We start from the raw sequence: 56,043 nt of genomic DNA, 5'->3' as shown, positions 1-56,043 counted from the left end.
GTTGGGGTTGGGACCGTCAAAGGCCGAGTTTCGACAGTTCGGTGCGGGAGGCCACGCCCAGTTTCGGGTAGGCCTTGTAGAGGTGGTACCCGGCCGTGCGCGGACTCATGTAGAGCTGCTCGCCGATCTCGCGGTTCGTCAGGCCGTTCGCGGCGAGGCGGACCACTTGCAGCTCTTGAGGCGTCAGCCGCTCGGCCAGACCGGGCTCGGACTCGATCGGCCCGGCGTCCCCGGCGGCGCGCAGTTCGGCGCGGACCCGTTCGACCCACGGGGCCGCGCCGAGGCGCTCGAAGACCTCGACGGCCGAGCGCAGGCGGGTCTTGGCCTCGTTGACGCGGCGGGCCCGGCGCAGCCATTCGCCCAGCAGCAGGTCGGTGCGGGCGGTCTCGAACGGGAACTTGTCGTCGCGGCGGTGCAGGTCCGCGGCGCGCGCGAGGTGCGCCCCGGCCTCGGTCTCGTCTTCGGCCAACAGGCCCCGGCAGCGTTCGAGCAGGGCCTCCCAGTGCGGTTTGCCGGTCGCGGCCGCCCAGTCGGCGTACCAGTCGAGGAACGCCGCCAGGCGCTGCGGCCTCCCGGCGCGCACGGCCGCTTCGACGGCCGTGGGCACGTGGGTGATCGCGTCGCCGGGGACCTCGGATTCGAGGATCGCGGCGTACCCGTCGAGCGCGGAATCGTAGCGGCCCAAGCTGAATTCGAGCAGCGGTCCGGCCGTGCCGACCGGGCCCTCCGGTCCGTCCTCGGTGGCCTCGGTCAGTTCGCGGACGCGTGAGGTCTGGCCGCGCAGGGCGGCTATGGGTCCGAGGACCTGGGCGCGGGCGAACTGGAGCCAGACCCGTTGGCCGAGTTCGCCGCCGATCTCGACGGCGTTCGCGGCGAACGCCTCGGCGTCGTTCCACCGGCCTTTGTGGAATTCGGTGACGCCGTTGATGACCAGCGCCCTGGGCAGCGCGCCCGAGGCTCCGGCTTCGCGGCATTCGCGGACCACTTCGGCGATCTCGGCGCGGGCGGCGTCCATGTCGCCGGTGAGTACGTGCCACCAGACGGTCATGGTGCGCTCGATCAGCGACTGCGTGGCGCTGTGCCGGTTGTGGATGTCGAGGAGGCGGCGCAGGGCCGCGACCGCGTCGGCGGCGGTGTAGGAGCAGGAGCGGTTGAGTCCGGCGGCGGCCGCGGCCAGGTCGCGGACCCATGGGGCGTGTTCGAGTCCGAGGCGCTCGGCGCGTTCGGCGGCGGCCTCGGCTCCGGCGACGTCGCCGGATTTCCAGGCGTGCTCGACCGCGCGGAACAGCGGTGCGCCGGTGGCTTCGGGTCGGGCGGCGGCGTAGTGGTCGGCGGCCTCCATCCACAGCCGGTATGCCTCGCGGGTCCGGCCGCTCCAGGTGGCGACCGTGGCGGCCACGACCGTGGCCCTGCCCAGGACGGCCCGGTCCCTGGCGTGGAGTGCGACGGCGGCGGCCAGTTCGCCGGCTTTGCGGCCGTCTCCGGCCGTCAGCGCGGCCTCGGCGGCGCGCGTGAGCCTCCTGGCCCGGTCGGCGTCGTCGGGCGAGAACCCGGCGGCGCGTTCGAGGACCGAGTATTCGACGGTGTGTCCGCCGCAGCCGGCGGCGCATTCGGCGGCGGCTTCGAGGGAGGCGGCGATGTCCTCGTCGGGGCCGGTCGTGGCGGCGGCCAGGTGGAGGACGCGGCGGCGGTCGTCGGGGTCTATGGCGGCGGCGAGCGCCTGGTGGGCTTCGATGCGGCGGTAGGAGGGGGCGCCGCGGTAGGCGACGGAGCGGATGAGGGGGTGGCCGAATTCGAAGCGGTCCTGCCGGTAGGCGATGAGGTCGTCGGCTTCGGCGGGGGCGAGGTCTTCGAGTCCGGCGCCGAGTTTGGCGGCGGCGGCCAGGATGACGCCGGTGTCGCCGGTGTCTTCGGCGGCGGCCAGGAGCAGCAGGTCGCGGGTGGTCGTCGGGAGCCGGTCGATGCGGTCGGCGAAGGTCTGCTTGAGCCGTTCGGTGGTCGAGTGCCGGCTCCCGCCGAAGGCGGTGGCCGGTCGCGTGTCGAAGTCGACCGGCGGAAGTTCGAGGAGCGCGAGCGGGTTGCCCCCGGCGGCGCGGAGGATGCGCTGCCGGGTGGAGGTGGAGATCCCGGCGAAGCGGTCGCCGAGGATCCGGCGGGCGGCCTCGTCGGAGAGGGGGCCGAGGCGCAGTTCGGGCAGGCCGGGGGCGGGGAAGTGCGGGGCGTAGCCGTCGCGGGCGGTGACGACCATGGCGACGCGTTCGGCGCCGAGCCTGCGGGCGGCGAAGAGGAGGACGTCGGCGGATTCGCGGTCGAGCCAGTGGGCGTCGTCGACCACGCACAGGACGGGGTGTTCGGCCGAGGCCTCCGAGAGGAGGTTGAGGACGGCCATGCCGACGCCGAAGCTGAGGTCGGCCGGCGGCCGTTTGGCCGGGTCGGCCGAGGTCAGGCCGAGCACGGTGCTGAGCATGCACTGCTGGGAGCCGGGGAGGGTCTCGATCAGTCCGTGCACGGGCCGCAGCAGCGCTTGGAGTCCGGCGAACGCCCAGGTGTGCTCGCTTTCGACGCCCACGCAGCGCAGGGTGGTGAAGCCCTCGGCGCCGCCGAGGGCCTCGTCGACCAGAGTGGACTTTCCGATGCCGGCCTCGCCGCGCACGACCAGGGCCGATCCCCGAGCGGCGCGGGCGTCGTCGAGGACGGTCTGGAGGGCGGCGGTCTCGTCGGCGCGTCCGTGAAGCACGGTTGCAACGATAGCGCCGCCCTCGGTCCGTGCCCGGTCTCAGGCGGGCAGCGGGGCTTCCTTGCGGGCGTTCACCAGGGCCCGGGCCCACCATTCGAGTTCGTCGAGGAACTGCTTGGCGTACGGCTCGGTGTCGGCGAAGCCGGTGTAGTCGCCGTTCTCGTCGAACTTCTCCCAGTACATCGGGAACACCAGCGAGTGGCGGATGGTCGTCGCCCGGACCTCGGGGAAGATCTGCCGCAGGTGCTCGGCGGCGCGCACGCCTCCGGCGCCGCCGCCGTAGGAGACCAGCCCGACCGGTTTGGCCTGCCATTCGCGCATGTAGTAGTCGACCGCGTGCTTGAGCTGGGCCGGGTAGGAGTGGTTGTACTCGGGTGTGACCACGACGAACGCGTCGGCGCGGTGCAGGCGCTCGCCGAGGGTGGCGACGGGCTCGCTGGGCTGGCCCGGGCGCGACCACAGGTCCTGTTCGGTGACGTACTGCGGCAGTTGGGCCTCGACCAGGTCGACCAGGTCGACGTCGAAGGCGCCGTGCTCGCGGGCCTGCTCGGCGACCCACGCGGCCGGGACCGGACCCCAGCGGCCCTCGCGGGTCGAGCCGATGATGACGGCCAGTTTCAGATTCTCGGACATCGCTGCCTCATTTCGTCGCTTCGGAGCCTCTTGCGGGGTCGAAGCTACGGACGGGGCGACTGTCGCGGCATCTGTCGGACGACTGTAGCCCGACTGGAAGCGCGGGCCGCGACGTTCAGTCGCCGCTTCCAGTCGGTCGACGGATGCAGGTCCGGTCGCCGCGGCCATACCGTTCGGCCCATGACACAGACACCGATGACGTCGGCGACGCCGACTACCGCGCAACGGACCCGGTGGTCCACGGTCCTGGCGGTCGGGTTCGCGCAGCTGGTGGTGGCCGGGGGCATGTCCGGGGTGTCGGTGGGGCTCCCGGCGATTCGCACCGACCTCGGAGTGGGCGGGGCCGCCACCGCCTGGGTGCTGCTGGCGTACGCGCTGCCGATGGGCGCGGTCGCGATGGCGGCCGGGCGGCTCGCCGACAAGGCCGACCTGCGCGCGGTCTCGGTCTTCTCCATGGCCGGGCTCACCGTGTTCTCCGTGGCCGCGGCCCTGGCCCCGAACTTCGGCCTGCTCATCGCCGCCCGCGCCGCGCAGGCTCTGATCGGCGGGCTGCTGTTCGGCATGACCGGGCGGATCGTCACCCTCGCCGCGCCCGAGCGGACCCGCGGCCGGGCGCTGTCGGTGATCACGCTGCTGATGACAGTCGGCGGCATGGGCATGGTCGGGGCCGGGGGCCTGGCGGTCGCCGTCTTCGACTGGAGGGGCCTGTTCTGGATCTTCGCGGTCGCGGGCGCGGGGGCGACGGTTTGGCTGTGGCGGACCGTGCCCGGCGACGGCACCGGTCTGCCGCGGCCCGACCGGGCGGTCCTGGCCGACCTGGCCACGTCGGGCGGGGCGATCTTCGCGTTCCTGCTGGCCTTCGAGTACGTCGACTCGGCGCCGTGGCTCGCCGCCGCGGTCCTGGCGCTCAGCGTCGCGCTCGCGGCGGCGTGGACGCGGCTGCCGGCCTCGGCGCCGACGCTGGCGCTGATGCGGAACCCGGCCGTGGCCGGAGCGCTGCTGTCGCTGGTGCTCATGGCGACGGTGACGGGGCTGCAGAGTTTCAGCCTGCCGTTCCTGCTCACCGACGTCCAGGAGGTGAGCCCGGCGCTGGTCAGCGCAGTGCTGATGACGTTCATCGGGGGTCTGGCGGTCACGACGCCGCTGGCGGGCTGGCTGGCCGACCGCTACGGGCCCGGCCGGGTGTCGCTGACCGGGGCGGTGCTGGTGGTCGCGGGCATGGTCCCGCTGGTGTTCGTCGGTGAGTCCACCTCGGTGCTCGGCATCGGCGTGCGGGTCGCGGCGCTGGGCATGCTGTTCGGGGTCTTCAACGCGCCCGTGAACGCCTACCTGCTCGCGGCGGCGCCCGCCGAGCAGGCGGGGACGGCCGGGGCGTTCATGGCCACCACGCGCACCATCGGCTCGTCCCTCGGTCCCGTCCTGGCCGCCCTGGCCTGGGGGCTGGGCGCGGGCCCGGTCGACGGCTACCGGCTGTCGGCGGCGGTCCTGACCGGCGTGGCCGTCCTCGGCGCGGTCGCGATGGTCGTCGCCCACCGCGCCGGGAAGCGGTGAGCGAACCCGAGGCCGGCAGATCGGGTTGCGGCCGGAGGTCAGGTCGCGTCCGCGACCGGGCGGTCGACGAGCATCTCGCGGACCCGGTCGCGGTGGGCCGCCCAGCGGTCTCCGGTCGGAAGCGTCGCGGGCGCCGCGTGCGCGAGCTGCATGTTCCCGAGATACGCCGCGACGGCCGTCACGGCGGAACTGTAGGCCGCGTCCTCGCCCATACCGGTCGCGTGGTAGAGCGACGCGACGTAGTCGATCCGGCGCCCGGTCACACGGGCGACGGCGTCGCCCACGACAGGATCCTGCACGGCGGCGAGCAGCGCCACCTCGAGCGGATCGACACGGTGCTCGAGGACGACGGCGAGCAGCTCGTCGAGGCGCCGGGCCGGACTCTCGATGCGCTGCATCGCGTCGATCACCGCGTCGGTCTGCTCCTGCTCCCACCGGCCCATCGCGGCCTCGACGAGCGCCCGCCGGTTCGCGAAGTGCCAGTAGAAGCTGCCCTTCGTCGCCCCGAGCTCCCTCGCGAGCCGCTCGACGGCGACGGCTTCGAGACCGCCGGCTTCGATGGCGCGCAGCGCGGCCGCCGCCCAGTCCTCCGCCTGCAGGCGGGCCTTTCCACGTTGCCGGGTCACTTCCATACGGTACCGTATGGAGGTGACCATACGGTCGCGTATGGAAATTGCCGAGGTGCGGGATGATCCACAACGTCCATATCCGCGAGTTCGATGCCCCTGTCGACTCCGTGTCCGCGCTCCTGTCCGGGCTCGGCGGGCACGACGACCGCCTGTGGCCCACGCCCGCGTGGACCCCGATGAGGCTCGACCGCCCGCTCGCGGTCGGCGCCTCCGGCGGGCACGGCTCGATCCGCTACCGCGTCACCGAGTACGAACCCGGCCGCCGCGTGCGCTTCACGTTCGACCCGGCCTGCGGCATCGACGGCCACCATGAGCTCACCGTCGCGCCCTCGGGCGAGGGCACGAGGGTCGAGCACCTGCTGGCCTGCCGGACGCGCGGCCTGCTGCGCCTCGTGCAACCGCTGTTGATCCGCGCGCACGACGCCGTCGTCGAGGACCTGCTCGACAACGCGGAACGCGAGGCCACCGGCACCGTCCGCGCTCCCGCGCGATGGTCGCCCCTGACCCGGCTCATGCAGCGCGCGGAGGCGGCGCGTCCCCGCGGGGTCCCGATCCCGGCGGGCGCGGACCTGGCCCGCCGGACGATCTCCCGGTACGGCGGCAGTGATCGAATCGACCTGGTCGACGCCTACGCCGTTCCCCACCACCGGCGCCTCCCCGACGACCCGCAGGCCTGGGCTGAAGCGGTCTTCCATCGGCCTCCCCGGTGGGTCGGCGCGCTCTTGGCGCTGCGGCAGGCACTCGTCGGCCTCGTCGGCATCGAGCGCGACGACGGATCCGCCTTCGAGACGTTGGAGCGCACCGATGACGAGGTGCTGCTCGGCACCGACGCCGACCATCTCGACTTCCGTGTGTCGGTGCACGTCACCGAGCACGCGGTCACCGTCACCTCGATCGCGCGCGCGAAGCGGCGCCGAGGCCGCCTCTACCTGCTGCCGGTCCGCCTGCTGCATCCGGTCGTCGTCCGGTCCATGCTCGCGCGCGCCCACCGGGCGTTCGTCTCCGAGGCGTCCCCGAGCGGACGGCGACGGGCCTAGACGTTGAGCTTGGCCAGTTCGGTGCGGGAGGAGACGCCGAGTTTCGGGTAGGCGTTGTAGAGGTGGTAGCCGACCGTGCGGGGGCTGACGAACAGCTGCTCGCCTATCTGGCGGTTCGTGAGCCCTTCGGCGGCCAGGCGCACCACTTGGAGTTCCTGCGGGGTGAGGCGCTCGGCCAGGTCCGGGCCGCCGGACTCGATCGCGGAGGAGTCGCCGGCGGCGCGCAGTTCGGCCTGGGCGCGCTCGGTCCACGGGTTCGCGCCGAGGCGCTCGAAGACCTCGGTGGCCTCGCGCAGGTGGGCGCGGGCCTCGTTGATGCGCCGTTCGCGCCGCAGCCATTCGCCGTAGACCAGTTCGGTGCGCGCCCGCTCGAACGGGTCGATGTCGTCGGCGCGGTGCAGTTCGACCGCGCGCGCGTAGTGGGCCCCGGATTCGGCGTCGGCCGCGATCAGGGCGCGGCAGCGTTCGACCAGGGCCTCCCAGTAGGGGCGGCCGGTGGCGTCGGCCCAGTCGGCGAACCAGTCGAACGCCTCCTTGACCTCGCCGATCCGCCCGGTGCGGAAGGCGGCCTCGACCAGGGACGGCACCTGCTGGAGCACTTCCATGGGGGTGACGCCCTCGACCAGGCGCCGGAGCCGGTCGAACGCGGCCTCGTAGCGGCCCACGCCCACGTCCAGCAGCCCCAGGGCGGTGTCGGCCGGGATCACCGAGTCCTCGGGGGCGTCTTCGATGGCGGCGGCGATCAGTTCGCGGCAGTGGCGCTCCTCGCCGCGGATGGCCGCGATCGGCAGCAGCACCCACACCCGGCCCTGCATGAGCGCGCGGCGGTCGTCGGTCTCGGCGGCCAGTTCGATGGCGCTGGTGGCGGCGGCCTGGGCGTCGGCGTAGCGGCCGTAGTGCAGTTGGGTCTGGGCCTGGACGAGCAGGGCCTGGATGAGGGGGCTGGTGGCACCGGTCTGCCGGCAGTCGCGGACCTTCTCGCCGGCGGCGGCGTGCGCGGCCGGGACGTCTCCGGCCAGCAGGCGCCAGCGCGCGGCCAGGACCTGGTCGAAGCGGCGGAAGTCGTCGTGGAGGGGCTGGTAGTAGTCGTAGAGGCTGCGCAGGGCGTCGACGGCTTCCCCGGCGGTGACCTGCGGGCGCCGGTTCAGCCCGGCCGCGGCCCGCGCCAGGCGCTTGGCCCAGGTGTTGCTGGAGCCGCCGAAGCGGGTGGCCAGTTCGTTCGCGTACTCGACCTTGCCGAAGTCGCCGGTCTCCCAGGCGTTCCAGACACCGCGCAGCAGCGGGTAGCCGGTGTTCTCGTGGCCGCCGGCCGCGTAGTGCTCGGCCGATTCCATCCACACTTCGAACGCGCCGGCGTTCCCGGCCCAGGACATGATGGTGGCCCGGATGAGTGCGGTGCGTGCCAGCAGGACGTGGTCCTCGGTGAGCCGCTCGGCCTGCTCGGCCAGTTCGACGGCCTTGGCGACGAGCCCGGCCGCGTAGGCGGTCTGGGAGGCGTCCACGAGGCGGCGGGCCCGCTCGTTCGGGTCGGGCGTGAACGACGCGGAGCGTTCGAGCGCGGCCATCTCGGCCACGCAGCCGCCCCTCTCGGCCTCGTAGGAGGCGATGGATTCGAGGGCGGCCGCGGCCTTCTCGTCGAAGCCGGTGGTGGCCGCGGCCAGGTGGCGGGCGTGGCGGATGTCGCCTTCGCCGAACGCCTCGGACAGGGCCCGGTGGGCTTCGATGCGGCGGGCCCGCGGCGAGGAGTGGTAGGCCGCCGAGCGGATCAGCGGGTGCACGAACTCGATGCGGCCCTGGTGGTAGCGGGCCAGGTCGTCGACCTCGGCCGGTTCGAGGTCGGTCAGGTTCGCGCCGAGTCGCTCGGCGGCCTCGGCGATCACGGCGGTCTCGCCGGTCTCCTCGGCGGCGGCGACCAGCAGGAGCGTGCGGGTGGCCTCGGGGAGGGCGATGATGCGCTCGGTGAACGCCTGCTTGATGCGGGAGGTGGTCGAGTAGCGGCTGTTGGAGGCGTCGATGGTGTGGACGGGGTCCTCGTGGTCGGCCGCCGGCAGCTCCAGGAGCGCGAGCGGGTTGCCTTCGGACAGGCGCAGGATCCAGTCGCGGCTGGTGAAGGGGACGGCCTCGGAGCGGGTGTCCAGGATCGCCCGGGACGCCTCGTCGTCGAGCGGTCCCAGGGTCATCTCGGGGACGCCGGGGGCTGGGAAGTCGGGGGCGAAGCCGTCGCGGACGATCAGGACCATCGCGATCGACTCGGTCGGCAGGCGCCGGGCGGCGAACAGGAGGGCGTCGGTGGAGTCGCGGTCGAGCCAGTGGGCGTCGTCGATGACGACGTACACCGGGCGCTGCGCGGAGGCGTCGACCAGGAGGTTGAGCACGGCCAGGCCGATCTGGAGGCGTTGGACGCGGGCGGCGCCCTCGCCCATGCCGAGGGCGGTGCGCAGGGATTCGGCCTGGGCGGCCGGGAGGTGGTCGATGCGGTCGAGCAGCGGGTGGAGCAGCATCTGGAGTCCGGCGTAGGACCAGGTGTGCTCGGCTTCGACGCCGAGGGTGCGCAGGACGGTGAAGCCGTCGGCCAGGTCGACGGCGGCGTCGGCGATCGCGGACTTGCCGATGCCGGGTTCGCCGCGGACGACCAGGGCGCCGCCGTGGCCGATGCGTGCGCCGTCGAGGAGGGCGTGGATGGTGTCCAGTTCCGCGTCGCGTCCGTACAGGATCGTCCGGGCCGTCGCGGCGGGGCGGGCGGGGGTGTTCACGGCGGCTCCTTCCGCAGCGGGCAGCGGACTCCTCCCAGGGTAACCGCGAGGTCCGACGGGTGCATCTGTCATTCGACTGGGGTCGACCGGGCCGGGGGCTACCTGGCCGGGCTACCGGGTCGATCCCAGTCGGCGCGGCCGGTCATTCGACCTACGTCCCTTGGGTTCGGCGCGCTTAGCTTCGAGGGCATGAATTCGACGACTGAGATCGAGGTGACGGCCGTGAAGCCCCGTGCCGCCGTCGTGGCCGCGACTGGAGCGCAGGCGGCCGCCTTCACCTCGGGGACCGTGCTGGCGTTCCTGTCGACCGATATCGCCACGGCGATGGAGACGGCGCCGGCGGCGCGGCTGTGGCCGCTGGGGGCGTTCGCGTTCGGACTGGTGGCGGCCGCGAATCTGGCGCAGGGCGTGCGGATGCGGCCGCGCTATGCGGGGACGCTCGCGCTGGGGGTGCTGACGGTCGCCGCGTTCGCGGCGGCGCTGTCGGTGAACTTCCCGATGCTGTTCGCGGCCGCGGCCGCGATGGGCGTCTCGGCCGGGCTGGCGGCGGCGACGTCGCACCGGGTGCTGGCCGACCTGGGGGCGGGCCCGGCGCTGACGTCGTCGCCGGCGGTCGCGGCCGCGTTGGCGGCCGGTGCGGGCGCGGGCGCGATCGTGCCCGGTTTCGGCTGGCGTGCGGTGCTGGGGTTCTTGGTGATCGCCGGGCTGTTGGCGACCTGGAAGTTCGCCGAGCACGCGCCGCACGAGCCGGAGAGGCTGCCGGGTACTCGGAGGTGAGACCGGCATCCGGGCGCCGTTCCGCGATCCGTCCTGTGACCGGCGCCCGGACGGGCCCGAGCGGTTTCGGCCGCTCGGGCCCGTTTCGTTCACGGCTTCGGGGTCAGGCGGGTCCGGGGCCCGGCCCAGAGGACGCCCGAGTCGAGCCGGCGGCCGACCAGGTCCTGGGCGGTCTCGGCCACGGCGATGAGCGCGTCGAGGTCGACGCCGGTGTCGATGCCCATGTCGTGGAGCATGTGCACGACCTCTTCGGTGGCGACGTTGCCGGAGGCTCCGGGCGCGTAGGGGCATCCGCCGAGGCCGCCGACGCTGGCGTCGAATTCGGTGACGCCCCTTTCGAGGGCGGTGAGGACGTTGGCCAGGGCGGTGCCGCGCGTGTCGTGGAAGTGCATGAGGACCGGCAGGTCGGTGTCGACGGCGTCGAGCAGGTCGTCGACTCGCCTGGGGGTGGCCATGCCGGTGGTGTCGCCGAAGGCGATCCGGTCGGCTCCGGCCTCGGTGACCGCGTCGACGATGGCGGCCACGCGGGCGGGGTCGACGTCGCCTTCGTAGGGGCAGCCGAAGCTGGTGGCGATGATGGCCTCCACGCTGGCGAGGCGTTCGTGGGCGAGGGCGGCGATGGGGCCGAACTCGGCGACCGACTCCTCGGTGGCGCGGCCGACGTTGGCGCGGTTGTGGGTCTGCGAGGCAGAGACGACGACTTCGATCTCGGCGAATCCGGCGTCGAGGGCCCGCTGGACGCCTTTGAGGTTGGGGGCGAGGGCGCTGTAGCGGATGCCGGGGTGCTTCTCGGCTTCGGCCCAGACCCGGTCGGCGTCGGCCATCTGCGGGATCGCCTTGGGATGGACGAAGCTGACCGCTTCGATGCGGGCCAGGCCGGTGCGGGAGAGCGCGTCGATCAGGCGGACCTTGTCCTCGGCGGGCACGGGCGGTTCGTTCTGGAGGCCGTCGCGGGGGCCGACCTCCCTGATGGAGACCTGGTCGGGCTGGGTCATGGTGCCACCTCCTGCCGCGGCGAAGCCTGCTGCACAGAGCGAGCGTATCTCACTATGCGGGAAATCTCCTAATCTACGGCTCCGCGCGCGTCGCCGTGAGGGCGCGGAGTGCGGCCTCTCTGAGGACGCCGCGGACCTCGTCGGGGCCGACCTCCTCGCCCAGGGCCAGGTAGGGGGTGGAGTTGAGCAGGCCGAACGCGCCGTGCGCGATGACTCGGGCCTGCTCGGGCTTGAGGTCGGCGGTCAGCTCGCACAGCACCCGCACCCATTCCTCGACGTAGAGGCGCTGGAGCCGCCGGACCTGGCGGCGCGGCTCGGAGGGGAGCCGGTCGAGCTCGTGCAGGTGGAGGATGACGATCTCGGGCGATTCGACCGTGACGGTCAGGTGGAAGTCGACCAGGGCCTCCAGGGCCGCGCGCGGCGAGTCGGAGTGCAGCGACGCGAAGTGGCGGCCGCCGACCAGGAGCCGCTCGGAGACCGGGATGAGGGCGTCGGCGAGCATCTGCTCCTTGCCGCCCTTGAAGTGGTGGTAGAGGGCCGGGCCGGTGATGTTCGCGGCCGCCCCGATGTCGTCCATCGACACGCCGTGGTATCCGTGCTTGGCCAGCATCTTCACCGCTACGTCGAGGATCTCGCGGCGCCGTTTCGAGCCGGCGCGGCCGTTGTCGGCGAAGTTCGCGAGCCGATCGCCGGCACCGTCTGCATCGAAGTTCACCGGCGCAAGAGTACCCCTCAATCCCGACGGCGGTGGTGGTCCAGGGGCGTCTCGTTGAGCAGCGCCTGGATCTCCGTGGCCTCCATGTCGGCGACATTCTCGCTCTGCTGGCCGGGCACGCCGCCGGTGCGGACGTCCATGAGCGACTGGTAGCTGTTGACCCGCATCCGGGGAATGCAGTGCGGGTGCTCCTTGACGATCCAGGCGATCATGTGCTCGCGCGATTCGCAGCGCAGGTCCCACTGGTCGGAAGGGCTGGACGCCGAGACCAGCAGGCGTAGCTGCATGTACGGGCCGGTCGCGTCCAGCACGATCACCCCGGACTTGCGGCCGTCCCACAGCGGGTTGTTGGTCAGGAAGCGCCGCAGTTCGGCGCGGGCCTCCCCGACCGGCAGCCGCCAGTCGACGTCGATCTTGACCGTTCCGAGCACCAGCGGGTTGTTGCGGGTCCAGTTGACGTACGGCGCGTCCTTGAAATAGGACGTCGGCAGCACCAGGCGCCGCTCGTCCCAGATGCGCACCACCACGTAGGAGAGGGTGATCTCCTCGATCCGACCCCATTCGCCCTCGATGACGACCACGTCCTCAAGGCGCACCGCGTCCCCGAAGGCCAGCGACATGCCCGCGAACAGGTTCGAGAGCATCGTCTGGGCGGCGAGGGTGGCGATGACGGCAGCGAGGCCGGCCGCGCCGAGCATGGTGGTGCCCAGGGCCTTCAGCTCGGGGATGTTGAACAGGACGATGCCGACCGCGATCAGCCACACCCCGGCCGAGATGAGCCGGTAGATGACGATGACCTGGGTGCGGCGCTTCCGTCCGTCCACATCGTCCTGCTGGAGGGAGCCCCAGCGCTCCTGCAACGGGGTCTTGGCGATGCTGAGCAGGTTGGACACCAACCAGGCACCGCTGGCGACGGTGCCGAACAGGAGCCCCTGGCTCAGGTTCGAGTTCCAGCCGTCCGCCCCCGGACCCCAGTCCGTGTCGTTGCGCATCACGAACAGCAGGATCTGGACGCCGCCGGTGGCGGCCATGAACTGGGCCGGCCGCAGTGCCTTGCCGATGACGCTGGACCAGCGTTCGGAGGCGTGGCGCAGCAGCAGCCACTTCACGAGCAGCCGGGCGAGGCTGACGACAGCCGCCGAAAGGAGGGCCACGGAGACGATGACCAACCAGGGGGAGAGGTTGTGCATAGAGTACAGGGTATCGACAGTGACGAGCAGTGCACACGTCTGCTGCCCCGAAGGGAAGCCGGTCGCGTTCCGAAGCCCCGGAACGCGGCCGGCCGTCGAGCAGCGTCTTCAGTTTTGCTTGTACCGCAACGACACCGCTACATCTCCGTGTCGTGCCGCTCCCTTTCGCCCTCGGCCTGCATGTCCGAGCCGGTGCCGTAGCGCTCCGAGGAGTACGTCTGCGCCATCGGGTCGGCCGGGTCCTGCCGGGTCTGCCGGGCCTCGCGCATCCGGGCCGTCTCGGTCTCGGCGCTGTTGAGCATCCGCTCCCAGCGTTCGCGCATCGGGCCGATCAGGCCGCCCCCGACGCCGACGATGATCGTGCCCGCGAGCGCGGCCAGCACCGTCCACAGGATCGGGGTGGTCACCGTGTCGGCGATGCCGGCCTGGCCCGCGGCGGCGACGGCGCCGACGAAGACGATCGCGATCTGGGTGATCCGGCCCAGCGTCTTGCCGTAGGAGGCATCGGAGAGGACCCCGCTGACCAGCCCGAAGACGGCGTTGGCGACCGCGAAGGCCACCACCAGGATCAGGATCGCGACGAACAGCTGCGGCAGCCAGGCGACCAGCGAGGTCAGCAGGTCCGAGACCGGGTTGGGCCCGAAGGCGCCGAACGCCAGCTGGAGCGTGAACAGCAGCAGCATGTAGTAGATGAGCTTGCCGAACAGCTCGCTCATCTCGAACTTGCCGGTGAAGCGGCGCAGTCCCGAACGCTCGCCCAGGCGGTCGAGGCCGACCCTGGCGAGCAGCTTTCCGATGAGCTTGCCGACCCATTTGGAGACGAACCAGCCGACGAGGAGGATCGCCAGGAAGGCCGCCGCGCGCGGCAGGAATTGCACCACATCATCGAGCATGTTCTGAAAACTCTGCGTGATATCCATGTCCGCAGCGTAAGTCAGATAGGTCTGGTATACGGCGTATTCCGGTTTTTATCCTCCTTGGCGGGGACAGGACGCGAGGGACCGGCGCGGCCGCCGGGGCGGCGCTCCAGGAGAGTCAGGTGGGCCAGGTGCGCCATTTGAGCCAGGACTTGCTGGGGGTGGGGCCGCGCTGGTCCTGGTAGCGGGAGGCGTTGACCTGCGAGCCGTAGGGGTGCTCGGCGGGGCTGGAGAGGCGGAAGACGCACAGCTGCCCGATCTTCATGCCCGGCCACAGTGTGATCGGCAGGTTCGCCACGTTCGACAGCTCCAAGGTGACGTGCCCGGAGAAGCCGGGGTCGATGAACCCGGCCGTGGAGTGGGTGAGCAGTCCGAGCCTGCCCAGGCTCGACTTGCCCTCCAAGCGCGCGGCCAGGTCGTCGGGGAGGGTGACCACTTCGAGGGTGGAGGCGAGCACGAACTCGCCGGGGTGCAGCACGAACGGCTCGTCGGGGGCGACCTCGACGGCGACGGTCAGGTCGTCCTGGCGGACGGCGGGGTCGATGTGGGTGTACTTCTGGTTGTTGAACACCCTGAAGCGCCGGTCCAGGCGCACGTCGATGCTGGAAGGCTGGACCAGGTCGGGCTCGAACGGCTCGATGCCGATCCTGCCGTTCTTGACGGCCTCGGAGATGTCGCGGTCGCTAAGCAGCATGAGGCCAGGCTAACGCCTCGTCGGGCGGCAGCGCGTAGGCCACGGTGCCCAGCTCGACCAGGTCCCAGTCGCCGGGGACGAGGTCGGCGCACTCTTCCAGGTCCTCGGCGCACACGATCGCGTCGACCGAACCGGGATCGGCCCCCGGGCGGCCGGGGACGACCGATTCGAGCGCGACCAGGCGCGTGCCGTCGGGCAGGAGGATCCACCAGGGGTACTCCCAGGAGTCGTTGCCCTGGACGATCCCGACCGTCTCGGCCCCGGAGTCGGCGACCGCCGCGGCGGCCTGCTCGTACTGCGGCAACCATTCGCGGCGGCGGATGAACCGCTCCTCGAGGTCGGAGACGGTGAAGACCGACCAGGCGCCGGTCAGGCGGCGCGGGAAGCCGTAGGCGACCGTCAGCAGGCCCGCCAGGGACGCGGTGGCCGCGAAGGTGCCCAGCAGCGTCCAGGCCACGGCCCTGCGGCGGTGGTCGACCAGGTGCCGGGCGAGCGCGGCGGCGGCCACGCCCGCGGCGGGCGCGCCGAGGACGACCAGGAACATGACCAGGCGGTTGATCCACGGCTGCCAGGCGACCGAGGCGGCCACGGCGATCCACGCCAGCCCCAGGCACGCCGCGTAGGTCCGGCGCAGCGCCGGGCCCTTCCACAGGAACCAGGCGAGGGCTCCGATCATGGCCGCTCCGGTGAGCGGGAAGGCCGCGCGGTCCTCGTCGGGGTACCAGGAGGCGGCCGGGAACTCGGTGCCGACGAAGGTGACGGCCGGGTCGTTGGAGTCGACGCCCATCGCCGATGCCAGGCCGCGGATCGCGGCGGCCCCGGCCTCGGACAGCGGCGCGAACGGGGTGTCCAGGGCCGTGTGGGCGATGCGCAGCAGGTTGATCAGGATCAGGCGCGGGTCGGCGGTGTCGGTGCCGATCGAGGTCCGCAGCATCTCCGGGCCGAGCGGGTGGCCGAAGGTGGCGTGCATGCGCGCCAGGAAGGGGCCGACGATCGCCACCGCGAGCGCGAGGATCGCGACCGAGGCGGCGACGGTGCGGGCGCGGGCGGCGGTCGCGCCGGAGCGGTCGGCGCGCGAGCACTGCTCGGGGCCCCTGCCGCACAGGCACGGTTTGCGGCGGCGTCCGTCGCGGACGAGGCGGCCGATGCCCCAGGCCAGCAGGAGCGGGGCGGCCGCGAGCAGGCCGGTGGACTTGGTGACGGCGATCAATCCGAGGGCGAGGCCGAGGTAGAGCGCCTCGGAGGCCGGCGGCGCGGGCGCGCCCAGCGGTGTGGACGGGCGGGTGAACTCGTCGAGGACGACCGTGGCCAGGGACGCGACCCAGGCGGCGGCGACGAGGTCGACCTGGGTGCTGGAGGCCTGGAGGAGGACCTCGGGGGTGGTGGCGATCAGGAAGACGGTGGCGAGCTGGGCGAGCGGGCCGCCGCCGAGCTGGGCGGCGATGCGGGAGGCGGCCACGGCGCAGCCGGCGGCGGCGAAGTACTGGAGCAGGTGGTAGGCGCCGTCGCCGCCGTCCAGGAGCCGCAGGTGGGTCAGCAGGTACTCGGCGCCGGGGGAGATGTCGACCTGCCGGTGGATGGCGGTCGCGTACGCCTCGACCGAGCCGTTCTGCACCCAGTGCTCGATGCGCGGCAGGTGGTAGGTCTGGGAGTCGAAGTTGTTCGGGGAGGAGGACACCGCCAGGATTCCGGCGGCGATGAACAGGATGACCACGACGCACGCCAGCGCCCACTGCCAGGCCGGGGCCGCGGCGGCGGCGGACTTGGTGCGGCGCCAGGTGCGGCGGGTGGCGCCGCGGCGGCCGCGCAGCCGGTCGGTCAGGGAGCCCTCGGCGGGGGCGACGTCGCGGACGATGCGGGTCAGGACCGCCGCGGTGACCGCGGCGGTCGCGATCGACCAGGAGGCGAGGACGAGGCCGGTGCCGAGCCTGGTGAGGGCGGAGGCCGCCTCGACGGTCGCGATGGCCCAGGCGCCCAGGAGCACGGCCGCGCGGACCGCGGCCAGGCGCATCGGGGCGACCACGGAGCCTTCGAGCGGGCGCAGGGCGTAGGCCAGGGCGGGCAGCAGTACCAGAAGCCACGGGACGAGTAGCACGGCTTCATTCAACACGACCGATCGGCCGATGCCTTCCCGACGTTAACGCGTTATGGTTACGAGACCTGTTCGATCACTCGTCATGGAGCTCCAAGTGTTGCTGTCGATTCTGGTTCCGGTCTACAACGAGGAACGCCTCGTCACCGGGACCCTCAAGGAGCTCCTCGCGGTGGACTTCCCCTGCGAGACCGAGATCGTCGCGGTCGACGACGGTTCGCGCGACCGGTCGTGGGAGGCACTCCAGTCCTTTCAGGACCAGGCGCGGGTGCAGCTGGTGCGCCATGATCGGAACAAGGGCAAGGGCGCGGCGATCCGCACCGCCGTCAAGGAGGCGAGCGGGGACTACGTGGTGGTCTTCGACGCCGACGGCGAGTACGAGGCCGACGACCTGCCGAAGCTGCTGGCGCCGATCCTCGACGGCAAGGCCGAGGTCGTCTACGGCTCGCGCACCTTCGGGTCCCACTCGGCGTACTCGTTCTGGTACGTCATGGGCAACAAAGGGATCACACTGGCGGCGAACGTGCTGTTCAACTCCTACATCTCCGATCTGGAGACCTGCTACAAGCTGCTGCCGCGGGAGCTGTACCGGGAGCTGAACATCCGCTCGACCGGCTTCGGCATGGAGGCCGAGCTGACCGCCAAGCTCCTCAAGCGGGGCATCCGGCCCTTCGAGGTCCCGATCTCCTACACCGCCCGCAGTCGCGAGGACGGCAAGAAGATCACCTGGACCGACGGCGTCCACGCCCTGTGGCTGCTCAGCCGCGAACGCCTCCGCCGCAAGCGCTGACCGGAAAGTCCGCTGCCTTGACCGCCGGGCTGCCGCTAAGGTGAAGCCATGACTTCGCCGAAGGAGGGCCTGGCTCGGCTCAAGGCGGCCGCCGAGAGCGGCCGGCTCGAGGCGCTGTGCGACCGATTCGGGCTCGACCTGGTGGTGGTGTTCGGCTCAACGGCGAAGGGCGCGGCGAGCCCGAGGGACCTCGACATAGCGGTCTCGACCCGCAGAGGGCGATCCCGGTTGGCGCTGCTCGATCTCTACGAGGCATTCGCCGAAGTGACCGGCCCCTGCGACATCGACGTGATGGTCCTGAACCGAGCCGATCCGGTCGCACGGCGCGAAGCGCTCCTCGGCACGATCCCCCTCTATGAACACACCCCGGGACGCTATGTGGAAGTCCTCATGGCGGCCTTGACCGAATTCGCCGAGACCGCGCCGATGCGCGACCTGAGTTTGAGACTGATGGCGAAATGACTGATTCGCAAGGGGCCCAAGCGATCGTGGCACGTCGCCTCCAGTTGATGGGCCAGCTGCTCGATCGCCTTGAGGAGATCGCGCCACAGGACATGGCGGATCGGATGCCCGACGACATCGTTCGCCTCGCCGTGGAGCGCATTGTCACCCAGGTAGTCGATATCGCCGTTTCGGTGAACCAGTATCTCGCCGCCAACCGTCTGGGGACGGGCGCCCAAAGCTACCGCGAATCGTTCGACCTGGCTGCTCGTACCGGCGCGATCTCACCGGCGCTGGCGGCGAACCTCAGGCCGAGCACCGGCCTTCGGAATGTTCTGGTTCACGAGTACTTGGAGACCGACACCGAAGTGCTGGCCGCCGCGATCCCGATGGCCCTCAGCGGCTACCGCGAGTACATCAGGAGCATCGCGAAATTCGTGGCCGGCCCGGAATGAAGTCGCTCTTCATTCTTTCGAGTGGCGTCTTCACCGTTTGAGGCTGCTCGGCCCGGATTCTTGTCGGACCCCTCGGGCAGGATCGGGGAGATCCTGCGGATCCCCGGGTGGGTGGGGGTTAGGGATGGCCTTTGTCTTACAGGTCCGCGATGACCACGTCGAGGCGGCGGGGGCCGTGGACTCCTTCTACTCTTTGCAGCTCGATGTCGCTGGTGGCCGAGGGGCCCGAGATCCAGGTCTGCGGGTCGGTTCGGGACAGCCGCGGCAGGGCCTGGGCGAGGTGGCCCACGATCTGGTCGCGTCCGACCACCACCACGTGGTGGTCCGGGACCAGCGTGATCGCCCTCCTGCCCTGGGCCGGTCCGGCGTCGAGCATGATCGTGCCCGACACGGCCACGGCCGCCGCGCAGCCGGTCAGGACCGCGTCCATGCCGTCCAGCTCGTCGGTGGCGAGCGCGTCGTCCTCGATGTACTCGGCGCCGCCGCGGCGCCATCCGGCGGGCAGGTCGGCCGGGACGACGACCTTCTTCGCCTCGCCCAGGGCCGCCTCGATCGATTCGAGGCCGTGGTGGACGTTCGCCTTGTAGTCCACGAGGCGGTCGATCAGCAGCTCGACCACGTCGGTGCCCTCGTCGAGGGAGCGCCGGTACCGGCGCGGGACCTCCACGGTCTCCTCGGTCCCGTCCAGGGCCCGGCCGATCCTGGCGAGGATCTCCTCCTTGGCGTTCACCGCTCGTGCTCCTTCCACCAGTCCCGGAAGCTCTCCTTCGGGGGCACCCCCAGGTCGCGGCTGACCGTCCACTTCGACCCCGGGAAGGGGAGCCTGCGCACGTAGCCGCGCCGCCGCCACGGCCGCGAGAAGAACCGCGCCGCCCGGAGCGCGGCCCGCCACAGCCCGGGGCGGGCCATGACCGCCTGGGCCGCGCCCATCGCGGCCTTCTCGCCCGCGCCGTGCGGGCCGGTCTGCCGCAGGTGCACCAGCACCTCGGGGATGTTGATCTTGACCGGGCACACCTCGTAGCACGCCCCGCACAGGCTGGAGGCGTACGGCAGGTCGTCGTGCCTGCCCGGCTCCAGTTGCGGGGCCAGGATCGCGCCGATGGGGCCGGGGTAGACGTGCCCGTAGGCGTGCCCGCCGGTCCGCTCGTACACCGGGCACACGTTCAGGCAGGCCGAGCAGCGGATGCACGACAGCGCCTGGCGGCCGACCTCGTCGGCCAGGACATCGGTGCGGCCGTTGTCGAGCAGGATGATGTGGACGTCCTTCGGACCGTCGCCCTCGGCCCGGCCGGTCCAGATCGAGGAGTACGGGTTCATCCGCTCCCCGGTCGAGGAGCGCGGCAGCAGCTGCATGAACACCTCGAGGTCGTCGAAGCTCGGCAGGAGCTTCTCGACGCCGACGATGCTGATGAGCGTCTCGGGCATGGTCAGGCACATGCGGCCGTTGCCCTCGGACTCGACGACCACCAGCGAGCCGGTCTCGGCGATCGCGAAGTTCGCGCCCGACACGGCCACCTTCGCCGACAGGAATCGCCGCCGCAGGTGCCGGCGGGCGGCCTCGGCCAGCGCGGCCGGGTCGTCGGTCAGGTCCGCGGGGGCGTCCTTCATGCGGCCTTTGAAGATGTCGCGGATCTCGGTGCGGTTGTAGTGGATCGCCGGGACCAGGATGTGGCTCGGCCGGTCCTCGGCGAGCTGGACGATCAGTTCGGCCAGGTCGGTCTCCCACGCGGCCAGGCCCTCGGCCTCGAAGTGCTCGTTGAGCTCGATCTCCTGGGTGGCCATCGACTTGACCTTGACGACCTCGTCGGCGCCGGCCTCGCGCGTGATCCGCGCGGCGATCCGGTTCGCTTCGGCTCCGTCGCGGGCCCAGTGGACCTTCGCCCCGGCCTCGATGGCGTTGCGTTCGAACGTTTCAAGCAGTTCGGGCAGGTGGCGCTGGACGTCGGCCTTGACGGCGCTGGCGGCGTCGCGCAGCTGCTCCCAGTCGTCGAGTTCGGCGGCGACGGCGGCGCGCTTGCCGCGGATGGTGCCGGTGGCGTGGGCCAGGTTCGATCGCAGCTGCGGCATGCCGAGCGCGACCTTGGCGGCTTTCGGGAACGCGGTGCTCATGCGGTGGCCGCCAGGATCTCGGCGTAGTGGATCGGGCGCGGCCCTCCGGAGCGGGAGATGCCGCCGCCGATGTGGGTCAGGCACGAGTTGTCGGCCGCGGCCAGGTACTCGGCGCCGGTCCGGTCGGCGTGGCGGCACTTGTCCTCGAGCATCGCGGTCGAGACCTCGGAGTTCTTCAGGGCGAAGGTCCCGCCGAAGCCGCAGCACTGGTCGGCCTCGGGCAGGTCGACCAGTTCGATGCCGGCGACGTTGCGCAGCAGCCGCAGCGGCTTGTCGCCCAGGCCGAGCGCGCGGGTGCCGTGGCAGGTGGGGTGGTAGGTGACGGTGTGCTCGAAGCGGGCGCCGACGTCGTCGACTCCGGCGTGGTCGAGCAGGAACTCCGACAGCTCCAGGACGCGGGCGCCGAAGTCGCTGCCGGTCAGGTCCGGGTACTGGTCGCGGACCATGGCCGCGCACGAACCCGAGGGGGTCACGACGGCCTCGTAGCCGCCGAAGACCTCCTCGAAGGAGCGCGCCAGTTTCGCGGCGTCGTCGCGGTATCCGGAGTTGGCGTGCATCTGCCCGCAGCAGGTCTGCGCGGTCGGGAAGTCGACCTCGTAGCCCAGTCGCTCGAGCACGGTCACGACCGCTTTCGGCGTCTGCGGGTAGAGCGCGTCGTTGACGCAGGTGATGAACAGACCTATGCGGCTCAAGGGGTTGACTCACCTCGTTTCGGGAGCCCGGTCATGGCCGGGGGTTCTGCGGGGGCTTCGGTCTGGGCGGCCTCGGCGTTGCGGAATGCCTCGTTGTGCCGGTCGCGGGCCCGCTCCAGATGGCGGCGCATGGCCGCGGCGGCCTCGGTCGGGTCGTGCCGGGCGATGGCCTCGGCGATGGCCCGGTGCTCGCCTTCGGTCTCCTCGATCGCGCCGGGCTCGATGTAGGCGCGGTAGAGGTGCATGTGGGCGTCGAGCCGCCGGATGGCGTTCGACAGCTGGGCGCTGCCGCTGAGGTGGGCGACCGCGTCGTGGAAGCGGGCGTCGGCCTCGGTGAAGGCGAGCCGTCCGACCGTCGGGGTCGGCATGCGCGCGGCGTCGGCGAGCCGGGCGGCTTCGGCGTCGGCGAGCGGGTCGCGTTCGGCGGCGCGCCGGGCGGCGAAGGGCTCCAGGAGACGGCGGATCTCGTAGAGGTCGGCCAGTTCGGCGGCGGTCAACAGCGGAGTGACGGTGTAGCCGCTGAGGGGGCGGCGGGCGAGCAGTCCTTCGGATTCCAGGCGCGCCAGGGCCTCGCGGATCGGGGTCTGGGAGAACTCCAGGCGGCGGGCCAGGCCGTCGATGCTGACCTTGGCGCCGGGCGCGAGCTCGCCCTGGATGATGTGGGCCTTCAGCTGGGTGTAGGCAGCGTCTGCCAAGGTCCGCTTTTGTGAGGCCGCCACCGTTCCGCTCATGCCGAACATCCTATAGGATATTTTCGTGACCATGGACAGCCCCGAACTTCCGCGTCGCCGCCTCGGCCGAACCGACGTGTCCGTGACCGCCCTGGGCCTGGGCTGCGCGCCACTCGGGGGCCTGTTCACCCCGGTCGACCCCGCCGTGGCCGCGGACGCGGTCGCCGCCGCGCACGCCGGCGGCGTCCGCTACTTCGACACCGCCCCCCACTACGGGGCCGGCCTGTCCGAACGGCGACTCGGGAGCGCTCTCACCACATTGGGGCGTGCGGGCCTGACACTCTCGACCAAGATGGGCCGCGTCCTGGTCGACCACGAGGGCCCCTGGGACATCTGGGCCGAGGACAGCGGCAAGGCCGCGGTCTTCGACTTCTCCTACCGGGCCTGCCTGGACTCCCACGAGGCCAGCCTCGACCGCCTCGGCGTCGACCGGGTCGACATCGGACTCGTCCACGACCCCGACGACCACCGCGACGAGGCCGCCGCCGGGACCTACCGGGCCCTGGCCGAACTGCGCGATGCCGGCCGCATCGGCGCGGTCGGCATCGGCATGAACTCCACCGAGGCCGCCGCCGACATGCTCGGCCGCGGCGACTTCGACCTCGCCCTCATCGCCGGGCGCTACACCCTGCTCGACCAGTCGGCCCTCGACAGGCTCTACCCGCTGTGCCTCGAACGCGGCGTCTCGGTGGTCGCCGCCGGGGTGTTCAACTCCGGCGTCCTGGCCGACCCGGACGGCCGGGCCACCTTCGACTACACCGCCGCCGACCCGGCGCTGCTGGCCCGCGCCCGCGCCATCGCCGACGTGTGCGCGAAGTACGATGTGCCGTTGCGGGCCGCGGCGCTGCAATTCCCCGGTGCCCACCCCGCCGTGGCGTCGGTCCTGGTCGGCGCCCGCAACCCGGCCGAGGTCGACGACGCCCTCGCGATGTTCGCCCACCCGATTCCCGGCGCGCTCTGGCACGAGCTCAAGCGGACCGGGCTTCTGGCCGAGGAGGCACCCACTCCATGACCGTGTACCAGGTCATAGACGCTCACCACCACGTCTGGACCGCCGACTACCCCTGGCTCTCGTCCGAACCCGGACTCGAACCCATCCGCCGCGACTACGGCATCGCGGACCTGCGCGCCAACCTCGCCGAGGCCGGAGTCGACCGGACCGTCCTGGTCGAGGCCGGCTGGGGGCACCCGTCCGAGACCGTCGAGTTCCTGCACCTGGCCGGGGCCGTCCCCGAGATCGCCGGCGTCGTCGGCCACATCGACCTGCTCGACCCCGACCTCAAGGGCGTCCTGGCCCGCTACCGCGGCCACCCGCGCGTGCGCTACCTGGTGGGCCTGCGCGACCAGGTCCAGGGCCGCGAGGAGGCCGACTTCCTCGCCCGGGGCGAGGTCGTCGCCGCCCTGAAGACCATCGCCGGGCTCGTCCCCACCTTCGACCTGGTCGTGCGCGTCGACCAGCTCCCGGCGGCGGCCAAGGCCGCCCAGGCCGTCCCCGAGCTGACGTTCGTCCTCGACCACCTGGGCAAGCCGCGGATCCGCGACGGCGCCGACGGCCTGTGGGCCTGGCGCGAGGCCGTCGGACCGCTCGCCAAGCAGCCCAACGTGACCGCCAAGCTCTCCGGGCTGGTCACCGAGGCCGACTGGGAGCAGTGGAGCGCCGAGGACCTGCGCCCGTTCGTGCAGACCGCCCTCGAACTGTTCGGGCCCGACCGCCTCATGTTCGGATCCGACTGGCCCGTATGCGAACTGGCCGCCACCTACTCCCGTGTGAAAGAGGCGCTCACCGAGATCCTCGGCCGCGAGGACCCCGACATATTCGCCGGCACGGCGGCGAGGACCTACAAGCTAGGAGTGAAATGAGATATCTTCGCATCGGCGAGCCCGGCCTTGAGACCCCGGTGGCCCTCCACGAGGGCGAGTACTACGACCTCTCGGGGCTCTACGGCGACATCGACGGGGACTTCCTGGCCCGCGGCGGAGTGTCCAGTGTGGCCTCCTTCCCCAAGGTCGACATCGACGGGAAGCGCGTCGCCCCGCCCATCGCCCGGCCGGGCGCGGTGGTGTGCATCGGCATGAACTACGCCGCCCACTGCGCCGAGTCCGGCGCCGAGCCGCCCGCCGAACCGGTCGTGTTCTACAAGCACCCCAACACGATCGTCGGCCCCGGCGACGAGGTACAGATCCCGCGCGGCTCGACCCGCACCGACTGGGAGGTCGAGCTCGGCGTCGTCTTCGGCAAGAAGGCCGGCTACCTGTCCTCCCGGGAAGAGGCCCTCGAATGCGTCGCCGGCTTCGTGGTCGCCAACGACGTCTCCGAGCGCGAGTTCCAGATCGAGCGCTCCGGCGGCCAGTTCTCCAAGGGCAAGGCGTGCCCGACGTTCACCCCGCTGGGCCCGGAGCTGGTCGCGCCCGACGAGGTCGCGGACGTGCAGAAGCTGCGCATGTGGTCCAAGGTCAACGGCGAGATCCGGCAGGACTCCAACACCGCCGACATGATCTTCGGCGTCGCCGAGATCATCCACCACATGTCCCAGTTCATGGCCTTCGACCCCGGCGACCTGCTGCTCACCGGCACCCCCGAGGGCGTGGCGCTGTCGGGCCGGTTCCCGTACCTGAAGGCCGGCGACGTCGTCGAGGTCGGCATCGACGGCCTCGGTCAGACCCGGAACCCGCTGGTCCAGGGATAACAATGATCACCGCCGTGGACGTCGTGGACGTCCGCTTCCCCACTTCGCGCAGCCTCGACGGCTCCGACGCGATGAACCCCGACCCCGACTATTCGGCGGCCTACGTCGTCCTGCACGCCGACGACGGCCGCGAAGGCCACGGGTTCACCTTCACCATCGGCCGCGGCAACGACATCTGCTGCGCGGCGATCGAGACGCTCGCCGAGTACGTCATCGGCCGCGAGGTCGACGACCTCGGCGAGTTCCACCGGCGCCTGACGCACGACTCGCAGATCCGCTGGCTCGGCCCGGAGAAGGGCGTCATGCACCTGGCCGCGGCCGCGCTGGTCAACGCCGCCTGGGACCTGGCCGCCAAACGCGAGGGCGTGCCGGTGTGGAAGTTCCTCTCGCAGATGGCGCCCGAGCGGATCGTCGACTGCGTCGACTGGCGGTACCTGACCGACGCGCTCGGCCCCGATGAGGCCCTGGAGATCCTGCGCGGGGCCGAGACCGGCAAGGCCGAGCGGATCGCCGAGATCGAGCGCGACGGCTACCCGGCCTACACCACCTCCCCCGGCTGGCTCGGCTACTCCGACGAGAAGGTCGTGCGCCTGGCTCGCGAGGCCGTGGCCGAGGGCTTCGGGCAGATCAAGCTGAAGGTCGGCGCCGACGTCGACGACGACCGGCGGCGGCTGGCCGCCGCGCGGGCCGCGGTCGGCCCCGGGGTGCGGATCGCCGTGGACGCCAACCAGCGCTGGGACGTGGACGCGGCCGAGGAGTGGATGGGCGCGCTGGCCGAGTTCGACCCGTGGTGGATCGAGGAGCCGACCAGCCCCGACGATATCCTCGGGCACGCCGAGATCCGCCGCCGCCTGGCCCCGATCAAGGTGGCGACCGGCGAGCACGTCCACAACCGCGTCATGTTCAAGCAGTTCCTCCAGGCCGGGGCCGTCGACTTCGTGCAGATCGACGCCGCGCGCGTGGCCGGGGTCAACGAGAACCTGGCGATCCTGCTGCTGGCCAAGAAGTTCGACGTGCCGGTGTGCCCGCACGCGGGCGGGGTGGGCTTGTGCGAGCTGGTGTGCCATCTGTCGATGTTCGACTACACGTCGGTCTCGGGCACCATGGAGAACCGGGTGATCGAGTACGTCGACCACCTGCACGAGCACTTCGTCGAGCCGACGGTCATCAAGCGCGGCCGGTACACCGCTCCGGCGGCCCCGGGATTCTCGTCGGAGATCAAGCGCGAGAGCATCCAGCGATTCGCCTACCCAGACGGTCCAGAATGGAGAACTTGACATGAGTGACTTCGACGGCCTGACGGTCGTGATCTCCGGCGGCGCCTCCGGCATCGGCGCGGCCGCCGCCGACGCCTTCGCCGCCCGCGGCGCGAACGCCGCCGTGCTCGACCTCAACGAGAGCGGCAAGCACTGGTCGGTCCGGTGCGACGTCTCCGACGACCACCAGGTGCGCCAGGCGGTCGAGGCGACCGTCGAGCACTTCGGCGGCATCGACGTGCTGGTCAACAACGCCGGCATGGGCGCGGTCGGGACCGTCGAGGAGAACTCCGACAAGCAGTGGATGCGGGTGCTGGACGTCAACCTGATGGGCATGGTGCGCCTGGCGAGGGCCTGCATGCCGCACCTGCGCGAGTCCGACTCCCCGGCGATCGTGAACACCTCCTCGATCGCGGCGACGGCCGGGCTGGTCAAGCGGGCCCTGTACTCGGCCTCCAAGGGCGCGGTGCACTCCCTGACCCAGGCGATGGCCGCCGACCACGTGGCCGAGGGCATCCGCGTCAACTCGGTGGCCCCCGGCACGGCCGATACCCCATGGGTGGGCCGCCTGCTCGACCAGGCCGACGACCCGGCCGAGGAGCGCCGCAAGCTCGAGGCCAGGCAACCGACCGGCCGCCTGGTGAGCCCCGAGGAGGTCGCCGCGGCGATCGTCTACCTGGCCGACCCGGTCAACAAGTCCCTCACCGGAACGAGCGTGGCGATCGACGGCGGCATGTCCGGCCTGCGCCTCGTCCGCTGAACTGAAGATTATCCTTCTCGGGATAATCCCGCGCAGGATTACCCCGAGAAGGATAATCTTCTGTACACTCGAAGGATGGCGTTCCACAACCGCACCTCCGAGCTGGCCCTGCTACGAGCGCGTACTGCCACCTCCAGAGCGGATTTCTTGATCGTCTACGGCAGACGCCGGGTCGGGAAGACCGAACTTCTGACGCAGTTGGCGCGGGACTGCCGCTCGATCTACTTCGAGGCGACGCCGAGCTCCGCCCTCGACCAACTCCGCGGACTGAGCGAACAACTGGCCCGTGCCACCGGGAATCGCGACTATGCCCGCCGTCCGTTGACCGATTGGAGTCAGGCACTCGACGCGATAGCCGATTTCGCGCGCGACGAGCCCGCCCTGGTGGTACTCGACGAGTTCCAGTACCTGGCCCGCCAGCATCGGGGTATGGAGGGGCAGACGAATGTATGGTGGCGTGAAACGGGACGGCACCTGCCAATCACTCTGGTGATCGCCGGCAGCGAGATCTCGTTCTTCGAGGACGAGGTGCTCGCCGGGACCATGTACGGCAGACGGACCGGCCAGCTGAAGGTCCTTCCGTTTCTGGCGAAGGACTCATCGCTGTTCCATCCCAACTACCCGCCCGAGGACCGAATCCGTGCATTCGCGGTGTGCGGTGGCATCCCGTACTATCTGGAGCGGTTCGACGATTCGGAATCGCTCCGCGACCACCTGCTCCAAGAAGTCGTCAGCCCCACCGGGATCCTCTACACCGAGGCCGAGCTGCTGCTGCGCCAATCGATCGCGAATCCGGAGAACTACTTCGCCGTACTGGGGGCTATCGCGCACGGCTACAACCGCAACAGCACCATCGCCGACCGCACCGGGCTGGCCTCGGCTCAGGTCCTCAAGGCGCTGCGAACGCTCGCACGGCTGGGCCTGGTCGAACAGCTCCGCCCGATCACCGCCCCCTCGCGGAGCAAGAAGACGGCCTACCGCATCGCCGACCAGTTCCTCAGGTTCCACTACCGCTTCATCGAATCCGACCGTTCGCTCACTCGCACCGCCGAATTGGCTGAGGCGTACCTCGACAGGGCCGTCCTTCCACAGCTCGACCACTTCGTATCCGAAGCGTGGGAGGAGGTGTGCCAGGAGCACGTACTGCTGAACGCCGTGGACGTGGCCAGGGTCGGCCGCTGGTGGGGCAACGTCCCTACCGGGGAGGGCCGCCGGGTCGAGACGAGGGAGATCGACGTGGTCGGCGTCGACCATGAACAGCGCGCCACATCGGTCGGCATGTGCAAGTGGACCTCGAACGAAGTCGACTTCGACGAACTGAACCTCCTCGACCGGCTCATCCCGCACATCGAGCGACGGGTCGAGCAGCCGATGAGGTACCTGTTCTCCCGCAGCGGCTTCAGCGAACGACTGCGCCGCCACGCCGCCGACGACGACAAGCTGAAGCTGGTCGAACCCGCCGACGTGTACGAATAGCGGATCGACGCCACCAGAGAAGCGCTCGACTTGGAATTCAACAACTTCCACAACTACATGAGCAACCCTTCGATCATTCCCGGGCAGGGGTACTGAGCGTTCGGGACGGACGGGGGCCGCGCGCCGGGAAGGAATCCGCGCTGTGCTCCGCCCGGGTCTCATTCGGGGTCGGTGCCGCCGCAGAAGGCGCGGCGGGGAGTGCCGTCGTGCTTGTGGCGCACCTGCCACAGGGCCACGTCGAAGGGAGTGCCGTCGACCGGGAAGGGCTCGCCTTCGGGCTCCGATCGCCGGTCGCGGTCGGGCGGCTGGGTCGGGTCGCTCATGTCCGCCTCTGCTCTCCTCGGGCGATCCTGGTCGCCGTCTCCGTTATTGCGCCTCGGCGCTTGTGGCGTTGCCAGCGGCCGATCCATTCGGGTTCGGAGCCGGGGTGGAAGGTGCAGACCACCGTTGCGTTCCTTCCGTCGTAGCCGGTCACCTTGTAGAGGTCGGGTTCCGAGGTGACCCGGAAGACCGAGAAGACAACTGCGGCAGCCTCGTCGAAGAACTCCCCGATGTACTGGTCATCCATCGCAGACGCGGGCCCGTCCGGTGGCGGTGGCAGGGACGGCTTCGCCGCCGTTGTAGAAGACATGGAGGGCGGCCCCTTGGCACCAGCGCTGCCAGGGGCGTGCGGCCGCGCGCCAGCGCGGTCCCCAGGAGGCGTGGAGGTTTCCGGAGCTGAGGCCGGTGACGATCAGTACCGCGTCGGCGCGGTTGGATTCGTAGTGGACGAACAGGGCGCCGGGAGCGTCTGCGCTGGAGGCGAAGACGTGGAACGTCGATCCGGCGCCGTCCGAGAACGAACCGCGCCGGACGACGCCCTTCTTTGGCGAATCTGAGTCTGCCTTGGCGGTCATGTCGTGGTCTCCTTCCGTAGGCGGGGCGCGGCCGACAGGTCAGCAAGACGGCCGCGCCCTCTACTGAAAACCAACGTATGGGCAGGTCAGCGCACGACACAAGATCGGGTTCGGCCATCGCGGACATCAGGCGCAATTCGCACCCGGAAACGCCGATCGGCTTCGGCATGTGGAATCGGCAATCGGCAAGACCATCCGCGAATCACATTGATCTTGTGACGGGAAGTTGACAGACGGCTCATACTTCGCTGCTGGCATCATGTGGGCATGCCTTCTCCGAGCTTCCTGCACTCTCAAGTGGCGAAAACGCTGGTGAAGTACCGAGAGCTCAAGGGGCTCAACCAGACGGACGCCGCCGCATTCCTCGGCACCTCGGTTGAAATCCTGCGCTCCTACGAGCGCGGCGAACGCGGCTACATGGAGCCCGCGATGGTCGCGGAGTGGCTGCGAGACTATGGCGCGCCGCAATACGTGATCGACGAAGCCAAGGCCCAATGCCGGGAGATTCGGTTCGGAGACCCTTCGCGCTGGCAGAACCAGGGCCCGGAGTGGCTGAGTAGGCTCACGCAGCTCGAACCTCAGGCTTCGGCACTGGACATCTATGAGGGCGCCTATATCACGGGCCTGTTGCAGACCAGGGCCTATGCGAGCGCGATCATGGACACGAACCGAACCATGCCACCAGACCAGAAGGAGCGCGCGCTGGACTTCCGTGCATACCGCCGCCGGACGGTTCTGGAGAACCCCGACAGCAGTCTTAGGCTACGCGTCATCCAGGCAGAGCAATCGCTCATATGCATGGATGGGATGCCCCTCTTCGAGGATCAGTTGGCTCGGATGTCGGAGGACAGCGAGCGCGACAACGTTGAGATCTACGTGCTGCCGACCCAGCTGTTCCACCCATCGATGGGCGGGGTGTACATGATCATGTCGTTCGATGATCCCGCTACCCCCGATGTCGTGTACCACGAAGGCCCGCTAGGCGCTCAATACGAAGCTTCCAAAGATCAGGTCGCACGCTGCCGTGGCGTATTCTCTGACACGTTGGCACTGGCCGTGCCGCTGGACGAGTGGAAAGCAGAGCGATGCTAACGAACGAATGGCGGAAGTCCTCCCGCAGCAACAACCAAGGCGGGGCCTGCGTCGAGGCGCGTTTCCTCACTGCCGAGTGGAAGAAATCGTCTCGTAGCGATAACCAAGGCGGGGCCTGCGTCGAGGTCCGTGCCCACAATGGCGTTGTTCAGGTACGGGACACCAAGCTCGGAGACACCTCCCCGGTCCTCGACGCCTCTCCCGCCGCCTGGCGCGCGCTTCTGACTCATGAGGGTCACAGCGCCTGAGAACGACCCGCCCGAACCGATCACGGCCCCCGCTTCGCGGGGGCCGCATTCCTACTGCAACCTCAGCACGCGCCTCCTACGCGATCCTGCGCCGTTCACGCCTCACCACCGACATGCCATACCGCTCCGCCGGTTCCTCACCAGCTCCGGAAGAAGAGCAGAGACCGGAGGCGCTTCGTACGCCACGGAGTGGCGATGAAGGCCGCCACCCCGGCCGCGAAGATTCCGAAGGCCGTGAACGCCCCCGCCGAATTCCCTGGTGGAAGCGCGGTGAACTCCCACCATCGCGGACCACTGTCCGTGGCATATCCCCAGTAGATGGCGATGGCCAGGAACAGGCACGGGCCCGCCCAGGCGAGCCGCTGGCCGAGAATCCGGCCTGACAACAGGGCGATCCCGAGCCAGCCGAATTGCGCCCGGGCCACCAGCGGCACGATCTCACTCCCCGCCGCGATCCAGGCACCCGCCAAGAACAGCAGGCTCGAGCCGAGGAACACAGCAGCCAATACCAGGCCCCTGACGCGATGCCACGCCTGACCCGCAGCGTCCTCCAGCTCACCGAGCGGCTGGTTGAGCGTCGAAACCGCCAGCAGCGCCGAACTCATCCCCAGCATGCGCCACATCGGGATGTCACCGCCGCCCGAGGCGTCGGCCGCGGGCAGACTCGCGGTCATCTCCCCGATCAGCGCCGTTACCGCCGCGACCGAGATGGCGACGCCGATCAGCCACTTGCCCTTGCGAACCATGAAGTAGGCCGCGGCCATCCGCCGGAACTCGGTCCGGTCACCGCCGCTCAGCAATACTCGACCTTCGCTCGATCTAGGAGATCCTCGACCCAGGCGGTCTGCTCGGCCTCGGGCCATTCGGCCGCGATCTCGCGGCCCTCCGCCCACGCCTCCTGGATGTCGCGCGGTGCCGTGGTGGTGTAGTCGACGCTGCCGCCGCCCGCGAGCCGGTATTCAAGCCAAGCACCGAACTGCTCGATCGCGGGTCCGAGTTCCGGATCATCGTAGAGATCCCGATCGCAGCCCTCGAAGGTCACTCGCTGTATCCCGTCGGAGACACCCATGGCCAGCGCCCAGACACTGCCCTCGGAGATATCGAACTCGGAGTCGAACTCCTTGTCGACATCGCCTTCGGGCCCCATCTCCATCCAGTACAGCTCCTCACCGGACAGACGGTAGTCCACCATGCGCTCGGGGAGCTCGACGACACCGGGCAGCTCCGCGGCGTTCGCATCGACGGTCTCGACCAGCTCCAGGTACTTCTCATGCTCGGGCCACAGGCAGTACTCGATCTCCCCGGTGTAGCAGACCAGGTCCTCGTCGGCCGGGACGGCGCGGTCGTAAAGCACCGTGGTGGAGAACGACGCTCCGACGGCGATCAGCGACACCGCGATCGCGGCCGCGGGGACCGCGATCCTTCGCTTCAACCTCGGCAGCATGCAGACCGCCAGCGCCAGCAGCACGGCGGCGCCGAGGCGCAAGGCGACCAAGCCGCTGTCCACGGCGATCCACGGCGGACCGGACACCGTGACCACGCCGTCGGCGAACACCAGGAGCAGGTAACTCACGATCAGCCAACTGAGCAGCGCCGACACCGCGGCGACCATCGGCGGGAACGCCCTGCCGACCAGCCACCCCCATGCCGTGCCGAGCGCGATCGGCACAAGCCCGATGAGCGTGTACGACAGGAACATCGGGAAGCCGCTCGGGAAACCGTCGCTTGCGACGGTCGCGATCACCGCACCAGCCACAGTCAGCCCGTATGGCGCGGCCACCCAGATCAGGGCGGCGCCGAGCCGGGCGGCCTCGATCGTCGTGCCGGGTACCTTCGCGGCGGCGAACTGCTCGTCCATACCGTTCTTCGAAGGCGCGGCGGCCGCCCATCCGGCCACTCCGGCGGCGAACAGGCTGATGAAGTACCCGGCGGTCTGCGCGGCCGCGCCCGCCTCCGGCCATATGCCCATCCAGTAGTCCGTCCGAATGAACAGGACGGCGATGCCGATCAGGCTCAACGGCAGAGCCGCGTATCGAGCCGGGCTCGTCCGGAGCGTCAGCGTCAGCGCGCTCACTTCTCGCGATCCTGTTCCGGCAGAAGGCTCATGTAGGCCCGTTCGAGGGGAGTATGGCCGGGCGCAGAATCGTCGTCCTCGTCCTTGAGCTCGGCCACGGTGCCGTCGAACATGATCCGGCCGGAACCCATGATGAGCACCCGGTCGCCTATGGCGTCCACGTCGTCGATCAGGTGCGTGCTCAGAATGACGGCCGTGTCCTCCAGGGATTCGACGATCTCACGGAACCGGAAGCGCTGCTGGGGATCGAGTCCCACAGTCGGCTCGTCGAGGATCACCAGTCTCGGGCCTCCCGCGATCGCCCAGGCGACCGCCGCTCGCTGGCGCATGCCTCCGGAGAGCCGCCCGAGCCGGGAACGGATCCGGGCGGAGAGCCCCACACGGGAAATCGCCTCCTCGGCAGCCGAACGCCACTCGCCGCTCGGCAGCCCGCGCAGCCATGCGGCGTACTCGACGAAGTCCCGCAACCGCATCCCAGGTTCGAACCCGGTCCGCTGCGGGAGGTACCCGATCTGACGACGGGCCTTCCGGGCCGCCGCCTCAGAGTCGATAGCGGCGCCGTCGAAAGTCAGCTTCCCGGACCGTGGCGGCTGGACCGTGGCGAGGGTCCTCAGCAGCGTGCTCTTTCCAGCTCCGTTCGGCCCCAGCAGGGCGGTGACTCCGGTCCCGAGGCGTATGTCGAGCCCCTTGAACACGATATGGGTGCCGTACCCCTGAGTCAGCTGTGATCCTGTGATCAAGACAGTGCCTTCCGAGAGGGGCCGGACCGTCCGCACCATGCGAACGGCCCGGCCGATTCCTGCGAGTTTCTCGGCTCCGGCCGACCGACTAGTCCCTCCAGTTGGTGAACGCCTCGTCGTAGTTGATGCCGAAGATGCAGTCGTCGCCGTCGTACGAGGTGCTGTTGCCCGCCCTGCGGTACTTGTCGAGATCCCGTGTATTGTCCGCGCCGGTGCAGTCAACCTTCGTGTAGTAGTAACCGGCCTCGTCCGCGCCACCGCTGCCGCAGTTCTGGTTCCAGTCGGTGTTCCACATGATGCCGTAGCAGTTGTAGACCTCGTTGGTGTAGGAGGCCGCGTTCGCCGCGGAGGCGACGACGCCGACGCCGCCGACTGTGAGACCAAGCACGACTGCCGTGTGCATGATGGTTCGTTTGAGACTCTTCACTCGAGTTTCCTTCCTGGCACGCCGACCCGGCCCTGCTACGATCTCTTGGATCGAGGGCCGCGACGGCGATGCCTCGCATTTCTCGATTCGGACGCCTGGCGCAGTCGGTGCAACGATTCTCGCGCCAGGCGCTCTCGTCCGGCGTATGGACGCCGGCGATTCGATCATGGAGTCTGGGCCCTCGGAGAGGCAAGGGCCACAGGCAGAGTCGTCGGGATCCCGACACCATCTGGCGGGATACCGTCATCAGTTGCCCCGTATGTCATTTCGGGTCTCGTCGTTCGTAAGGTGCTCCGGGCGCAGCAGGCCCATCTCATACGCGACGGCGCCGAGGGACACATGGCTCGGCGCCCCGAGGGCTCTGGCGGCCCGGGCGGCGTGCCGTTCAACCGTTCTCGTCGACAAGTACATGTGCTGGGCGATCTCCTTGTACCCCATGCCCTGGGCCATCAGGATCAGGATCTCGCGCTGACGCTCGGTGACAAGGGGTTCAGGGTTGCCGTCGGCAGGAGTGTCGTCCACAGGTCGGTCCTTTGGGTTTGCCGGTTCCTCACAGATCGGTGGAAGAAAAGGGGAGGGAATCATACCTTTCGGACTGATGCTAGCACTTTCGACTACTCAGCGTGGGAGCGCGAATCCGAGCGAAATCCGCCCGAGTCTTCATTCGGTGTCCCCGCAGCGGGCGATCCCGGTCGCCGCCTCGGCGCTTGACCCACGAGGGTCACAGCGCCTGAGAACGACCCGCCCGAACCGATCACGGCCCCCGCGAAGCGGGGGCCGTTCTGTTATCCGGACGCCCGCGCATTCCCTTGCTTTCCCGGATTCTCCCTCGGCTTGACAGAAAATCTTGGTCTGATACATAACCTTATCTACCTATTATTCGTTAATGACACAAAAGACGCCCCACGGATGAAAGGTAGATACATATGAAGGTTTCGCGCATCGTCGCGTCCGCGCTGGCCGGCACCGCTGCCGCCGCGGCCATTGCCGCTCCCGCGCTCGCCGCCGAGCAGGACCAGACCGAGAACGCTCTGGGCTCGGTGGCCCAGGACGCCGGCCTGATCCTCAGCTCGACCGCTTCCGATGCGGGCCTCGAGTGGGGCACGGCCGAGGCCGGAAACGCCGCGGGCGACTTCGGCTCGACCTACGGCGACGCCATGTTCCACGACAAGCAGTCGAGCCTGGTCGCCTCCTACGGCGCCCCGCTGGTCCACGTCGACGCCCGCTGCGTCGACGCCATGGGCGGCATCGGCGGCTACGGCACCGGCATCCTCGGCAACTCCGCCAAGTGCAACCTGGACGATGTCCAGCAGATCGACGACTCCAACGGCCTGATCGGATAACCACTCCGACTTCAAGGTTCTGATTCGACGAGGGCCGGACCCGATCGGGTCCGGCCCTCGTAGTTTGCTCGGATCCCGTCCCAGCACAACAAGAACGACCCTCGCCGAGCGAGGGTCGTTCGTCTTTTCTAGACGGTTTCGTACGCATGGGCGTGTCGCGCTTGATTCTGGCGTGGATGTTGTGTCAGCGTTTAAGTACGCGCAGTGCGCGAATCTTCGCTTTCGAACCGAATAGTTCACGGCGGGCCGCCCTCTTGAGTTTGGCGACCTAGAGGCGACCCGCCACCCTAAACCAGGAAGGAAACCTCCCGTGGTTGGTGTCACTCTACGACAAAATCGGTCCGAACCTCTAGACCAAAACACCCGTCCCGTCGACTGGACTGCCGCCCGTCCTGTCTCCGGGACGCCCGCTTGGGCGCTCCCCGCCGAGTCTGGGAAACCCCGCCCGACCTCCCCGTTCGAACCCTGGCACCTGCCGCCCAAGGACCCGGACGCCTTCCGCGCCAAGCTTCGACGCATCCGTGCCGAGCGGCTCAGCCCGTACCCCGAGGTGCCGGGCACGACCACACCTACGAAGATCGGGACCTCGGCCCCGGCCCCGAATCCGACACCGGCTCGGGCCCCGGCCCCGGTACCCCGTCCGGCCCCGGTTCCGCATCCGCCTTCGGCTCCGGCCACACACTCGGCCCCTCCGCAGGACCCGATGAGTCTTCCCGATCGGAGCACCCGAACCGCCACGGTCCGGCGCAACGGCACCGTCCGCCGCCGCGTCACTCTCCTGCTCAGCCTGGCCTACCTGCTCCTGACCTCGTTCGCGTCCGGGCTCGCCTGGACCACCTACTTCGGGGCCGTCGGGCCCGGCGACGAACCCGAACCCGCACCGCCCGAACCCGACTCGCCTCCGATCCCGCCACCCCCATCACGCCCGTCACCTCCGCCATCTTCGCCACCACCGGCTCCACAATCGCCACCGGCACCGTCCACATCCGTCCGGCCGCAGCGGCACCCGCATGACCCGGGCTTTCATGTCCGTCCCGACGGGTCTGCCTACCTCATGATCCCGCTCCCTCCACGTGAGTCGAGAACACGAAGGCTGGCGCGGGTGTGACGAACGTCTAGCGGGCCATAGACTTGCGTCATGCAGTCCGCACCCCCCTCCACCGCGGTGGGCATCGACCTGGGGTCGTCCACGACTACAGTCATGGTCCGCCGCAGCGGCGACAGGTCCGCGGCCAACATCGTCGACCCCGTGCCCGACCAGCTCACCGCCGGAGGCACCTTCTCGGCGGCCCTGGTGGTGCCCGCGTCCTGGGACGATGACCAGCGCGCCGACCACATCGAGGCGGCCGCCCGCGCCGGGTTCGACCGAGTCTGGCTCGTGCCCGAACCCGAGGCGGCCGCCCGCTACTACACCGAGATCGGAGAGCGGGAGCTCGACCCCGACACCCCGCTGATCGTCTACAACCTCGGCGCCGAATCCTGCAACGTCGGGATCGTCAGCACCGACGGCGACGAGTACGAGATCCACGCCGCGGCCGACGCCGACGGCGTCGGCGGACGCCGCTTCGACGAGATCCTGCTCGAATACCTCGCCGACTGGCACCGGAGCACCTCACCGGCGTTCTGGCTCCGCATCGACGCCTTCGGGCCCAACAGCGAACGCGCAGCCCTGCTCGACCGGATCCGCGTCGCCCGCGAACGGCTGACCACCTCCCCGACCACCACCATCGACATCCCGGGCCGGGAGCTGACGATCACCCGCGCCGAACTCGATTCCGTCATCGCCGAAACGGTCGCCCAGACCGCCGACCTGGCCGAGCGGACCCTGGATACGGCCAACGTCGGGCCCTCCCACCGCGCCGAACTCCTGCTGATCGGCGGCGCCAGCCGCACACCGCTTGTCATTCAGACGCTCCGGGAGCGCCTCGGGATCGACCCGTTCGTCCCCGAGATGCCGGACCTGGCCGCCGCCGAAGGCGCCGCACTGGCCGCGGCCGACGGCCCGGTCCAGCTCCCGCTGGCCGCCGCGCCGGTCGCCGCGCGGAAGCGCCCGCGGAAGCGCTCGAGGCGCCCCGTCCTGGCACTGGTGCTGGTCCTGGCAGCCGCGCTCGTCGCCGCCGGGACGGTCACCGCCTACCAACTGCTCACCGATCCACCGGTGGACGCGGGCGGCGCGGGCGGCGCGGGCGGCGGTGAAGCCACGGCAGAGGACGACGACCGGCCCTCCCTGCAGCCCACGGACCCCGAGCCCTCGGATACGGGTGAGAACACCGGCGAGGAGGCGCCCGGCCCCACACCCGAACCGGACCCCGGACCTGGCGACGACACCGAGCCCACTCCGGACGGGTCCGAGGATTCCTCCGCGGCCCCGACCACCACCGACCCGGACGGCCAGGAGACGTCCACCGGGACCGTCCCCGACGTCGTCGGCCTGACGCTCTCCGAGGCCAGGGGCACTCTGATCGAGGCCGGGTTCGACGACATCCCTGACGACGGTTACAGGCGGACCGGCAATGAGTACAGCGACTGCGAGGTCACTCAGCAGTCCCCGCAGGGCGGTCGGGAACGCCCGCTCGACGAACCGATCTCGCTCACCTACGTCTACGTCGGCAAGGACGGGTGCTGAACCCACCGACCCGCGCTCCCGGCACCGCGACAGGCCACTTTGACGCTTCTGGGTTTCCTGATGCCGCAGCGACAAATGGGGTGGATGTGTGATCTGAGATGGTGACCGGTGTCGCACGGCATCATCCGGTCGCTTCGCTCCTGCGTCCCAAACCACATCATATATACCGACCTGATAACAAATTTGGTCCAGTTCGGGTGTGACGCCATCAGAATTCAACTTCGCAAGCGACTATCCAGGTATGCCATCCGAACGATCCACGACCACGCGCCGGAGCGCTGGCATCCGGGACCGCGGTGTGACCGTGCCCGACGACGCTGTCGTCGACCAGCTCGTCAGACCGCTGCGCCGTTACATCCCCGTCGGTTGGTTCGATTGGGAGCCCTACGGGAAACGGCCGAAGTCATGGTGGCCCGACCTGTGGCTGTTCACCTCGTTCCTGGCCATGGCCGCGCTCCTGACCTGGCCCTCGCCGCTGATCCAGTTCGACTGGGCGGTACGCATGTGGGCCATCGACTACCGCATCGAGAGCCTGCGCCCGGTCGCCGAATCCCTCGCCCAGTTCGGCCAGGCCCGCGTCGTCGCCCCTGTGACGCTCGGCTTCGCCGTCTGGTGCTCCCTGCGATCGCGCAGCATCCGGCCGCTGCTGATGTACGTGCTCTCCTTCATCACCCTGGCCGCGATCCTGGGCATGAAGTACGTCCTCGGCCGCCCGCTGTCGCTGCATCCGTTCCAGCTGCGGGACGTCTCCCCCGACGGCGCGCTGCTGTTCACCTACTTCCCCGAGGGCGGGGGCGGCAACATCAACGAGGCCACGGCCTTCCCTTCGGGGCACGCGGTCAACTCGGTGCTGCTGTTCGGCCTGATCGTCATGCTCATCGGCGGCCTCATCCCCAAGACCCTGCGTTGGGGGCTCATATGGGTGCCGCCGATCGCCGTGTTCAGCGCCCAGGTGTTCTACCTGGGGCAGCACTGGTTCTCCGACGAGCCGGCCGGAATCATCCTGGGGCTGTTGATCATCCGCAGCGCCCAACGCGTGGCCTGGCATGAGATACCACTGGGGCCGCTGAAGGTCTTCGAGCCGGCCACGCGCAAGACCATCCTGATCTCGACGCTGCTCATCCTGTGGGTGATGGGCACGCCGCTGCTGCCGCTCAACCTGGCGCTGGTTTCAGCGGTGCTGGTGGTGGCCACCGGCCTGGGATGGCTGCTGCTGAGCCGGCGCGAGGCCAGGCGGCGCGAGGAGGAAGAGGAAGCGGCCGAGATCCCTAGCCAGCAGTCCGATAGCTCCCAGTGAGCTTCACGCCGTCGTCGCCCTCGGTGACCTCGCCGATGGTCCACGCCTCGACGTGGCGGGCGGTCAGGACCGCCAGGGAGCGGTCGACCTGGTCGGGGGCGACGATGGCGACCATGCCGATCCCCATGTTGAAGGTCCGCTCCATCTCCTCGTCACTGATCCCGCCGGTGCGCTGCACGTAGTCGAACACCGGGTTCGGCGTCCAGGTGGACCGGTCGACACGGACTGAGAGGCTCTCGGGGACCGAGCGCACCAGGTTCCCGGCGATGCCGCCGCCGGTGATGTGCGCGAAGGCGTGCACGTCGCACTCCTTCGACAGCTCCAGGCAGAGCTTGGCGTAGATGTGGGTGGGGGTCAGCAGCTCCTCGCCGAGGGTGCGCTGCGTGCCGAACTCGGGCACGACCGTGTCCAGCTCGGTCCCGGCCCCGGACCCGAACAGGGCGTGGCGCACCAGCGAGAAGCCGTTCGAGTGGATCCCGGAGGCGCGCATGGCGATCGCCACGTCGCCGGGCTTGACGCGCTCGGGCCCGAGCACCGCGTCGGCCTCGACCACGCCGACGCCGGTCGCGGAGATGTCGTAGTCGTCGGCCTTCATGACCCCGGGGTGCTCGGCGATCTCGCCGCCGATGAGCGAGCAGCCGGCGTAGCGGCACCCGTCGGCGATGCCGGCGCCGATGTCGGCGATCTTCTCGGGCACCACCTGACCGGTCGCGATGTAGTCCAGCAGGAACAGCGGTTCGGCACCGCAGACCACCAGGTCGTCGACGACCATGGCGACCAGGTCGATGCCGACCGTGTCGTGGATGCCGAGCCGCTGAGCGACGACCAGTTTCGTGCCGACCCCGTCGGTGGAGGAGGCCAGCAGCGGTTTCTTGTACTTCTCGGTGTCGAGGGCGAACAGCCCGGCGAATCCGCCGATGCCGCCGACGACCTCGGGCCGAGTGGTCTTGCGGATCGAGGGTTTGAGTGCCTCGACCGCCTTGTCCCCGGCGGCGATGTCGACGCCGGACGAGGCGTAGGAGACGGTCTGCTGGTGGGTGGTGGTTCCGCTGCTCACGCGTTGGTCCCTTCCCGCACTTGCGTGCTCGCTTCGGTGGGTTGCGCTGCTCGCCGGTTCGGTTCGAGCAGGTGCTTGCCGATCAGGTCGGCCGCGGGCAGTTCGATGGGGTACTGGCCGTCGAAGCAGGCCATGCAGAGCCTGGACGCGGGCTGCTCGGTGGCCCGGACCAGACCTTCCTGGGAGACGTAGCCGAGCGTGTCGGCGCCGATCTGGGAGCGGATGCCGTCCACGTCGAGGCTACCGGCGATCAGCTCGGCGCGGGTGGCGAAGTCGATGCCGTAGAAGCAGGGCCACTTGACCGGCGGGGCCGAGATGCGGATGTGGACCTCGACGGCCCCGGCCTCGCGCAGCATCCGGACCAGCGCCCGCTGCGTGTTGCCGCGCACGATCGTGTCGTCGACGACGACCAATCGCTTGCCCTTGATCTGGTCGACCAGCGGGTTGAGCTTGAGGCGGATGCCGAGCTGCCGCAGCGACTGCGAGGGCTGGATGAAGGTGCGGCCGACGTAGGAGTTCTTGGTGAAGCCCTGCCCGTAGGGGATGCCGGAGGCCTCGGCGTAGCCGATCGCGGCCGGGATGCCCGACTCGGGGACGCCGATGACCAGGTCGGCGTCGACCGGGTGCTCCCCCGCGAGGGTGCGGCCGACCTCGACGCGGGTGGCGTAGACACCGCGCCCGGCCAGCTTCGAGTCGGGGCGGGCCAGGTAGACGTACTCGAACAGGCAGCCCTTCGGCTCGGGCGGGGCGAAGCGGGTCGAGCGCAGCCCGTGCTCGTCGACGGTGATCATCTCGCCGGGCTCGACCTCGCGTACGAAGTGCGCGCCGATGGTGTCGAGCGCGGCCGTCTCGCTGGCCACGGCCCAGCCGCTGGCGAGCCGCCCGAGCACGAGCGGGTGGACGCCCTGCGGGTCGCGCGCGGCGTACAGGGAGTTCTCGTCCATGAACACCAGGCAGAACGCGCCGCGCAGCTTCGGCAGGACCCGCTCCGCGGCGGCGGCCACCGACTCGTCGGGCCGGGCCGCCAGCAGCGCGGTGATCAGGTGCGTGTCGGAGGTGGTGCCGTCCATGTCGACGCCGAGGCGGTCGATCTCTTCGAGCAGGTCGGCGGTGTTCACCAGGTTCCCGTTGTGGGCCAGGGAGATCGCCGTGCCCGCTTCGGTCGAGCGGATGGTCGGCTGGGAGTTCTCCCAGGTGGGGGCCCCGGTGGTGGAGTAGCGGGCGTGGCCGATGGCCAGGTGCCCCTGCAGGGGGGCGAGGGTGGACTCGTCGAAGACCTGGGCGACCAGGCCGAGATCCTTGTAGACGACGGTCCGGGAGCCGTCTGAGGCGGCGATCCCGGCGGCTTCCTGACCGCGGTGCTGCAACGCGTACAGCCCGAAGTAGGTGAGTTTCGAGACCTCTTCCCCGGGAGCCCAAATCCCGACGACGCCGCAGGCATCGCGAGGTCCGGGCTGGTCGGGATCGAGTTCCGTGGTGAGTAGGCCGTCACCTCGGGCCACTGCAACTCCTCGGTCGCTGAAAAAGTTCACGGCTCGCAGCCCCCTCGCCGGCACTTGCGCGGCGTGAGATCGGCAGGCGATGCCGAAATCGGCAAGAGAGATGCCTCGTCACAGTTTATCCGAACCGACGGGAAACTCCACCCTCACGATCGGGCGGTTGTGCGTCCCCGCTCACCACGAGCGCGGACGGTCGTCCCATTCGCCCCAGCCGCGTCGCTCCTCGTCGGGGCGGTACGACTGGTCGGGACCGGTTCCCTGGTCGGCGGCGTCGTCGCGGCCGGGCCACTGGTTATGGTCGGGCCCGTCGGGGGCGTACGGCGAGGGCTGCCGGTCGGCACCGAATCCGGGGCCGGACTGCGGGACCGCCTGGGTCGGGGCCGGGGTGTACGGGCCGGTCGGCGGGGCGCTGGGCTCCGGCGGCGGCGCGTACGGGTCGCGGCTGCCGGGGGCGCCGAACGAGCCGGTGCCCGGCTGCGGGGGCCGCTGCGGCGAAGGCTGCGGGGGCATCGGCGGCTGGGAGGGCTGCTGCTGCGGCGCGTACGGGTCGCGCGAGCCCGGCGGCGGGGCGCTGGGCTGCGAGGGCGGCTCGAACATCGACGGGCGCGGCGCCGAGCCGGGTGACGGGCTCGGCGAGGGCCGCGGTCCGGTGCTGGGCGGCGGCGTCGGGGACGGTGTCGGCGACGGGTGGGGCCGGGTGGCCGCGGGGTCGCCGAAGGCGCTCGGCGGGGCCGAGGCGGGCGGCGGGGAGCCGAGGTTGGCCTGCGGCATCACCTGGGTGGCGTCGGCTCCGCCGGGGCCGCTGGGAGCGCCGGGGGCTCCGGGGCCGCCGGTGTTCTTGACCGTGGGCAGGAGCTGGGTGCCGTCGGGGCCGACGGCGGGCGGCGCGGCCGGGGGCGGCGGGGGCTGCTGGGCGCCCGCCTGCGGCATGACCTGGGTGGAGTCGCTGCCGGCGCCGGCGCCGTAGGCGGGGCCGAACGCGGTCGGGGCGCCGTAGGCGCCGACCTCGTTGTCGGAGACCAGCGGACCGTTGTGGACCATGGTGGGCGCGTCGCCGGCGGGGCTGGGCCCGGCCTGGTAGACGCCGGGGCTGCCGACCTGCGCCGCGGTGGGGGAATGCTCGGGCGGGGCGTCGGTGGGGAAGCCCTCGCCGTCGTCGTCGTCCTTGTCGTCCTTGCCGCCGCGCAGCAGGAGCACGATGCCGATGATGCCGCCGATGACCAGCAGCGCGCCGACGATGATCAGGACCAGCAGGGTGCCGGAGATGCCGCCCTCGTCTTCGGCGGCGGCCGGAGTCGCTTCCTCGGTCGCGGCCTCCGTGGTCTCCTCGACCGCGGTGGTCTCCTCCACCGGTTCGTCTTCCTCGACCTCGGTGAGGGTCAGATTGCGGTTGTTCGTGCCGCCCGCGGGGACCTCGAATTCGACGCTCTCGTCCTCGTATCCGTCCTTGGAGATGGTGAGGGTCATCTCCCCGGGCGCGATGGTCTCGCCCCCGGCGGGAAAGGAGAACTCGCCGCCGTCGTTGGTGCTGGTCTCGTGGTCGGTGCCGTCGCCGTCGTTGAGGACGACCTTGGCGTCGGGGACCGGATCGGCGTTGGAGGTGACCTTGCCGGTGATCGAGGAGACCCCGGCCTGGGCGTGCCCGGCGACCTTGACGTCGGTCTCCTCCTTGCCCTTGGCGTCGCCTCCGTATTGGAGCTTGAGCTTCCCGGTCTTGGTCTCGCCTTCGGGCAGATCCGACTCGACCGCGGGGGCGAGCGTGAACTGAATCGTGCGTTGCCCTTCCTGCGCGGTGATGTTGGAGCACGTGACCTGATTCGGGCTGTTCTTGGTGCACTGCCCGCCGTCGGTGTCGACTCCGACGTAGCCGTCCAAGCCCTCGAGAGACGCGGTGATGGTGGCCTGCCTGGGGCCATCCCCCACCTGGAAGTTGGGCTGGACCGTGATGGTGACCATGGCCGCGGAGCCACCGATGTCGATGAAGGGATTCTGGCCGCTGGACATCCAGGCGAGCACCTTGCCGTCCTGGGCCTGGGCGGCTGCCGGGAGGGTGAAGGCGCCGAGCGCGACGCCGACGAGCGCGGCGAGGAGTGCCAGGCGCGTGCGCAGGCGACCCCTTAGTCCGTGCCGGGACCTGGAGACGCTAGTCTGGGTCCGGCTCGGATCGGCTCCGGTGGTCATGTACATCCCCTCCTGGGCATGCCCTTCTTGAGCACGACGGATCGCTGACGCGGTTCGTCGTCGCCACTATGCCTTGTCTCGTTTCGGTTACAGGACGCGGGTTGAGCACGGCGGCGCCCTTCGGGCGAGCGGCGCCGTCCTGCGCAGTCTAACCTGGCGGAAGGGAACTCCATGGACGCTGTGGCCGACGCCATTTCGGCTCTGGACAACGGTGAACAGCCCGATCGGGAGACCCTGAAATCGGCGGTGCGAGAACTTCTCAAGGTGCTCGCCGAGAAAGCCCCTGGTCACTCGGTGGAGGTGCGGGTGCCCCCGTTCGGGGCGGTCCAGTGCGTCGAGGGTCCGAGGCACCGCCGCGGGACTCCGCCGAACGTCGTCGAATGTCAACCGGTCGTGTTCATCGAACTGGCCTGCGGAAGGACCGGCTTCGCCGAGGCGGTCGCGGCCGGGAAGGTCACGGCCTCCGGGCAGCGGGCCGATCTGAGCGACCACCTGCCGGTCGTCGAAGACCTCTCTTTACCCTTCGTCGGACGTCGCGCTCATCGCCGACGTCGGTGATACGGGCACCGACCTGGCAATCAGCGGCGTCAGAGCGCATCCGCGGCTTTGGCGAGCAGGCGGCGCAGTGTCTCGCGCTCGTCGGGCGTGAACGCCTCGGACAAGCGGCGTTCCACGGCCACCGCCCGCCGGTCCGCTTCTGCGAGGACCGTCCGCCCTTGGTCGGTCAATGTGGTCTCGGTGGCGTGGCGCAGCCACGGGTGCGGTGCGCGCTCGACCAGTCCGCGTTCGGTCAACGTCTTCAGCACCGAATTGATCGCCTGCGGGGTGACCAGGCAGGCGCGGGCGAGTCCCGCGGCGGAGATTCCGGGCGTCCGGTCGATCGCGAGCAGCGCGGCGTATGCGGCGACGCTCAAGCCGAGCTCGCGCAGCGCGTTGGACTTGGCCGACATGAGACGCTGCTCGGCTCGCTTGATGTCGAGGCCGAGCCGCTGATCGACGGGCATGCTCACGAGACGACCATACAGCTCCGCTCAATTATACAAGTCTTTATTGTTATAAGGACTTTGATAACATGGCGCATATGAGCGATTTTCTCCTTCCCATGCGGGGCAGCCATGTCCTCATCACAGGCGCTACCCGCGGTCTCGGGCTCCGGCTGGCCGAACACCTCGCTGCCGCCGGAGCCGTCCTCCTCCTGCACGGGCGCGACGCCGAACTGCTCGACGCCGTCGCCCGCCGGCTCGAAGGAGAGCACCCGGGAGTCGAGATCCACCGCTACCTGGCCGACCTCAGCGACCTCGGCCAGGTGCGGACGATGGCGGACGCGATCGCGGAGCACGAGCCCCGACTCGACGTCCTGGTCAACAACGCCGTCGTCGGCGGCGGCTCGGACACCTCGCGCAGGGAGCTCAGCGCGCAGGGCCACGAGCTGCGATTCGCCGTCAATCACCTGGCGCCGCTGCTGCTGGCGCGATCGCTCGCCGGCCTGCTGGCGGACAGCGCGCCCTCCCGAGTGGTGAACGTGGCCTCCATCGGCCAAGCCCCTATCGACTTCACCGATCCGATGCTGCAACGCGAATACGAAGGCGTGCGCGCCTACTGCCAGAGCAAACTCTCCATGATCATGTCCACCATGGACTTGTCTAAGGAACTCGCGCCGCTGGGGATCACCGTGAACGCCGTGCATCCCGCCCATCTGATGGACACCGCGATCGTGCAGGAAAGCGGCTTCACCCCCTTGACCGACACCGACGAAGGCGCCCGACCGACGCTCCGGCTGATCGGCGACCCCGAGCTGAAAGAGGTGACCGGACAGTACTTCGACCGGTTCCGACCGGCTCGCGCCCACGAGCAGGCTTATGACCCGCGGGCCCGAGCACAGCTCGAGACCCTCTCGGCGGACCTGATCGCTCCTTACATGCCTCGGGCCGCCTGAGCCCGGGGGTACGGCAGAGCCCGCCCCGGCTATCGCCGGGGCGGGCTCTGCCGTCGCTGATTCCTATGCGCCCACCGCGGCCCCGATGCCGCCCTTCCAGGCCGCCTCGAGTTCGACGCGCGGGATGTCGAAGTGGTCGCGCAGGTGCAGGCCGTCGGTCGAGGCGTCGGTCACGCCCAGCGGCGTGATCGGCAGACCGCGCTGCTCGCACGCGCCGCGCACGGCCAGCTCCTGGCCGCGCGGGATCACCACGAGCACGCGCCCGGTCGACTCGCTGAACAGGTACGTGAACGGGTCGGCGCCCTCCGGCAGCAGGATCTGCGCGCCCAGCCCCGAATGCATGATGCCCTCGACCAGCGCCTGCGCCAGCCCGCCCTCGGACAGGTCGTGCGCGGCGGCCAGCTGCTCGTGCTCGGCCAGGCGGCCGAGCAGTTCGGCCAGCTTCATCTCGTGGCCCAGGTCGACCTTCGGGGGGACGCCGCCGAGGTGGCGGTGCGTCACCCACGCCCACTCCGAGCCCGAGAGCTCCTCGCGGGTCTCCCCGATGAGCGCGATCGTGTCGCCGGTGCTCCCCAGCCCCAGCGGCACCCGCCGGTTCACGTCCTCGATCACACCCAGGACCCCGATGACCGGGGTCGGGTGGATCGCCTCGCGGCCGGTCTGGTTGTAGAAGGACACGTTCCCGCCCGTCACCGGGATGCCCAACTGCTGGCAGCCGTCGGCGATGCCGGTCACGGCCCGCTCGAACTGCCACATCACGTTCGGGTCCTCGGGGGAGCCGAAGTTGAGGCAGTCGGTGACGGCGATCGGCGTCGCGCCGGTCGTCGCCACGTTCCGGTAAGCCTCGGCCAGCGAGAGCTGCGCGCCGGTGTACGGGTCGAGCCGCGCGAAGCGGCCGTTGCCGTCCAGGGAGATCGCGATGCCCACGCCGGTGCGCTCGTCGAGCCGCACGACCCCCGCGTCGTGCGGGGCGCCGAGGACGGTGTTGCCGAACACCGAGGAGTCATACTGCTCGGTGACCCAGGTCTTGTCGCACAGGTTCGGGCTGGCGGCCATGTCCAGGACGGTCTGGCGGATCTCGGCGTCGGTCGAGGGCCGCGACAGGGTCTCGGCCCGGTCGACCGCGATCAGCGCCAGGTCGTTCGGTTCTGCGATCGGGCGCTCGTAGACCGGGCCCTCGTCGGCCAGGCTCGCCGGCGGGACGTCGACCACGGACTGCCCGTGGTAGTCGACCACCAGGCGGCCGGTGTCGGTGACGGTGCCGATGGCCGTGGCCAGCAGGCCCCAGCGGTGGGCGCGGGCCAGCACGTTCTCCACGTTCGCCGGGTCGACGATCAGGAGCATCCGCTCCTGCGACTCCGAGGCGAGGATGTCGTGCGGCTCCATGCCCGCCGCGCGCAGCGGCACCAGTTCGAGGTCGACGTGCATGCCGCCGTCGCCGGCGGCCGCGGTCTCCGAGAGCGCGCAGGTGAGCCCGGCGCCGCCGAGGTCCTGGACGCCGACGACGAGCCCGGAGTCGAACAGCTCCAGGCAGCATTCGATGAGCAGCTTCTCCTCGAACGGGTCGCCGACCTGGACGCTGGGTCGCGAGTCCTCGTCGCCGTCCTCGGAGAAGGTGGCACTGGCCAGCACCGAGACGCCGCCGATGCCGTCGCGGCCGGTCTTGGCGCCCAGCAGGATCACCACGTTGCCGACGCCGGACGCCTCCATCGACTGGAGGCGCGAGCGCGGCATCACGCCGACGCTGAGCGCGTTGACCAGCGGGTTGCCCTGGTAGCAGGGGTCGAAGACGGTCTCGCCGCCGATGTTGGGCAGTCCCACGCAGTTGCCGTAGTGGCCGACGCCGTCGACCACGCCAGGCAGGACCCGGGCGGTGTCGGGATGGTCGATGTCGCCGAAGCGCAGGGAGTCCATGACCGCGATCGGGCGGGCGCCCATGGCGATGATGTCGCGGATGATGCCGCCGACGCCGGTGGCCGCGCCCTGCTTGGGCTCGACATAGGACGGGTGGTTGTGCGATTCGACCTTGAAAGTGACCGCGATGTTCTCGTCGATGGCGATCACGCCGGCGTTCTCGCCGATCCCGGCCAGCAGGCGCGGGGTCTTCGGGTTCTTCTGGGAGAACTGCCGCAGGTGGACCCGGCTGGACTTGTACGAGCAGTGCTCGGACCACATGATCGAGTACATGGCCAGTTCGGACTGGGTGGGCCGGCGGCCCAGCAGTTCGCGGATGCGGTCGTACTCGTCCTCCTTGAGGCCCAGTTCGGCCCAAGGCTGCTTCTCGTCGGGCGTGGCCTCGGCCACGCCGACGGTGTCGACGACGACGTTGAGCTGTGCGGTCATCGCGCGGCTCCCTGTCTCAGATAGGAGAGAACCGAGGCGACCACGCCGAGCCCGTCGGTGGACGGGCCGGTGAGCGCCTCGACGGCGTGCTCGGGGTGGGGCATGAGGCCGACGACGTTGCCGGCCTCGTTGGAGACGCCGGCGATGTCGCGCATCGCGCCGTTGGGGTTGTCGAGGTAGCGGAAGACGACCTGGCCGCCGGCCTCGATGCGGTCGAGTGTGGCCTCGTCGGCGACGAAGCGGCCCTCGCCGTGCTTGGCGGGGAAGACCACTTCGGCGCCGGCGCCGTAGGCGGCGGTCCAGGCGGTCTTGTCGGTCTCCACGCGCAGGCGGGCCGGGCGGTTGCGGTAGCGCAGGTGGGCGTTGCGGACCAGCGCCCCCGGCAGCAGGTGCGACTCGCACAGGACCTGGAAGCCGTTGCAGACGCCGATGACCGGCATGCCGCGGTCGGCGGCCTCGCGGACCAGGCCCATGACCTCGCTGAAACGTGCGATGGCGCCGCAGCGCAGGTAGTCGCCGTAGGAGAAGCCGCCGGGCAGGAACACGGCGTCGACGCTGCGGAGCATCGCGTCGTCGTGCCACAGCGGCACCGGCTCTGCGCCGCCGAGCCGGACGGCGCGGGCGGCGTCGCGGTCGTCGAGCGAGCCGGGGAAGGTGACGATGCCGATGCGGGCGCGGTCGGACGGCGGGCCCGCCTGCGCGGGCGGCGTCGGCGGGTGGCTCATGCGGCGTCCTCGCCGGGCACCGAGATCTCGAAGTTCTCGATCACGGGGTTGGCCAGGAGCTTGTCGGCGATGATCTGCGCCTGTTCTCGGACGTTCCGGGCGGCGCCGTCGGTGCGCTCGGTCTCGGCTCCTGCGTCGTCACTGCTCGCAGATTCGACTCCTTCGTCGTCACCATGCTCAGATTCGACTCCTTCGTCGTCGAATTCGAGCTCGACTCGCTTGCCGATCCGCACCGACTTCACGTTGTTGACGCCGAGGCGCGGCAGCGCCCCGAGCACGGCCTCGCCCTGCGGGTCGAGGATCTCGGACTTCAGCATCACGTCGACCACTACACGGGCCACGGTCGCACTCCTGTCGGTCACTTGGACGGGACAACTTCCAGCATATTGAGCGGGTCTGACCAGGGCCAGCACGACGGACAGCGCGTCGGGAGCCGCGTCACAGCCGATCAGAGGATGTCGGCGGGCCCGTAGGCGGCCGCCTCAGGGTGGGCTTTCGCCGCGGCGGCCACCCGCTCGGCGACCCGGTCGACCTGATCTCCAGCGGCCCCAACGAATTCACTCGTATCGGCTACCAGGGACGACAGCTCCTCACAGTCGAGCGGCAGCCGGTCGTCGGCGGCCAGGCGCGCGAACAGGTCGTTCTCCCGCTGCCCGGATTCGCGCATGGCGCGGGCGACGGCGACGGCGTGCTCCTTGATCGCCTCGTGCGCGTCCTCGCGCCCGGCGCCCCGGCGCACCGCCTCCATGAGGATCTTCGTCGAGGTCAGGAACGGCAGGTACCGGTCGAGCTCGGCCGCGACGACCGCCGGGTAGGCCCCGAAATTGTCGAGGATGGTGAGAAACGTCTCATAGAGGCCGTCGACGGCGAAGAACAGGTCGGGCAGGGCCACCCGGCGCACCACGGAACAGGACACATCGCCCTCGTTCCACTGGTCCCCGGCCAGCTCGCCGAGCATCGCCGCGTAGCCGCGGGCGACCACGGCCAGGCCGCCCACGCGCTCGGACGAGCGCGTGTTCATCTTGTGCGGCATCGCCGAGGAACCGACCTGGCCCTCGACGAAGCCCTCGGTGGCCAGTTCCGCCCCGGCCATGAGGCGGATCGTGACCGCCGCGCTCGACGGGGCGGCCACCGCCTGCACGAGCGCGGAGCCGACCTCGTAGTCCAGCGAGCGCGGGTAGACCTGACCGACCGAGTCCATGACCCGCTCGAACCCCAGGTGGGAGGCGACGCGGCGCTCCAGCTCGGCGAGCTTCGCGGTGTCGCCGCCGAAGAGGTCGAGCATGTCCTGGGCGGTGCCGACCGGGCCCTTGACGCCGCGCAGCGGGTAGCGGGCCAGCAGGTCCTCGATCCGCTCGTAGGCGGCCAGGAGCTCCTCGGCCCAGTACGCGAAGCGCTTGCCCAGGGTGGTGGCCTGGGCGGGCACGTTGTGGCTGCGTCCGGCCATGACCAGGTCCCGGTACTGCTCGGCGCGGGCGGCCAGGCGCACCAGGACGGCCACGGTCCGGTCGCGGACCAGCTCCAGGGACTGCCGCACCTGCATCTGCTCGACGTTCTCGGTCAGGTCCCGGCTGGTCATGCCCTTGTGCACGTGCTGGTGCCCGGCCAGGTCGGAGAACTCCTCGATGCGGGCCTTGACGTCGTGCTTGGTGACGCGCTCGCGGGCGGCTATCGAGTCGAGATCGACCGTGTCGAGGACCCGTTCGTAGTCGGCGATGACGCCGTCGGGGACGGTCACGCCCAGCTCGTGCTGGGCCCGGAGCACGGCCAGCCACAGGCGCCGCTCGGCCTTGACCTTGCCGACGGGGTCCCAGATGTCGCGCATTTGACCGGAGGCGTACCGCTCGGCGAGCACATTCGGAGTCACGCGCCCATGATCGCACTCGGTTCCCACGGTGTGACATGTGCGTCGGCGCGCCTGTTAACCGGCCCGTGTGCAGGCCGTAAACTGGCGGTGTGCGAGTACTCCTGATCGGTTCCGGCGGCCGCGAGCACGCCCTGGCGGCGGCGCTGGCCGCCGACGAATCCGTCGACGCGCTCATCTGCGCGCCCGGTAGCCCGGGCATGGCCGCTCTAGGCGAGTGCGCCCAGGTCAACCAGAACGACCCGGCCGCGGTCGCGTCGCTGGCGGTGACCGGAGCGGCCGACCTGGTCGTGATCGGGCCCGAGGCGCCGCTCGTGGCGGGCGTGGCCGACGCGGTCCGCGCCAAGGGCATCCCGGTCTACGGGCCGAGCCGCGAGGCGGCCCGCATCGAAGGCTCGAAGGCGTTCGCCAAGGAGGTCATGGCCGCCGCGGGCGTGCCGACCGCCGCCGCGCGCGCGTGCCGCACCCGCGAGGAGGCCGAGGCCGCGCTCGACGAGTTCGGCGCGCCCTACGTGGTCAAGGACGACGGCCTGGCCGCGGGCAAGGGCGTGGTGGTGACCGAGGACCGCGAGGCGGCCCTGGCGCACGCGCTGGACTGCGACCGCGTCGTGATCGAGGAGTACCTGGACGGCCCCGAGGTGTCGCTGTTCGTGGTCTCGGACGGCAAGAGCGCGCGGGCGATGCTGCCGGCGCAGGACTACAAGCGGGTCGGCGAGGACGGGACCGGTCCGAACACCGGCGGCATGGGCGCGTACACGCCGCTGCCGTGGGCGCCGGACGACCTGGTCGAGGAGATCATGGGCAAGGTCGCCGAGCCGACCCTGGCCGAGATGGCCTCCCGGGGCATCCCGTTCGTCGGCACCCTCTACTGCGGCCTGGCTCTGACGGCCAAGGGCCTCAAGGTCGTGGAGTTCAACGCGCGCTTCGGAGACCCGGAGATCCAGCCGATCCTGGCGCTGCTGGAGACGCCGCTGGGCGAGCTGCTGCACGCCGCGGCCACCGGCAGGCTGGCCGACTTCGGGCCGCTGTGGTGGCGCGAGGGCGCGGCCGTCTGCGTGGTGATCGCCAACGAGGGCTACCCGATCGAGCCGGTCAAGGGCCGCCCGGTCTACGGGGCCGACGAGGTGGGCGTCCTGCACGCCGGGACCGCCATCGACGCCTCCGGGCAGTTGGTCGCCACCGGCGGGAGGGTGCTCAACTGCGTGGGCACCGGCGATTCGGTGGCGCAGGCCCGCACCGAGGCCTACGCCCGGGCCGAGGGCGTCAAGCTCGAAGGCTCCCACTACCGCCGCGACATCGCCGCCGGCATCTGAACCCGACCGGCTAGTCGCGGGTGATCGGGCACGACATGCATCTCGGTCCGCCGCGGCCGCTGCCGAGTTCGGAGCCGGGGATGGTCATGGTCTTGATGCCGGCGCGCTCCAGGCGGGCGTTGGTGACCGTGTTGCGCTCGTAGGCCACCGCCATGCCCGGGGCCAGGGCGAGGGTGTTGTTGCCGTCGTCCCACTGCTCGCGCTCGGCGGTCACCACGTCCCGCTCCCCGGTGTGGATGATCTCGAGGCGCTCGACCCCGATCGCCTCGGCCGCGGCGTCGATGAACAGTCGCGGCCCGCCGATGTCGAGGCCGCCGGAGTCGCCGGGCGTGATCGTGTACGCCTCCAGGCGGCGCTCGGCCGGCGCATACATCACCATGCGGTCGGCGTCGACCATGGTGCACACGGTGTCCAGGTGCATCGTGGCGCGGCGCTGGGCGATCGGGACGGCCAGGACGGTGCGGATCGTGCCGCGTTCGAACACCCGGCGGGCCAGCCGCTCGACCCCGGCCGGGGTGGTGCGCTCGCCGACGCCGACGGCCAGCACGCCCGGGGCCAGGGCGAGGACGTCGCCGCCTTCGAGGTGTTCGAGGCTCGGGTCGTAGATCTTGGGGATGTCGGTGAAGCGCTGGTGGTGGCGGTAGATGACCCCGGTCAGGGTGGTCTCGCGGCGGCGGGCCGGCATCGCCAGGCTGGTGACGGCCACCGCGTCGCCGATCCACACCGCGGAGTCGCGCGTGAACATCATGTTCGGCAGCGGGTCGATGACGAAGTCGGTGCCGCGCATCAGGCGGTGGCGCAGGCTGCCGCCCCTCGGCGAAGCTTGCGAGCCGTAAATTGGCACGGTGCCGAACTCGTCCTTGGTGAGGCCCTCGATGAGGACGGCGGCCAGGCGCTCGGGGTCGAGGTCGGACAGGTAGGCGCGCAGCTCGCGGCCGAGGGTCTCACCGAGGTTGCGGTCGGCGGCGACCGAGGCGACCACCTCCTCGCGGGCCTCGGGCAGGTACAGGCACTCGGTGAGGAGCGCGCCGATGTAGAGGACCTCTACGCCGTGGTCGAGCAGGGTGCGGGCGAACCGGTCGTGTTCGGCCTGGGCCCGCTCGACCCAGGGGACGCCGTCGAACAGGAGTGCGCCGTTGTTGCGGGGGGTCAGGCGGCGCAGCTCGCCGCCGGGGCGGTGGAGGATGACCCGGCGCAGTCGACCGGTCTCCGAGTCGACCCGGTATGACGAATGCTCACTCGAACTCATGATCCAGACAATAGAGGCACGGGGACCGAAGATCAACTTTTCTCTGTTAACGTGGATCGACTGAGCGTGATGACTGACCCCCGGGATAACCGTTGACGAACATGGACTTGGTGATCCCGCTCCGAGCGCCGTACCCCGGCGACAACGGGCGGCACCTCCATCCGGGCCTGGTGCCCTGGCGCGCCGCCGTGTGCGCCAGCAGTGATCCGTGCCTGCTGCTGGACGGCGGGACGCGGATCGTGGCGGTCTCGGCGGCCGCGAGCCATCTGCTGCACCTTGAGTCTGATGTGGATTCTATCAGGCCCGGATTCCTCGAATCAGGACTGATCTTTCTGGACTTCACCGCGGCGGCGAATCCGCTCATCGACTCGGAGCTGGGGAGGCTCGCTCCGGTGCAGGCGTTGCAGACCGACGTCCTGGAGCGCGGCCTGATCCGCCTGGACCAGGGCCGGGTCCACCGGACCTTCGACGTGGCCGCCTCGCCCCTGCACTCCCCGCCGCAGCTCGACGCGATCGGGGCCCTGGTCTTCCTGACCCCGGTCGGCCCGCACTGAGCCGGCCTCGGGACCTAGGGTTCGTCGAGGTGGTAGACGACGGCGTCGTCGTCGCGTTCGACCTCGACGCCGAGCGGGTCGGACTCGTGGTCCAGGCCGGACCAGTCGCTTCCGGGCAGCCAGTCGGGGACCACCACGACCGTTTCGATCCCGGCCTGGCGCAGGTCCTCGACCGCGTCGGGACTGGGGAACGCCTTGGAGACCTCGCGGATGGCGGCCTGCTCGTCGGGGGTGAAGGCCGCGACGCCGTTGGCCATCTCCGGGAAGCCGTCGACGCTCCAGTACTGGACGCGGGTGTCGCGACCGTCCGAGGGCAGCACCAGGACCGGTCCGTCCAGCTCTGACATGTCCAGCGGGGCCGCCTCGGGTTCGTGGTTCTGCGCCACCGTCAGTCCTTCTGCCAGGACCAGCAGGATCGGCGCGAACAGCAGCGCGTGGACCCGCCGGGGCGCGCGCACGGTGATCCGGCGGTCCACCCGGCCCTCGTGGGCGAGCGCGTCGGCCTCGTCGGCGATCCGGGTCAGGGTTCCGGCGGCCAGGACCGCCAGGATCAGCGTCAGGTAGATGACCAGGCGGCCGGGGGTCCGGATGGCGTCGAAGCCGGGCACGTAGTCGTACAGCGGCCGCCACGCCCAGAGCCCGTCGTCGAGGAAGTTGGGGCCCATCGCCACCGCGAGGGTCGCCCCGGCGCCCAGGAACAGCCAGAACCGCTTCCAGCGGGTCCACGAAGACCAGATCAGTCCGGCCACCGCCAGCGACAGGAGCGTGAAACCGACCAGCAGCGCCTGCTCGGGGGCCCAGGTCAGATCGGCTCGCGCCGCCTCGTGGGCGGCGCCCCAGACCCGCGACTCCTCGGGGGCGATGATGAAGCTCTGCCAGGTCGGGCTGAACCAGGAGATGTAGTCGGGGTCGCGCATGGCCTCGGGGTGGGCGCGGGCGACCACGGCGTGCTTGTCGGCGATCCACAGGACGCCGAGGCTGAAGACCGCGCCGCCCAGACCGTCGGCCGCGACCGTCTGCCAGCGCAGCCGGGGGCGCCTGATGAGCCAGAACAGGCCGACCACGACGCCGATGCCCAGCAGCAGGTACACGAAGGGGATGCCGAGTCCGGCGCCGATGCTGAACTGCCACAGGGCGGTCGCCCAGCCGGCGACGATCCAGCCGGGGCGCTGGCGCTCGGGTTTGAAACCGTCCCGCATGGACCAGCCGTGGCCGCGGGCCAGCATCGCCAGGGCCAGGGCGATCGCGCCGCAGGACAGGACCTGGAGGTGCCCGGCCTGGCCGAGTTTCCAGGGCGCGTAGGCGAAGGCGGCCGCGCCGACGGCCGATCCGGCGACGCGCGCGCCCAGTTGCCGCAGCAGGGCGTAGGCGCCGAGGAAGGCCAGCGCGAACGTGGCCATGTAGAGGACGTTGTAGACGATCAGGGCGCTGGTGGTGTCGGTGGCGAACAGCGCGGCGGGCGCGTAGCCCAGGAGCGTGTCGGTGAACAGGTAGGAGTCCTGGGCGGGCCAGAAGCTGTTGGAGGTCCAGATCCCGGCCGGGTCCTCGCGCAGCGAGTGCCCGAGCCAGCCGAGGGTGTAGGTCAGCAGCAGCGGGTCGCCGGTGTCGTGCGGGATGACCCGGTGGACGTCGCGGGCCAGCGGCCAGGTCATCGCCACCGACAGCGCGGCGCTGAAGAACGCGGCGAGGGTCCACTCGCTGCGGAGGAGGCGGCGCGTCCCCGAGGCGAGGCGGCGCAGCGGGCCGGGCCGGGCCTCAGGGCCCTTGCCCTCGCCGCTCGCGAAACGCCGCCAGCGGTCCTCGGAGTCGGCCTCGGGCTCGCCGTCGCCCCGGGGCCCGTCTCCTGCCTCTGGTGCCGTGTCGGTGTCGGTGATCGCCATAGGGGAGGTCCCGCCGTCTCGCTGTAGTCGGGTTCTGGAGCACATCCTACGGTCGGTCCCGATTGGGTGGCCGGGAGCCGTCACCTTCCCGGCGGTGACTCGTTGAACGGGGTTGAGACCTGATTCCCGCTGTCGATCAGGCGGGGCGAAGCACGGTTACGCGGTTGGAGAGACGCAGGCATGGGACGACACGCCACCAAGGCCGGAGAAGCCTCACGAGCCGAGGCGCGTCCGCCGCTGCCCTATCCGGTGAGCGACGGGCGCGTGGCGCCGACGGCGAAGGCCGCGATGGAGCGGCGCTCGCAGCGGCGCAGGTCGCGCCTGGCGGCCCTGTCGGCGGCCGCGATGCTCACGCTGGGCGGCGCGGCCGGGGTGGGCATGGCCATGGCCGACGAGCCCGAGGCGGGCTCGGATGAGGGGATCGTCTTCAGCGGCGGCTGCGGCACCCTCGGCCTGCTGTCCCCGACCTCGAAGCCCGACTCCTCGGAGCTGTCGGTGGCCAAGGGCAGCCAGGTGAGCTACACCAACGACCTGGGCTCCGAAGCCGAGCTGCACGTGGGCGGCGACGTCTACGACATCGGC

Annotated in this window: 53 protein-coding genes and 2 pseudogenes (1 of these 55 running past the window's edge); 22 read left to right on the top strand and 33 right to left on the bottom strand. The window is 70.5% G+C overall.

What is annotated here, in order from left to right:
* Positions 1-16 precede the first annotated feature (16 nt).
* Together JFB92_RS26505 and JFB92_RS07160 are read right to left on the bottom strand one after the other, a co-directional pair.
* A complete protein-coding gene (locus tag JFB92_RS26505; protein WP_199036441.1) occupies positions 17-2,737 on the bottom strand; it encodes a helix-turn-helix transcriptional regulator in 2,721 nt (906 codons plus the stop codon).
* A 39-nt stretch (positions 2,738-2,776) separates the two neighbouring features.
* Positions 2,777-3,370 carry an NADPH-dependent FMN reductase gene (locus tag JFB92_RS07160; RefSeq protein WP_199036439.1) on the bottom strand — a complete coding sequence of 198 codons (594 nt, stop codon included), beginning with the start codon at positions 3,368-3,370 and terminating at the stop codon, positions 2,777-2,779.
* 180 nt (positions 3,371-3,550) lie between these two features.
* Between JFB92_RS07160 and JFB92_RS07155 the strand changes: the two genes are divergently transcribed.
* Positions 3,551-4,921, top strand: coding sequence for an MFS transporter (locus JFB92_RS07155; protein WP_199036437.1), 1,371 nt, complete (start codon positions 3,551-3,553; stop codon positions 4,919-4,921).
* 38 nt (positions 4,922-4,959) lie between these two features.
* Here JFB92_RS07155 and JFB92_RS07150 read toward each other — a convergent pair whose 3' ends face one another.
* A complete protein-coding gene (locus tag JFB92_RS07150) occupies positions 4,960-5,553 on the bottom strand; it encodes a TetR/AcrR family transcriptional regulator (RefSeq protein WP_233162529.1) in 594 nt (197 codons plus the stop codon).
* A gap of 56 nt (positions 5,554-5,609) precedes the next feature.
* On the opposite strand from JFB92_RS07150, the gene JFB92_RS07145 reads away from it, so the two are divergent.
* Complete coding sequence (locus JFB92_RS07145) at positions 5,610-6,587, top strand: DUF2867 domain-containing protein (protein ID WP_199036434.1); 978 nt, start codon at positions 5,610-5,612, stop codon at positions 6,585-6,587.
* Here JFB92_RS07145 and JFB92_RS07140 read toward each other — a convergent pair.
* Positions 6,584-9,340 carry an ATP-binding protein gene (locus JFB92_RS07140; protein ID WP_199036432.1) on the bottom strand — a complete coding sequence of 919 codons (2,757 nt, stop codon included), beginning with the start codon at positions 9,338-9,340 and terminating at the stop codon, positions 6,584-6,586. The genes JFB92_RS07145 and JFB92_RS07140 overlap by 4 nt on opposite strands.
* 189 nt (positions 9,341-9,529) lie before the next feature.
* On the opposite strand from JFB92_RS07140, the gene JFB92_RS07135 reads away from it, so the two are divergent.
* Entirely contained in the window at positions 9,530-10,117 is a 588-nt protein-coding gene (locus JFB92_RS07135; protein WP_199036430.1) for a hypothetical protein, read from the top strand.
* An 89-nt stretch (positions 10,118-10,206) separates the two neighbouring features.
* Here JFB92_RS07135 and JFB92_RS07130 read toward each other — a convergent pair whose 3' ends face one another.
* The 6 genes from JFB92_RS07130 to JFB92_RS07105 all read right to left on the bottom strand — a co-directional run bounded on the left by JFB92_RS07130 (position 10,207) and on the right by JFB92_RS07105 (position 16,723).
* The gene (locus JFB92_RS07130) at positions 10,207-11,112 is read right to left on the bottom strand and encodes a hydroxymethylglutaryl-CoA lyase (RefSeq protein WP_199036428.1); all 906 of its coding nucleotides are present in this window, start codon (positions 11,110-11,112) and stop codon (positions 10,207-10,209) included.
* A 73-nt stretch (positions 11,113-11,185) separates the two neighbouring features.
* Positions 11,186-11,743 (bottom strand): TetR/AcrR family transcriptional regulator, encoded by a 558-nt coding sequence (locus JFB92_RS07125; RefSeq protein WP_372451590.1) that lies wholly within the window; start codon positions 11,741-11,743, stop codon positions 11,186-11,188.
* 101 nt (positions 11,744-11,844) lie between these two features.
* The gene (locus JFB92_RS07120; RefSeq protein WP_199036426.1) at positions 11,845-13,017 is read right to left on the bottom strand and encodes a mechanosensitive ion channel family protein; all 1,173 of its coding nucleotides are present in this window, start codon (positions 13,015-13,017) and stop codon (positions 11,845-11,847) included.
* Between the two features lie 137 nt (positions 13,018-13,154).
* The gene (locus JFB92_RS07115; protein ID WP_199036424.1) at positions 13,155-13,937 is read right to left on the bottom strand and encodes a mechanosensitive ion channel family protein; all 783 of its coding nucleotides are present in this window, start codon (positions 13,935-13,937) and stop codon (positions 13,155-13,157) included.
* A gap of 115 nt (positions 13,938-14,052) precedes the next feature.
* Positions 14,053-14,628 (bottom strand): dCTP deaminase, encoded by a 576-nt coding sequence (gene dcd / locus JFB92_RS07110; protein ID WP_199036422.1) that lies wholly within the window; start codon positions 14,626-14,628, stop codon positions 14,053-14,055.
* Complete coding sequence (locus tag JFB92_RS07105) at positions 14,618-16,723, bottom strand: hypothetical protein (RefSeq protein WP_199036420.1); 2,106 nt, start codon at positions 16,721-16,723, stop codon at positions 14,618-14,620. The genes dcd and JFB92_RS07105 overlap by 11 nt, the downstream gene beginning before the upstream one ends.
* 94 nt (positions 16,724-16,817) lie before the next feature.
* On the opposite strand from JFB92_RS07105, the gene JFB92_RS07100 reads away from it, so the two are divergent.
* Genes JFB92_RS07100 through hepT form a run of 3 tightly spaced genes read left to right on the top strand, consistent with a single transcriptional unit; the run spans position 16,818 to position 18,406 of the window.
* A complete protein-coding gene (locus JFB92_RS07100; RefSeq protein ID WP_199036418.1) occupies positions 16,818-17,510 on the top strand; it encodes a glycosyltransferase family 2 protein in 693 nt (230 codons plus the stop codon).
* Positions 17,511-17,558: 48 nt separating this feature from the next.
* Positions 17,559-17,972, top strand: a complete 414-nt coding sequence (locus tag JFB92_RS07095; protein ID WP_199036416.1) for a nucleotidyltransferase family protein — start codon at positions 17,559-17,561, stop codon at positions 17,970-17,972.
* Positions 17,973-18,019: 47 nt separating this feature from the next.
* On the top strand, positions 18,020-18,406 hold the full coding sequence (hepT, locus tag JFB92_RS07090; protein ID WP_199036414.1) for a type VII toxin-antitoxin system HepT family RNase toxin: 387 nt from the start codon (positions 18,020-18,022) through the stop codon (positions 18,404-18,406).
* A 136-nt stretch (positions 18,407-18,542) separates the two neighbouring features.
* Here hepT and JFB92_RS26500 read toward each other — a convergent pair whose 3' ends face one another.
* From JFB92_RS26500 to JFB92_RS07070, 4 genes are read right to left on the bottom strand one after another with little or no spacing between them, the layout of a single operon-like run.
* Complete coding sequence (locus tag JFB92_RS26500) at positions 18,543-19,136, bottom strand: LutC/YkgG family protein (RefSeq protein ID WP_199036412.1); 594 nt, start codon at positions 19,134-19,136, stop codon at positions 18,543-18,545.
* Entirely contained in the window at positions 19,133-20,515 is a 1,383-nt protein-coding gene (locus JFB92_RS07080; protein WP_199036410.1) for a LutB/LldF family L-lactate oxidation iron-sulfur protein, read from the bottom strand. The genes JFB92_RS26500 and JFB92_RS07080 overlap by 4 nt, the downstream gene beginning before the upstream one ends.
* Positions 20,512-21,207, bottom strand: a complete 696-nt coding sequence (locus tag JFB92_RS07075) for a (Fe-S)-binding protein (RefSeq protein ID WP_199036408.1) — start codon at positions 21,205-21,207, stop codon at positions 20,512-20,514. Before JFB92_RS07075 ends, JFB92_RS07080 begins: the two co-directional genes overlap by 4 nt.
* Entirely contained in the window at positions 21,204-21,938 is a 735-nt protein-coding gene (locus JFB92_RS07070; RefSeq protein WP_199036406.1) for a GntR family transcriptional regulator, read from the bottom strand. Before JFB92_RS07070 ends, JFB92_RS07075 begins: the two co-directional genes overlap by 4 nt.
* A 31-nt stretch (positions 21,939-21,969) precedes the next feature.
* Here JFB92_RS07070 and JFB92_RS07065 point away from each other — a divergent pair, with 31 nt between their 5' ends.
* The 6 genes from JFB92_RS07065 (at position 21,970) to JFB92_RS07040 (ending at position 28,117) form a co-directional block, all read left to right on the top strand.
* Positions 21,970-22,950, top strand: a complete 981-nt coding sequence (locus JFB92_RS07065; protein WP_233162560.1) for an aldo/keto reductase — start codon at positions 21,970-21,972, stop codon at positions 22,948-22,950.
* Positions 22,947-23,798, top strand: a complete 852-nt coding sequence (locus tag JFB92_RS07060; protein ID WP_199036402.1) for an amidohydrolase family protein — start codon at positions 22,947-22,949, stop codon at positions 23,796-23,798. Before JFB92_RS07065 ends, JFB92_RS07060 begins: the two co-directional genes overlap by 4 nt.
* The gene (locus JFB92_RS07055; RefSeq protein WP_199036400.1) at positions 23,795-24,625 is read left to right on the top strand and encodes a fumarylacetoacetate hydrolase family protein; all 831 of its coding nucleotides are present in this window, start codon (positions 23,795-23,797) and stop codon (positions 24,623-24,625) included. The genes JFB92_RS07060 and JFB92_RS07055 overlap by 4 nt, the downstream gene beginning before the upstream one ends.
* A gap of 2 nt (positions 24,626-24,627) precedes the next feature.
* A complete protein-coding gene (locus JFB92_RS07050) occupies positions 24,628-25,902 on the top strand; it encodes an enolase C-terminal domain-like protein (RefSeq protein WP_199036398.1) in 1,275 nt (424 codons plus the stop codon).
* Between the two features lies 1 nt (position 25,903).
* On the top strand, positions 25,904-26,641 hold the full coding sequence (locus JFB92_RS07045) for an SDR family NAD(P)-dependent oxidoreductase (protein ID WP_199036396.1): 738 nt from the start codon (positions 25,904-25,906) through the stop codon (positions 26,639-26,641).
* Between the two features lie 75 nt (positions 26,642-26,716).
* The gene (locus JFB92_RS07040; protein WP_199036395.1) at positions 26,717-28,117 is read left to right on the top strand and encodes an ATP-binding protein; all 1,401 of its coding nucleotides are present in this window, start codon (positions 26,717-26,719) and stop codon (positions 28,115-28,117) included.
* 158 nt (positions 28,118-28,275) lie between these two features.
* On the opposite strand, the gene JFB92_RS07035 is transcribed toward JFB92_RS07040, so the two are convergent.
* From JFB92_RS07035 to JFB92_RS07025, 3 genes are read right to left on the bottom strand one after another with little or no spacing between them, the layout of a single operon-like run.
* Positions 28,276-28,440, bottom strand: coding sequence for a hypothetical protein (locus JFB92_RS07035; RefSeq protein ID WP_199036393.1), 165 nt, complete (start codon positions 28,438-28,440; stop codon positions 28,276-28,278).
* On the bottom strand, positions 28,437-28,685 hold the full coding sequence (locus JFB92_RS07030; RefSeq protein WP_199036391.1) for a hypothetical protein: 249 nt from the start codon (positions 28,683-28,685) through the stop codon (positions 28,437-28,439). The genes JFB92_RS07035 and JFB92_RS07030 overlap by 4 nt, the downstream gene beginning before the upstream one ends.
* Complete coding sequence (locus tag JFB92_RS07025) at positions 28,678-29,013, bottom strand: hypothetical protein (protein WP_199036390.1); 336 nt, start codon at positions 29,011-29,013, stop codon at positions 28,678-28,680. Before JFB92_RS07025 ends, JFB92_RS07030 begins: the two co-directional genes overlap by 8 nt.
* A gap of 267 nt (positions 29,014-29,280) precedes the next feature.
* On the opposite strand from JFB92_RS07025, the gene JFB92_RS07020 reads away from it, so the two are divergent.
* Both JFB92_RS07020 and JFB92_RS07015 read left to right on the top strand, forming a co-directional pair.
* The gene (locus tag JFB92_RS07020; RefSeq protein WP_199036388.1) at positions 29,281-30,105 is read left to right on the top strand and encodes a Scr1 family TA system antitoxin-like transcriptional regulator; all 825 of its coding nucleotides are present in this window, start codon (positions 29,281-29,283) and stop codon (positions 30,103-30,105) included.
* Positions 30,099-30,353: a DUF397 domain-containing protein gene (locus JFB92_RS07015; RefSeq protein ID WP_199036386.1), complete on the top strand. Its 255-nt coding sequence runs from the start codon at positions 30,099-30,101 to the stop codon at positions 30,351-30,353. The genes JFB92_RS07020 and JFB92_RS07015 overlap by 7 nt, the downstream gene beginning before the upstream one ends.
* 137 nt (positions 30,354-30,490) lie before the next feature.
* Here JFB92_RS07015 and JFB92_RS07010 read toward each other — a convergent pair whose 3' ends face one another.
* From JFB92_RS07010 to JFB92_RS26070, 5 genes are all read right to left on the bottom strand, one after another.
* Positions 30,491-31,153, bottom strand: a complete 663-nt coding sequence (locus JFB92_RS07010) for a hypothetical protein (RefSeq protein ID WP_199036384.1) — start codon at positions 31,151-31,153, stop codon at positions 30,491-30,493.
* Entirely contained in the window at positions 31,147-32,427 is a 1,281-nt protein-coding gene (locus tag JFB92_RS07005; protein WP_199036382.1) for a hypothetical protein, read from the bottom strand. The genes JFB92_RS07010 and JFB92_RS07005 overlap by 7 nt, the downstream gene beginning before the upstream one ends.
* On the bottom strand, positions 32,424-33,167 hold the full coding sequence (locus JFB92_RS07000) for an ABC transporter ATP-binding protein (RefSeq protein ID WP_199036380.1): 744 nt from the start codon (positions 33,165-33,167) through the stop codon (positions 32,424-32,426). The genes JFB92_RS07005 and JFB92_RS07000 overlap by 4 nt, the downstream gene beginning before the upstream one ends.
* An 88-nt stretch (positions 33,168-33,255) precedes the next feature.
* Complete coding sequence (locus JFB92_RS06995) at positions 33,256-33,555, bottom strand: hypothetical protein (protein WP_199036372.1); 300 nt, start codon at positions 33,553-33,555, stop codon at positions 33,256-33,258.
* Positions 33,556-33,840: 285 nt separating this feature from the next.
* Positions 33,841-34,116, bottom strand: coding sequence for a response regulator transcription factor (locus JFB92_RS26070; protein ID WP_199036371.1), 276 nt, complete (start codon positions 34,114-34,116; stop codon positions 33,841-33,843).
* A gap of 404 nt (positions 34,117-34,520) precedes the next feature.
* On the opposite strand from JFB92_RS26070, the gene JFB92_RS06985 reads away from it, so the two are divergent.
* The 3 genes from JFB92_RS06985 to JFB92_RS06975 all read left to right on the top strand — a co-directional run bounded on the left by JFB92_RS06985 (position 34,521) and on the right by JFB92_RS06975 (position 38,860).
* Positions 34,521-34,937 (top strand): hypothetical protein, encoded by a 417-nt coding sequence (locus tag JFB92_RS06985; RefSeq protein WP_199036369.1) that lies wholly within the window; start codon positions 34,521-34,523, stop codon positions 34,935-34,937.
* A gap of 1,138 nt (positions 34,938-36,075) precedes the next feature.
* Entirely contained in the window at positions 36,076-37,563 is a 1,488-nt protein-coding gene (locus tag JFB92_RS06980) for an Hsp70 family protein (RefSeq protein ID WP_199036367.1), read from the top strand.
* A 241-nt stretch (positions 37,564-37,804) separates the two neighbouring features.
* A complete protein-coding gene (locus JFB92_RS06975; protein WP_199036365.1) occupies positions 37,805-38,860 on the top strand; it encodes a phosphatase PAP2 family protein in 1,056 nt (351 codons plus the stop codon).
* Here the strand turns inward: JFB92_RS06975 and purM are convergent.
* The 3 genes from purM to JFB92_RS06960 form a co-directional block, all read right to left on the bottom strand.
* Complete coding sequence (gene purM / locus JFB92_RS06970; RefSeq protein WP_199036363.1) at positions 38,832-39,917, bottom strand: phosphoribosylformylglycinamidine cyclo-ligase; 1,086 nt, start codon at positions 39,915-39,917, stop codon at positions 38,832-38,834. The two genes, JFB92_RS06975 and purM, sit on opposite strands and share 29 nt — an antisense overlap.
* Positions 39,914-41,419: an amidophosphoribosyltransferase gene (purF, locus tag JFB92_RS06965; RefSeq protein WP_199036361.1), complete on the bottom strand. Its 1,506-nt coding sequence runs from the start codon at positions 41,417-41,419 to the stop codon at positions 39,914-39,916. Before purF ends, purM begins: the two co-directional genes overlap by 4 nt.
* Positions 41,420-41,590: 171 nt before the next feature.
* The gene (locus JFB92_RS06960; protein ID WP_199036359.1) at positions 41,591-43,597 is read right to left on the bottom strand and encodes a carboxypeptidase-like regulatory domain-containing protein; all 2,007 of its coding nucleotides are present in this window, start codon (positions 43,595-43,597) and stop codon (positions 41,591-41,593) included.
* Between the two features lie 171 nt (positions 43,598-43,768).
* On the opposite strand from JFB92_RS06960, the gene JFB92_RS06955 reads away from it, so the two are divergent.
* Positions 43,769-44,155 carry a sterol carrier family protein gene (locus tag JFB92_RS06955; protein WP_199036351.1) on the top strand — a complete coding sequence of 129 codons (387 nt, stop codon included), beginning with the start codon at positions 43,769-43,771 and terminating at the stop codon, positions 44,153-44,155.
* 29 nt (positions 44,156-44,184) lie between these two features.
* Here JFB92_RS06955 and JFB92_RS06950 read toward each other — a convergent pair whose 3' ends face one another.
* A complete protein-coding gene (locus JFB92_RS06950) occupies positions 44,185-44,601 on the bottom strand; it encodes a MarR family winged helix-turn-helix transcriptional regulator (RefSeq protein ID WP_233162554.1) in 417 nt (138 codons plus the stop codon).
* A 77-nt stretch (positions 44,602-44,678) separates the two neighbouring features.
* On the opposite strand from JFB92_RS06950, the gene JFB92_RS06945 reads away from it, so the two are divergent.
* On the top strand, positions 44,679-45,533 hold the full coding sequence (locus tag JFB92_RS06945) for an SDR family NAD(P)-dependent oxidoreductase (protein ID WP_199036347.1): 855 nt from the start codon (positions 44,679-44,681) through the stop codon (positions 45,531-45,533).
* 63 nt (positions 45,534-45,596) lie between these two features.
* Here JFB92_RS06945 and purL read toward each other — a convergent pair whose 3' ends face one another.
* The 5 genes and pseudogenes from purL to purB form a co-directional block, all read right to left on the bottom strand.
* On the bottom strand, positions 45,597-47,876 hold the full coding sequence (gene purL / locus JFB92_RS06940) for a phosphoribosylformylglycinamidine synthase subunit PurL (protein ID WP_199036345.1): 2,280 nt from the start codon (positions 47,874-47,876) through the stop codon (positions 45,597-45,599).
* Entirely contained in the window at positions 47,873-48,601 is a 729-nt protein-coding gene (gene purQ / locus JFB92_RS06935; protein ID WP_199036343.1) for a phosphoribosylformylglycinamidine synthase subunit PurQ, read from the bottom strand. The genes purL and purQ overlap by 4 nt, the downstream gene beginning before the upstream one ends.
* Positions 48,598-48,690: pseudogene (locus JFB92_RS27220) on the bottom strand (phosphoribosylformylglycinamidine synthase subunit PurS); the annotation flags it as partial. The gene purQ and the pseudogene JFB92_RS27220, both read right to left, overlap by 4 nt.
* 102 nt (positions 48,691-48,792) lie before the next feature.
* A pseudogene (gene purS / locus JFB92_RS27215) lies at positions 48,793-48,942 on the bottom strand (phosphoribosylformylglycinamidine synthase subunit PurS); the annotation flags it as partial.
* Between the two features lie 107 nt (positions 48,943-49,049).
* Complete coding sequence (gene purB, locus JFB92_RS06925; protein ID WP_307789043.1) at positions 49,050-50,468, bottom strand: adenylosuccinate lyase; 1,419 nt, start codon at positions 50,466-50,468, stop codon at positions 49,050-49,052.
* A gap of 89 nt (positions 50,469-50,557) precedes the next feature.
* Between purB and purD the strand changes: the two genes are divergently transcribed.
* The gene (gene purD, locus JFB92_RS06920) at positions 50,558-51,778 is read left to right on the top strand and encodes a phosphoribosylamine--glycine ligase (protein ID WP_199036339.1); all 1,221 of its coding nucleotides are present in this window, start codon (positions 50,558-50,560) and stop codon (positions 51,776-51,778) included.
* Positions 51,779-51,788: 10 nt separating this feature from the next.
* On the opposite strand, the gene JFB92_RS06915 is transcribed toward purD, so the two are convergent.
* Positions 51,789-53,027, bottom strand: a complete 1,239-nt coding sequence (locus JFB92_RS06915; RefSeq protein ID WP_199036337.1) for an arginine deiminase — start codon at positions 53,025-53,027, stop codon at positions 51,789-51,791.
* A gap of 110 nt (positions 53,028-53,137) precedes the next feature.
* Here JFB92_RS06915 and JFB92_RS06910 point away from each other — a divergent pair, with 110 nt between their 5' ends.
* Complete coding sequence (locus JFB92_RS06910; RefSeq protein WP_199036335.1) at positions 53,138-53,581, top strand: hypothetical protein; 444 nt, start codon at positions 53,138-53,140, stop codon at positions 53,579-53,581.
* Between the two features lie 14 nt (positions 53,582-53,595).
* On the opposite strand, the gene JFB92_RS06905 is transcribed toward JFB92_RS06910, so the two are convergent.
* Positions 53,596-55,461, bottom strand: a complete 1,866-nt coding sequence (locus JFB92_RS06905) for a hypothetical protein (protein WP_199036333.1) — start codon at positions 55,459-55,461, stop codon at positions 53,596-53,598.
* Between the two features lie 180 nt (positions 55,462-55,641).
* Here JFB92_RS06905 and JFB92_RS06900 point away from each other — a divergent pair, with 180 nt between their 5' ends.
* A protein-coding gene (locus JFB92_RS06900; protein ID WP_199036331.1) for an ICP22 family protein crosses the window boundary here: on the top strand, positions 55,642-56,043 show its 5' end (the start). 546 nt of this gene lie beyond the right edge of the window; 402 of the gene's 948 nt are visible here — the first part of the coding sequence; the start codon lies at positions 55,642-55,644; the stop codon falls past the right edge of the window.

Origin of the sequence: Glycomyces salinus (genome assembly GCF_016428645.1) — a bacterium.
Taxonomy (GTDB): Bacteria; Actinomycetota; Actinomycetes; order Mycobacteriales; family Micromonosporaceae; genus Glycomyces; species Glycomyces salinus.
Note: the sequence above shows the minus strand (reverse complement) of the source record. Positions and strands in the feature narration are given on the sequence as shown.

Bases quoted from the DNA above. Each gene is read 5' to 3' on its own strand.
- JFB92_RS07160 (WP_199036439.1), bottom strand. From the start codon at position 3,370: ATGTCCGAGAATCTGAAACTGGCCGTCATCATCGGCTCGACCCGCGAG.
- JFB92_RS07155 (WP_199036437.1), top strand. From the start codon at position 3,551: ATGACACAGACACCGATGACGTCGGCGACGCCGACTACCGCGCAACGG.
- JFB92_RS07150 (WP_233162529.1), bottom strand. From the start codon at position 5,553: ATGGAAGTGACCCGGCAACGTGGAAAGGCCCGCCTGCAGGCGGAGGAC.
- JFB92_RS07145 (WP_199036434.1), top strand. From the start codon at position 5,610: ATGATCCACAACGTCCATATCCGCGAGTTCGATGCCCCTGTCGACTCC.
- JFB92_RS07135 (WP_199036430.1), top strand. From the start codon at position 9,530: ATGAATTCGACGACTGAGATCGAGGTGACGGCCGTGAAGCCCCGTGCC.
- JFB92_RS07130 (WP_199036428.1), bottom strand. From the start codon at position 11,112: ATGACCCAGCCCGACCAGGTCTCCATCAGGGAGGTCGGCCCCCGCGAC.
- JFB92_RS07120 (WP_199036426.1), bottom strand. From the start codon at position 13,017: ATGCACAACCTCTCCCCCTGGTTGGTCATCGTCTCCGTGGCCCTCCTT.
- JFB92_RS07115 (WP_199036424.1), bottom strand. From the start codon at position 13,937: ATGGATATCACGCAGAGTTTTCAGAACATGCTCGATGATGTGGTGCAA.
- dcd (WP_199036422.1), bottom strand. From the start codon at position 14,628: ATGCTGCTTAGCGACCGCGACATCTCCGAGGCCGTCAAGAACGGCAGG.
- JFB92_RS07095 (WP_199036416.1), top strand. From the start codon at position 17,559: ATGACTTCGCCGAAGGAGGGCCTGGCTCGGCTCAAGGCGGCCGCCGAG.
- hepT (WP_199036414.1), top strand. From the start codon at position 18,020: ATGGGCCAGCTGCTCGATCGCCTTGAGGAGATCGCGCCACAGGACATG.
- JFB92_RS07080 (WP_199036410.1), bottom strand. From the start codon at position 20,515: ATGAGCACCGCGTTCCCGAAAGCCGCCAAGGTCGCGCTCGGCATGCCG.
- JFB92_RS07070 (WP_199036406.1), bottom strand. From the start codon at position 21,938: ATGAGCGGAACGGTGGCGGCCTCACAAAAGCGGACCTTGGCAGACGCT.
- JFB92_RS07065 (WP_233162560.1), top strand. From the start codon at position 21,970: ATGGACAGCCCCGAACTTCCGCGTCGCCGCCTCGGCCGAACCGACGTG.
- JFB92_RS07060 (WP_199036402.1), top strand. From the start codon at position 22,947: ATGACCGTGTACCAGGTCATAGACGCTCACCACCACGTCTGGACCGCC.
- JFB92_RS07055 (WP_199036400.1), top strand. From the start codon at position 23,795: ATGAGATATCTTCGCATCGGCGAGCCCGGCCTTGAGACCCCGGTGGCC.
- JFB92_RS07050 (WP_199036398.1), top strand. From the start codon at position 24,628: ATGATCACCGCCGTGGACGTCGTGGACGTCCGCTTCCCCACTTCGCGC.
- JFB92_RS07045 (WP_199036396.1), top strand. From the start codon at position 25,904: ATGAGTGACTTCGACGGCCTGACGGTCGTGATCTCCGGCGGCGCCTCC.
- JFB92_RS07040 (WP_199036395.1), top strand. From the start codon at position 26,717: ATGGCGTTCCACAACCGCACCTCCGAGCTGGCCCTGCTACGAGCGCGT.
- JFB92_RS07035 (WP_199036393.1), bottom strand. From the start codon at position 28,440: ATGAGCGACCCGACCCAGCCGCCCGACCGCGACCGGCGATCGGAGCCC.
- JFB92_RS07030 (WP_199036391.1), bottom strand. From the start codon at position 28,685: ATGGATGACCAGTACATCGGGGAGTTCTTCGACGAGGCTGCCGCAGTT.
- JFB92_RS07025 (WP_199036390.1), bottom strand. From the start codon at position 29,013: ATGACCGCCAAGGCAGACTCAGATTCGCCAAAGAAGGGCGTCGTCCGG.
- JFB92_RS07020 (WP_199036388.1), top strand. From the start codon at position 29,281: ATGCCTTCTCCGAGCTTCCTGCACTCTCAAGTGGCGAAAACGCTGGTG.
- JFB92_RS07015 (WP_199036386.1), top strand. From the start codon at position 30,099: ATGCTAACGAACGAATGGCGGAAGTCCTCCCGCAGCAACAACCAAGGC.
- JFB92_RS06985 (WP_199036369.1), top strand. From the start codon at position 34,521: ATGAAGGTTTCGCGCATCGTCGCGTCCGCGCTGGCCGGCACCGCTGCC.
- JFB92_RS06980 (WP_199036367.1), top strand. From the start codon at position 36,076: ATGCAGTCCGCACCCCCCTCCACCGCGGTGGGCATCGACCTGGGGTCG.
- JFB92_RS06975 (WP_199036365.1), top strand. From the start codon at position 37,805: ATGCCATCCGAACGATCCACGACCACGCGCCGGAGCGCTGGCATCCGG.
- JFB92_RS06960 (WP_199036359.1), bottom strand. From the start codon at position 43,597: ATGACCACCGGAGCCGATCCGAGCCGGACCCAGACTAGCGTCTCCAGG.
- JFB92_RS06955 (WP_199036351.1), top strand. From the start codon at position 43,769: ATGGACGCTGTGGCCGACGCCATTTCGGCTCTGGACAACGGTGAACAG.
- JFB92_RS06950 (WP_233162554.1), bottom strand. From the start codon at position 44,601: ATGCCCGTCGATCAGCGGCTCGGCCTCGACATCAAGCGAGCCGAGCAG.
- JFB92_RS06945 (WP_199036347.1), top strand. From the start codon at position 44,679: ATGAGCGATTTTCTCCTTCCCATGCGGGGCAGCCATGTCCTCATCACA.
- purL (WP_199036345.1), bottom strand. From the start codon at position 47,876: ATGACCGCACAGCTCAACGTCGTCGTCGACACCGTCGGCGTGGCCGAG.
- purQ (WP_199036343.1), bottom strand. From the start codon at position 48,601: ATGAGCCACCCGCCGACGCCGCCCGCGCAGGCGGGCCCGCCGTCCGAC.
- JFB92_RS06915 (WP_199036337.1), bottom strand. From the start codon at position 53,027: ATGAGTTCGAGTGAGCATTCGTCATACCGGGTCGACTCGGAGACCGGT.
- JFB92_RS06905 (WP_199036333.1), bottom strand. From the start codon at position 55,461: ATGGCGATCACCGACACCGACACGGCACCAGAGGCAGGAGACGGGCCC.